At 40.3% G+C, this 52,912-nt stretch carries 44 protein-coding genes, 1 CRISPR repeat array and 1 other annotated feature; of the genes, 13 read left to right on the forward strand and 31 right to left on the reverse strand.

All coding sequences use genetic code 11. The features are described 5' to 3' along the window. Nucleotides 1–492 (forward strand): transposase (locus RHS_RS14175; RefSeq protein WP_047833557.1); only part of this gene is annotated, 492 nt, incomplete at its 5' end. Nucleotides 493–1,564: 1,072 nt separating this feature from the next. On the opposite strand, the gene RHS_RS14185 is transcribed toward RHS_RS14175, so the two are convergent. Beyond that, nucleotides 1,565–2,032 carry a GyrI-like domain-containing protein gene (locus RHS_RS14185; RefSeq protein ID WP_027293885.1) on the reverse strand — a complete coding sequence of 156 codons (468 nt, stop codon included), beginning with the start codon at nucleotides 2,030–2,032 and terminating at the stop codon, nucleotides 1,565–1,567. 108 nt (nucleotides 2,033–2,140) lie between these two features. After that, nucleotides 2,141–3,043 (reverse strand): YafY family protein, encoded by a 903-nt coding sequence (locus RHS_RS14190; protein ID WP_027293884.1) that lies wholly within the window; start codon nucleotides 3,041–3,043, stop codon nucleotides 2,141–2,143. A 245-nt stretch (nucleotides 3,044–3,288) separates the two neighbouring features. Between RHS_RS14190 and RHS_RS14195 the strand changes: the two genes are divergently transcribed. Both RHS_RS14195 and RHS_RS14200 read left to right on the forward strand, forming a co-directional pair. Next, a complete protein-coding gene (locus RHS_RS14195) occupies nucleotides 3,289–5,025 on the forward strand; it encodes an NFACT RNA binding domain-containing protein (protein WP_047833559.1) in 1,737 nt (578 codons plus the stop codon). A 22-nt stretch (nucleotides 5,026–5,047) separates the two neighbouring features. Further along, on the forward strand, nucleotides 5,048–5,392 hold the full coding sequence (locus tag RHS_RS14200; RefSeq protein WP_044296820.1) for a TIGR04076 family protein: 345 nt from the start codon (nucleotides 5,048–5,050) through the stop codon (nucleotides 5,390–5,392). A 175-nt stretch (nucleotides 5,393–5,567) separates the two neighbouring features. Here the strand turns inward: RHS_RS14200 and RHS_RS14205 are convergent, their stop codons facing one another. From RHS_RS14205 to scfA, 10 genes are all read right to left on the reverse strand, one after another. After that, nucleotides 5,568–6,311: an amino acid ABC transporter ATP-binding protein gene (locus RHS_RS14205; RefSeq protein WP_176731090.1), complete on the reverse strand. Its 744-nt coding sequence runs from the start codon at nucleotides 6,309–6,311 to the stop codon at nucleotides 5,568–5,570. Further along, nucleotides 6,301–6,981 (reverse strand): amino acid ABC transporter permease, encoded by a 681-nt coding sequence (locus RHS_RS14210; RefSeq protein ID WP_044296827.1) that lies wholly within the window; start codon nucleotides 6,979–6,981, stop codon nucleotides 6,301–6,303. The genes RHS_RS14205 and RHS_RS14210 overlap by 11 nt, the downstream gene beginning before the upstream one ends. A gap of 18 nt (nucleotides 6,982–6,999) precedes the next feature. After that, on the reverse strand, nucleotides 7,000–7,809 hold the full coding sequence (locus RHS_RS14215; RefSeq protein WP_027293879.1) for a basic amino acid ABC transporter substrate-binding protein: 810 nt from the start codon (nucleotides 7,807–7,809) through the stop codon (nucleotides 7,000–7,002). A 207-nt stretch (nucleotides 7,810–8,016) separates the two neighbouring features. Next, nucleotides 8,017–10,428 (reverse strand): leucine--tRNA ligase, encoded by a 2,412-nt coding sequence (gene leuS / locus RHS_RS14220; RefSeq protein ID WP_027293877.1) that lies wholly within the window; start codon nucleotides 10,426–10,428, stop codon nucleotides 8,017–8,019. Nucleotides 10,429–10,468: 40 nt separating this feature from the next. Next, nucleotides 10,469–10,683, reverse strand: a binding site (T-box leader). Nucleotides 10,684–10,947: 264 nt separating this feature from the next. Further along, a CRISPR array of direct repeats spans nucleotides 10,948–12,126; the repeat unit is 30 nt; unit sequence GTTTCAATATATCCCATATTACTATTAATC. Between the two features lie 776 nt (nucleotides 12,127–12,902). Then, on the reverse strand, nucleotides 12,903–14,495 hold the full coding sequence (locus RHS_RS14230; protein WP_027294812.1) for a hypothetical protein: 1,593 nt from the start codon (nucleotides 14,493–14,495) through the stop codon (nucleotides 12,903–12,905). A 78-nt stretch (nucleotides 14,496–14,573) separates the two neighbouring features. After that, nucleotides 14,574–15,410, reverse strand: coding sequence for a deoxyribonuclease IV (locus RHS_RS14235; RefSeq protein WP_027294813.1), 837 nt, complete (start codon nucleotides 15,408–15,410; stop codon nucleotides 14,574–14,576). 15 nt (nucleotides 15,411–15,425) lie between these two features. Continuing rightward, nucleotides 15,426–17,186 (reverse strand): single-stranded-DNA-specific exonuclease RecJ, encoded by a 1,761-nt coding sequence (recJ, locus tag RHS_RS14240; protein WP_047833560.1) that lies wholly within the window; start codon nucleotides 17,184–17,186, stop codon nucleotides 15,426–15,428. A gap of 79 nt (nucleotides 17,187–17,265) precedes the next feature. After that, nucleotides 17,266–19,413, reverse strand: coding sequence for a protein translocase subunit SecDF (locus RHS_RS14245; protein ID WP_047833561.1), 2,148 nt, complete (start codon nucleotides 19,411–19,413; stop codon nucleotides 17,266–17,268). A 31-nt stretch (nucleotides 19,414–19,444) separates the two neighbouring features. Continuing rightward, nucleotides 19,445–20,806, reverse strand: coding sequence for a thioether cross-link-forming SCIFF peptide maturase (scfB, locus tag RHS_RS14250; protein WP_047833562.1), 1,362 nt, complete (start codon nucleotides 20,804–20,806; stop codon nucleotides 19,445–19,447). A 122-nt stretch (nucleotides 20,807–20,928) separates the two neighbouring features. Next, nucleotides 20,929–21,072, reverse strand: a complete 144-nt coding sequence (gene scfA, locus RHS_RS14255) for a six-cysteine ranthipeptide SCIFF (RefSeq protein ID WP_044289475.1) — start codon at nucleotides 21,070–21,072, stop codon at nucleotides 20,929–20,931. A gap of 143 nt (nucleotides 21,073–21,215) precedes the next feature. On the opposite strand from scfA, the gene tig reads away from it, so the two are divergent. Next, entirely contained in the window at nucleotides 21,216–22,328 is a 1,113-nt protein-coding gene (gene tig, locus RHS_RS14260; protein ID WP_027294817.1) for a trigger factor, read from the forward strand. Nucleotides 22,329–22,485: 157 nt separating this feature from the next. Here tig and RHS_RS14265 read toward each other — a convergent pair whose 3' ends face one another. Continuing rightward, nucleotides 22,486–23,460 (reverse strand): TIM barrel protein, encoded by a 975-nt coding sequence (locus RHS_RS14265; RefSeq protein WP_070042076.1) that lies wholly within the window; start codon nucleotides 23,458–23,460, stop codon nucleotides 22,486–22,488. Between the two features lie 130 nt (nucleotides 23,461–23,590). On the opposite strand from RHS_RS14265, the gene RHS_RS14270 reads away from it, so the two are divergent. Then, nucleotides 23,591–24,307 (forward strand): TraX family protein, encoded by a 717-nt coding sequence (locus tag RHS_RS14270; RefSeq protein WP_044297898.1) that lies wholly within the window; start codon nucleotides 23,591–23,593, stop codon nucleotides 24,305–24,307. 5 nt (nucleotides 24,308–24,312) lie between these two features. Here RHS_RS14270 and RHS_RS14275 read toward each other — a convergent pair whose 3' ends face one another. From RHS_RS14275 to RHS_RS14310, 8 genes are all read right to left on the reverse strand, one after another. Continuing rightward, nucleotides 24,313–24,576, reverse strand: coding sequence for a glyoxalase (locus RHS_RS14275; protein WP_047833563.1), 264 nt, complete (start codon nucleotides 24,574–24,576; stop codon nucleotides 24,313–24,315). 40 nt (nucleotides 24,577–24,616) lie between these two features. Continuing rightward, nucleotides 24,617–25,423, reverse strand: coding sequence for an HAD family hydrolase (locus tag RHS_RS14280; protein WP_027294820.1), 807 nt, complete (start codon nucleotides 25,421–25,423; stop codon nucleotides 24,617–24,619). A gap of 72 nt (nucleotides 25,424–25,495) precedes the next feature. Beyond that, the gene (locus tag RHS_RS14285; protein WP_395022435.1) at nucleotides 25,496–26,434 is read right to left on the reverse strand and encodes an HAD family hydrolase; all 939 of its coding nucleotides are present in this window, start codon (nucleotides 26,432–26,434) and stop codon (nucleotides 25,496–25,498) included. Between the two features lie 18 nt (nucleotides 26,435–26,452). Continuing rightward, nucleotides 26,453–27,145 carry an HAD family hydrolase gene (locus RHS_RS14290; protein WP_027294821.1) on the reverse strand — a complete coding sequence of 231 codons (693 nt, stop codon included), beginning with the start codon at nucleotides 27,143–27,145 and terminating at the stop codon, nucleotides 26,453–26,455. 102 nt (nucleotides 27,146–27,247) lie between these two features. Next, nucleotides 27,248–28,717, reverse strand: coding sequence for a xylulokinase (gene xylB / locus RHS_RS14295; RefSeq protein ID WP_047833564.1), 1,470 nt, complete (start codon nucleotides 28,715–28,717; stop codon nucleotides 27,248–27,250). Nucleotides 28,718–28,903: 186 nt separating this feature from the next. After that, a complete protein-coding gene (locus RHS_RS14300) occupies nucleotides 28,904–30,388 on the reverse strand; it encodes an L-fucose/L-arabinose isomerase family protein (protein ID WP_044297901.1) in 1,485 nt (494 codons plus the stop codon). A gap of 82 nt (nucleotides 30,389–30,470) precedes the next feature. Beyond that, entirely contained in the window at nucleotides 30,471–31,097 is a 627-nt protein-coding gene (locus RHS_RS14305) for a DUF4867 family protein (protein WP_027294824.1), read from the reverse strand. 1,336 nt (nucleotides 31,098–32,433) lie between these two features. After that, nucleotides 32,434–33,033 carry a YdcF family protein gene (locus RHS_RS14310; protein WP_047833565.1) on the reverse strand — a complete coding sequence of 200 codons (600 nt, stop codon included), beginning with the start codon at nucleotides 33,031–33,033 and terminating at the stop codon, nucleotides 32,434–32,436. Nucleotides 33,034–33,485: 452 nt separating this feature from the next. On the opposite strand from RHS_RS14310, the gene RHS_RS14315 reads away from it, so the two are divergent. Together RHS_RS14315 and RHS_RS14320 are read left to right on the forward strand one after the other, a co-directional pair. Next, nucleotides 33,486–34,193 carry an AzlC family ABC transporter permease gene (locus RHS_RS14315; RefSeq protein ID WP_070042438.1) on the forward strand — a complete coding sequence of 236 codons (708 nt, stop codon included), beginning with the start codon at nucleotides 33,486–33,488 and terminating at the stop codon, nucleotides 34,191–34,193. Beyond that, on the forward strand, nucleotides 34,180–34,515 hold the full coding sequence (locus tag RHS_RS14320) for a branched-chain amino acid transporter permease (RefSeq protein ID WP_027294828.1): 336 nt from the start codon (nucleotides 34,180–34,182) through the stop codon (nucleotides 34,513–34,515). The genes RHS_RS14315 and RHS_RS14320 overlap by 14 nt, the downstream gene beginning before the upstream one ends. Before the next feature lie 64 nt (nucleotides 34,516–34,579). Here the strand turns inward: RHS_RS14320 and RHS_RS31045 are convergent, their stop codons facing one another. Continuing rightward, nucleotides 34,580–35,629, reverse strand: a complete 1,050-nt coding sequence (locus RHS_RS31045) for a LiaF domain-containing protein (protein ID WP_156042940.1) — start codon at nucleotides 35,627–35,629, stop codon at nucleotides 34,580–34,582. Nucleotides 35,630–36,660: 1,031 nt separating this feature from the next. Here RHS_RS31045 and RHS_RS14335 point away from each other — a divergent pair. The 3 genes from RHS_RS14335 (at nucleotide 36,661) to RHS_RS31050 (ending at nucleotide 40,035) form a co-directional block, all read left to right on the forward strand. Continuing rightward, the gene (locus RHS_RS14335) at nucleotides 36,661–39,042 is read left to right on the forward strand and encodes a heavy metal translocating P-type ATPase (RefSeq protein WP_047833571.1); all 2,382 of its coding nucleotides are present in this window, start codon (nucleotides 36,661–36,663) and stop codon (nucleotides 39,040–39,042) included. Between the two features lie 243 nt (nucleotides 39,043–39,285). After that, nucleotides 39,286–39,642 carry a metalloregulator ArsR/SmtB family transcription factor gene (locus RHS_RS14340; protein ID WP_027294831.1) on the forward strand — a complete coding sequence of 119 codons (357 nt, stop codon included), beginning with the start codon at nucleotides 39,286–39,288 and terminating at the stop codon, nucleotides 39,640–39,642. Nucleotides 39,643–39,729: 87 nt separating this feature from the next. Beyond that, entirely contained in the window at nucleotides 39,730–40,035 is a 306-nt protein-coding gene (locus RHS_RS31050) for a hypothetical protein (RefSeq protein WP_052377859.1), read from the forward strand. A 73-nt stretch (nucleotides 40,036–40,108) separates the two neighbouring features. Here RHS_RS31050 and RHS_RS14350 read toward each other — a convergent pair whose 3' ends face one another. Together RHS_RS14350 and RHS_RS14355 are read right to left on the reverse strand one after the other, a co-directional pair. Further along, nucleotides 40,109–41,512 (reverse strand): PLP-dependent aminotransferase family protein, encoded by a 1,404-nt coding sequence (locus RHS_RS14350; RefSeq protein ID WP_044295779.1) that lies wholly within the window; start codon nucleotides 41,510–41,512, stop codon nucleotides 40,109–40,111. A 22-nt stretch (nucleotides 41,513–41,534) separates the two neighbouring features. Then, the gene (locus RHS_RS14355) at nucleotides 41,535–43,199 is read right to left on the reverse strand and encodes a glutamine--tRNA ligase/YqeY domain fusion protein (protein WP_027294833.1); all 1,665 of its coding nucleotides are present in this window, start codon (nucleotides 43,197–43,199) and stop codon (nucleotides 41,535–41,537) included. Between the two features lie 238 nt (nucleotides 43,200–43,437). Between RHS_RS14355 and RHS_RS14360 the strand changes: the two genes are divergently transcribed. Further along, entirely contained in the window at nucleotides 43,438–44,355 is a 918-nt protein-coding gene (locus RHS_RS14360) for a diacylglycerol kinase family protein (RefSeq protein ID WP_044289476.1), read from the forward strand. 42 nt (nucleotides 44,356–44,397) lie between these two features. Here the strand turns inward: RHS_RS14360 and RHS_RS14365 are convergent, their stop codons facing one another. Genes RHS_RS14365 through RHS_RS31055 form a run of 5 tightly spaced genes read right to left on the reverse strand, consistent with a single transcriptional unit; the run spans nucleotide 44,398 to nucleotide 49,553 of the window. Further along, nucleotides 44,398–45,414 carry a glycosyltransferase family 2 protein gene (locus tag RHS_RS14365; protein WP_027294835.1) on the reverse strand — a complete coding sequence of 339 codons (1,017 nt, stop codon included), beginning with the start codon at nucleotides 45,412–45,414 and terminating at the stop codon, nucleotides 44,398–44,400. Nucleotides 45,415–45,425: 11 nt separating this feature from the next. After that, nucleotides 45,426–46,499 carry an A/G-specific adenine glycosylase gene (mutY, locus tag RHS_RS14370; protein WP_395022440.1) on the reverse strand — a complete coding sequence of 358 codons (1,074 nt, stop codon included), beginning with the start codon at nucleotides 46,497–46,499 and terminating at the stop codon, nucleotides 45,426–45,428. Nucleotides 46,500–46,517: 18 nt separating this feature from the next. Continuing rightward, nucleotides 46,518–47,198: a DNA/RNA nuclease SfsA gene (gene sfsA / locus RHS_RS14375; protein ID WP_044295782.1), complete on the reverse strand. Its 681-nt coding sequence runs from the start codon at nucleotides 47,196–47,198 to the stop codon at nucleotides 46,518–46,520. Between the two features lie 19 nt (nucleotides 47,199–47,217). Further along, nucleotides 47,218–49,374 (reverse strand): L,D-transpeptidase family protein, encoded by a 2,157-nt coding sequence (locus RHS_RS14380; RefSeq protein ID WP_395022442.1) that lies wholly within the window; start codon nucleotides 49,372–49,374, stop codon nucleotides 47,218–47,220. A gap of 2 nt (nucleotides 49,375–49,376) precedes the next feature. Beyond that, complete coding sequence (locus tag RHS_RS31055; RefSeq protein WP_334291673.1) at nucleotides 49,377–49,553, reverse strand: DUF6783 domain-containing protein; 177 nt, start codon at nucleotides 49,551–49,553, stop codon at nucleotides 49,377–49,379. Here RHS_RS31055 and RHS_RS31060 point away from each other — a divergent pair. Continuing rightward, complete coding sequence (locus RHS_RS31060) at nucleotides 49,494–49,619, forward strand: DUF6783 domain-containing protein (RefSeq protein ID WP_377147116.1); 126 nt, start codon at nucleotides 49,494–49,496, stop codon at nucleotides 49,617–49,619. The two genes, RHS_RS31055 and RHS_RS31060, sit on opposite strands and share 60 nt — an antisense overlap. A 219-nt stretch (nucleotides 49,620–49,838) precedes the next feature. Here the strand turns inward: RHS_RS31060 and RHS_RS14385 are convergent, their stop codons facing one another. Both RHS_RS14385 and RHS_RS14390 read right to left on the reverse strand, forming a co-directional pair. After that, nucleotides 49,839–51,266 (reverse strand): L,D-transpeptidase family protein, encoded by a 1,428-nt coding sequence (locus RHS_RS14385; protein WP_044289479.1) that lies wholly within the window; start codon nucleotides 51,264–51,266, stop codon nucleotides 49,839–49,841. A 260-nt stretch (nucleotides 51,267–51,526) separates the two neighbouring features. Beyond that, the gene (locus RHS_RS14390) at nucleotides 51,527–52,282 is read right to left on the reverse strand and encodes an N-acetylmuramoyl-L-alanine amidase (protein WP_047833568.1); all 756 of its coding nucleotides are present in this window, start codon (nucleotides 52,280–52,282) and stop codon (nucleotides 51,527–51,529) included. Nucleotides 52,283–52,453: 171 nt separating this feature from the next. Here RHS_RS14390 and RHS_RS31065 point away from each other — a divergent pair, with 171 nt between their 5' ends. After that, nucleotides 52,454–52,576 carry a hypothetical protein gene (locus tag RHS_RS31065; protein WP_255348072.1) on the forward strand — a complete coding sequence of 41 codons (123 nt, stop codon included), beginning with the start codon at nucleotides 52,454–52,456 and terminating at the stop codon, nucleotides 52,574–52,576. Nucleotides 52,577–52,912: the final 336 nt, after the last annotated feature.

The following is a 52,912-nucleotide window of genomic DNA, read 5'->3' on the forward strand; positions in this document are numbered from 1 at the left end:
TCAGTAGAAAAAGCAACGGTCGCATATATACTTGACGAAACAAAGATTGCTGAAGAAGAAAAATATGATGGTTATTATGCGGTCGCCACAAATCTTCTGGATCCAGCTAAAGATATATTGGCTGTATCCCACAAAAGATATCAGATTGAAGACTGTTTTCGAATCATGAAAACAAATTTTACCGGAAGACCTGTAAACCACCGTCTGCCAAATCGCATTAGAGCTCACTTCATGATCTGCTATACTGCGCTGCTTGTGTACCGTTTACTGGAAGCCAAACTTGATGACCAGCATACACATGTGACGACAGAAAACTTAATTAATACCTTGAAAAATATGAATGTGACGAATATTCACGACGTCGAATATATGGCTCTCTATAATGGTAGCAAGGCACTAGATGCCCTAACCCAACTAACATCGCTAAACTTGGACAGGCTGCATTATAAACCAAAGGAACTGAATGGAACAATTAAAAAAATTTTAAAGTAACGTTTACATACAACAATTTCATAATCAGTATAAGCCGATAACCTCAGTATTTATAAGGTGTATCGGCTTTTCGTCTTCTTGCAAGTGTCGAAAACGGGATATCAAATGTGTAGTCAACAGCAAAATCCTGTTATACTGGTTAAATTGGGGTTTTGTTGAGGAAGGGACGCTTTGTAGATGTAGATAGTGCAACGTAAAGATGGGTGTGGGAAACTGGCATGGGCTCCGTCAGCTGGCCGCAGAACTGGTATTTTCTAACCTTTCCGAAGCGCTTTTTGGCGGCACGCGGGTATTCACCGAGAAATCCTGATGCATTTCTCGGTTCAGTACCCGCTTAGTATCCGATGGGAGCCAGTCGAATACTATCCGCCAAAAAACACTTCGAAAAGGTAAGTAAATACTCAGCTCTGCTCTACGCTTCCTCCGCCCATGCCAGTTTCCCACACCCATCTTTCCGAGATCCAGGTTGCCGCCACAAAGCTGAATTTCTCAGCATGGTCGGACCCCTGGGCTGTGACAGGCTGTTCTTTATTGGATGTAGAGCGGTATATTTTGACAGTTTATGCATAATAGAAGATGAAAGTCTATTCCTTTTTCTTATTGCAGAATATAAAACAAATCCCGTTCTCAAGATCAGTTGCTTAACGCCAATATTGTTCAGCATGCCACAACCCCAGGGTCCCACCACGCTGAGAAAACCAGCTTTGTATCAACGAATGCTATCTCGGAAAGAGGAGGGGGCGAGCCAGGACATTGATTTGGAAGGCATATAGCAGAGCTGAGTATTTACTTACCTTCCCAGAGTGCTTTTTGGCGGATAGTATTCGACTGGCTCCCATCGGATACTAAGCGGGCAGTGAGCTGCGAAATGCATCAGGATTTCGGAGCGAATGCCCGCGTGCCGCCAAAAAGGGCTCTGGGAAGGTTAGAAAATGCCAGTTCTGCGGTAAGCCTTCCAAATCAATGTCCTGGCTCGCCCCCTTCTCTTTCCGTACACTACCTATCATTTACAAAGCGTCATTACTCATCTAAACCCAAATATAATAAATCTTAAATCCTGCACTTAATTACATTAATCTGCATTCTCTATTCCGATGTACATATGAATTTCTGCATTATCCATATCGCCTCCAGGCTGGTATTCTTCAAAGTCTGCCACATAGGTTCTCTTTAAATCCATACTCCAGAGTTTCATCCAGAATTCCTGTACTGCTGTTACCATATTTCCCTTTACAATGAATTTAGCATAATTTCCCTTGGGAATGACCGTAGTCGCCAGGCTTTCCGGTATTTGGGCAGCTTTATCTATCTCACAGCATACAAACATGTCATAGTCATCCTTATGGTCTCCCGCGTAGTTGGTATATAATCCAATACTTTTATCATTCACCTTTCCCGGCATTTGAAAGAAAATGCCCTCTTCAAAAAAACGCTTCCAGAGTCCGCCTATTTCTGCTCCCATATCCGGGCTGGCATTATTGGTTCTGATCTTCAATCCTGCTGCTTTTTTCTCTTCTAAATATACGATTTCATAATTCATAGTGATACCTCTCTTATTTTCTGTTTTTATTACCGCATAAATTTCGTATCGGTTAAAGAGAGTATAACAGGCATAATCTGACAACTGCATGTCATATTAAATAAATCGTCAGCAATAATATTTCAAAGTATTTTCCAATCTTTCTTTTACGAGTTTTTTCACCCGCTCAGGCGCCATCACCCGGACTAATGGTCCATAAGAAAGGATGTAACCGTAAACCCATTCATTTTCGGGACATTTTAATTTAGCCAGAAAGCTGCCATCTTCCTGAACCTGAATCTGTGCTTCCTCAAACTCATCATACACCCGGTAAGCACAGGATGCATCTATATGAAGTGTTATCTCCACCATATAACTTTGCTCACGGTAACCTTTCTTTGCTTTGGATTCCTGTACCGGCAGCATTCTGTCAAAGTTCTCCTCCAATGCCTTCACCTGCTTCATTCGGGTAATCCGAAAAAGCCGCATTTCTCCTGCTTTCCTGCAAAATCCTTTCAAATACCAGCTCTTATCCTTGAACCAAAGCTGCAATGGCTCTACCTGTCTGGTAGATTTTACGCCTTCTGAATTATAATATTCAATCTGGATCACCTTTTTTAGAATAATCCCTTCTTTGATCTTCCCAAAGACCTTCTGCCGCTGATCGGTCCAGTCCGAAAAATCAACCTGTACCCAATCCGTTTTATGTGCCCCAAAAAGAGACCGCATTCTGGACAGCACTTCATCATTATCTGCCGCTTTAACCGCATTTAGACCCTGCAATCCCCACAGAATTTCCTGACGCTCCATATCCGACAAAACGGACTTGTCCAGTATAAAGTTATCCATCAGATGAATCCCGCCGCCTCTGCCTTTATTTGTATAAATCGGGATTCCCGCCTGGCACAGCGTATCAATATCTCGGTAAACTGTCCTTACCGAAACCTCAAAATGCTCCGCAAGCTCACGCGCCGTAGTCCCCTGTTTCTCCAATAATAAATATACGATTTCAAATAATCTGTTAATCTGCATGTGTCTCCTTCATTTTATCTGTCCAATTGAAATGTTAAAATATAATATATTACTTATTGCTTTCTTATTGCTTTGAATGTTATTATAACGCTTTCATTTGTGGAATAGAAGAGTTTTTTTGATAAGAGGTTCTTTGTTGTGGAAAACTGAATTTCTCTAGATTTTCCCCCTCTTATCTGCTATACTATTAAGAATCCACTTCTTACATATGTGGATATAAGATTCACACCAGGAGGATGAAAAACATGGCTTTAGACGGAATTGTAATTGCCAATATGGTAAAGGAATTAAACGATACCATATGTGGCGGTAAAATCAACAAGATTGCTCAGCCGGAAAATGACGAGCTGATGCTTACCATAAAAAATCAAAAAACTCAGTACCGCCTGCTGATTTCTGCAGGTGCCAGTCTGCCCCTTATTTATCTGACCAAGGTAAATAAGCCAAGTCCTATGACTGCTCCTAATTTCTGTATGCTGCTTCGGAAACATATCGGCAGTGGCAAGATTCTTCGGGTCTGGCAGCCGGGACTGGAACGAATTATTAATTTTGAGATTGAACATTTAAACGAACTGGGTGATGTGTGCAGAAAAACCCTCGTTGTGGAAATCATGGGAAAACACAGCAACATTATTTTCTGCAACGAAGAAAATATGATCATTGACAGTATCAAACATGTGTCCCTGCAAATGAGTTCTGTCCGGGAAGTACTGCCGGGGCGGACATACTTTATTCCAGAGACGCAGCATAAATGGAATCCGTTAGAGGTTACCACGGAAACTTTTGCAGCAGAGATTTCTTCTAAACCAATGGCTCTTGCGAAAGCTCTCTATACGACATTCACAGGTATCAGCCCTCTGACTGCAGAAGAAATATGCCATCGTGCATCCCTGGAATCTGACCAGAGCGCCAATAGTTTCAGCGAACTGGAATTAACCCACCTTTACCGTATCTTTTCCTTTATTATGGAGGATGTAAAAAACGGTATTTTCTCTCCGAATATTATATTTCAGGGTGAAGAACCGATCGATTTTTCCAGTATTCCGCTGACTCAGTACGAAGACAAAACCACGAAAATCTATCCAGGTATCTCGGAGGTTCTGGAAAATTACTATGCCGTAAAAAATACAATAACCCGTATCCGCCAAAAATCTTCCGATCTCAGAAGAATTGTCCAGACTGCTCTGGAACGTAACCGTAAAAAATACGATCTGCAGCTGAAACAGCTTAAGGATACGGAAAAACGGGATAAACATAAGGTGTATGGAGAACTGATCAATACTTATGGATATAACCTGGAATCTGGCGCTAAAAAATTAGAGGCACTTAATTACTATACCAACGAAATGATTACGATTCCTCTGGATCCAACCTTAACTCCACAGGAAAATGCAAAAAAGAATTTTGATAAATACAATAAATTAAAGCGTACATATGAGGCACTGACTGATCTGATCGAAGAGACTCAGGATGAAATCAAACATCTGGAATCCATCAGCACTTCTCTGGACATTGCTTTGTCTGAGGAAGATCTGGTTCAGGTAAAAGAAGAGTTAATGGATTACGGTTATATTAAACGTAAATATACCGGCAAAAAAGTGAAGATTACTTCAAAGCCATTTCACTACCTGTCCAGTGACGGTTACCATATGTATGTTGGAAAAAACAATTTCCAGAATGATGAGCTTACATTTAAAATCGCTACCGGAAATGACTGGTGGTTCCATGCCAAAGGAGCGCCCGGCTCTCACGTAATTGTAAAAGCAAACAACGAAGAACTTCCCGACCGTACTTTTGAGGAGGCAGCCCGTCTGGCAGCATATTATTCAAAAAACCGTAATGCGGAAAAAGTAGAAATAGATTATGTAGAAAAGAAGCATGTAAAAAAAACCAATGGCGGAAAGCCAGGATTTGTTATTTACCATACCAACTATTCTATGATTATTGACTCTAATATTTCCGGTATCGAACAGATTTCGTAATTTCAGGAGGATATGAACCATTATGAAAAAAGTAAAAATCACTGTATTGAAAACGACTTTAGACAAAGAATTAGCAAATGAATATGGAGCAGAAGGATTGACTGCATGTCCCATGATGAAAGAAGGGCAAACCTTTTATGCTGACTATGCAAAACCAGACGGCTTTTGCGATGAGGCCTGGAAAGCAATTTATCAATATGTTTTTGCTCTGGCACACGGCACCGGAAAAGACTTATTTTACTATGGCGATTGGATCCGGAAACCAGGAGTTGCGATCTGCAGCTGCAATGACGGTCTGCGCCCGGTTATATTTAAATTGGAATCTACGGAAGAAGAATCAGAGATTGAATACACCCCGGTTCGCTAAGTTAACATATGTCTGCATTGCCGCTGAATTGGCATAATGCAGAGGTCCTGGTGAATAAATTTCGCAATAAACGTGTATTATTTGGAGTTAATTGTGTTTAATAAAAAAGTTATTGTATTACCCATTTAGGGCAACGCAATAACTTTTAATTAAACCTATTATTTATTTCAATAATCTATAATACTTTACTCAAAAAGCTCTTCAGTCTTTCACTCTTTGGATTACCAAAGAAGTCTTTGGGATTATTTTCTTCTATTATCTGCCCTTCTGCCATAAACAGAATACGGTCTGCAACTTCTTTTGCAAATCCCATCTCGTGTGTTACTACTACCATTGTCATATTTTCTCTTGCCAGATCTGCCATAACGTTCAGTACCTCTCCTACCATTTCCGGATCAAGGGCTGAAGTAGGCTCATCAAACAGCATCACATCCGGCTTCATACAAAGAGAACGCACGATAGCAATTCGCTGTTTTTGTCCTCCGGATAACTGGCTTGGATAAGCATTTGCCCTGTCAGCAAGCCCGACTTTTTCTAACAGCTGCATTGCTTCCTTTTCTGCTTCTTCCTGTGTCTTCTTCTGAAGCTTCATAGGCGCAATCGTCATATTTTTAAGTATTGTCATGTGCGGAAAAAGATTAAAGTGCTGAAACACCATTCCCATCTTCTGACGATGAAGGTTAATGTCTGTTTTTGGATCCAGTATATCTACACCTTCAAATAAAATATGTCCTGAAGTCGGCTCTTCCAATCGATTCAGGCAACGCAGAAATGTACTTTTACCAGAACCGGACGGTCCGACAATAAATACAACTTCACCGGAACGGATTTCTGTAGATACATCATTTAATGCCTTAAAATCACCAAAGGCTTTTGTAAGATTCTGAACTCGAATTAAAACTTCTCCTCTATCGCTCACTGTTACGCAGCCTCCTTTCAAGACATTTTACCAGATACGTAAATATCATAACCAGTACTAAATAGATTGCCGCTACTGCCAGAAGAGGCATAGTCGCAGAATATGTCTGGCTTCGAATAATATCGCCGCCTTTTGTCAAATCCTGCAATGCGATATAACCAGCTACTGATGTTTCCTTTAATAATACGATAAATTCATTCGCCAAAGCCGGAAGTACATTTTTAAACACCTGTGGTAAGATAATATAAATCATAGTCTGAGGATAATTAAAACCCAGGCTTCGTCCTGCTTCAAACTGTCCGTTATCAATAGAAAGAATTCCTCCACGAATAATCTCAGCTACATATGCACCCGAATTAATACCAAAAGCAAGGATTGCAACCAGCACCTTATTAATGTCAAAAGCAGCAAAAATAACAAAATACGTAATCAATAACTGTACTACTACTGGCGTTCCGCGGATTATGGTCAGGTATACATTACAGATGAAATTTAAAATCTTCAGTTTTCCTGTCTTTTCATAAGTCGAACGTATCACAGCAACCAGGAATCCCAATAAAATACCGATAAGTACTGCAAATAAAGTAATTTCAAGGGTCGTTAACAATCCGTCTGTAAGGTATTTCCAACGGTCATCTTTAATAAAATTGAGATAAAATTTTTCCGCCATAGCTTATCTTCCTTTGTTTTATTGTGCCTTAATATATTTATCCAGGATTTTCTGCAGTTCTCCTGAAGATTTCAGTTCTGCAAGTGCAGTATTTACCTTTTTCAATAACTCTTCATTATCTTTTTTGATAGCAATTGCATATTCTTCTTCTGTATAAGCTTCATCTAACATTTTGATGCCTTCATTCTGCTCAACAAACACTTTTGCCGGCTCACGGTCAATGATTACTGCATCAATTTTTCCCTGAGTCATTGCCTGTACTGCTTCGAAACCTTTGTTGTATCTTTCTACCGTAGCATCCTTGATATCTCCTGCATACTGATCTCCGGTAGTACCAAGCTGAACACCGATCTTCTTTCCTTCCAGGTCATTCGGGGAAGTGATCGGACTGTCATCTTTAACAATAACTACCTGCGTAGCTGTTGTATATGGATCTGAGAAATTAACATTCATAAGGCGATCTTCTGTTACAGTAAGTCCAGCAAGCCCTACATCTGCTTTTCCTGCATCCACTGCTACAATAATTGAGTCAAATGCCATATCCTCTACTTTTAATTCCATTCCCATGCTTTTTGCAATTGCTTCACCAATTTCCACATCAATACCAACTACATTATCTCCTTCGCGGTATTCATATGGAGGAAACTCCGCATTGGTAGCCATTACTAAAGTACCGCCTGTGGCTTCTGTACCTGCTGCCTCCGCTCCTGCTTCTTTTGTTTCGCCAGCTGCCGCTGTGGTTTTTTCCGTTTCTGCTCCTTTGCTTCCACATCCTGCAAGTGATAAAATAAGGGATGCAGCAAGTGCAGTTACAATCATCTTTTTCATTCCTAAATCCTCCTAAATAAAATGTAAAATAATTCGTAAAAAAAGAAAGACAGATTCAAAAGTTGCCTTCAACTGCTTTCCCGCTTAATCAAATTTAACACTAAATTTCTGGGTTGTCAACAGTTTCATGCATATAATTGTAAAATTAGTTATAAACATGCATACATAAAAGACAGCCATAGATTTCCTATGACTGTCACATTCTTCTTATTTCTGCACAATATTAATAATTTTCTTAGGCACATAAATTTCTTTTACAATGGTACCCGTCAGTTTATCCGCAACTGCTTCTTTACCAGCCGCAATTGCATCTTCTTTAGAAATCTCTGCCGGAACATTAATAACAGCTTTTGTTTTGCCATTAATCTGTACCGGAACTTCAATCTCATCATCCTTCATCGCATCTTCATCATGCACCGGCCACTGATTCTTAAATACAGAACCGCTGTTTCCTAACTCTTCCCAAAGTTCCTCACTCAAATGAGGTGCAAATGGAGAGAGCAGAATCACTGCTGTCTCTAAAGTTTCCTGATCAATGCCGCCTTCTTTTTTAGCAAGGTCGATCATCTTATTATTATATTCCATAAAACCGGAGATTACGGTATTTAAGTTAAAGCTTTCCAGACGCTGTGTAATATCATGAACCATTCTATGACGGATTTTGACCATCTCTTTGGATGCAGCCATGTTTTTATCCTTATTATCCATTACCAGATTCCAGAAACGGTTGATAAACCGATATACTCCATCGATTCCTCTGTCATCCCACTCTGCATCTAATTCCGGCGGTCCTACGAAAAGTTCATACATTCTAAGGGAATCACATCCATAATCATTAACTAAATCATCCGGAGAAACGACATTTCCTTTTGATTTACTCATCTTAATACCATTTTTACCGGTAATCATTCCCTGATTGAACAATTTTGTAAATGGCTCGTCAAAATCTACAACTCCAATATCGTTCAGGAACTTGGTATAAAATCTGGAATACAGCAAATGAAGAACTGCATGTTCTACACCACCGATATACATATCAACCGGCAGGAGTTTATCTGCTTTTTCTTTGGAAACCAGTTCTTCATTATTATGGCTGTCTACATAACGTAAGAAATACCAGGATGAACCAGCCCACTGAGGCATGGTATTGGTTTCTCTCTTTGCAGGCGCCCCACAAACCGGACATGTAGTATTTACCCACTCATCAATTCCAGCAAGCGGTGATTCTCCGGTACCTGTCGGCTGATAGCTCTCAACCTCAGGCAGTGTAAGCGGAAGCTGGTCTTCCGGAACCGGAACCGCACCACAGTGTTCACAGTGAACAATTGGAATCGGCTCTCCCCAGTAACGCTGTCTGGAAAATACCCAGTCACGCAGTTTATAGTTTGTGGTTACCTTGCCGATTCCTCTGTCCTCCAGACGAGACGGCAGATCACGTTTTGCATCCAGACTGCTCATTCCGTTGAATTCACCGGAATTAATCATAATGCCTGGCTCTGTATATGCTTCTGTCATATTTTCAATTTCTTTACCGTCTTTAGCAATTACCTGGACAATCGGAATACCAAACTTTGTTGCAAATTCAAAGTCACGGTCATCATGTGCCGGTACACACATAATCGCTCCTGTACCATAATCAGCAAGTACATAATCGGATAACCAAATCGGTACCTTGGCACCATTGATTGGATTTATTGCATAGCTTCCTGTAAATACACCTGTTTTTTCTTTATCCTGAAGTCTGTCAACAGAAGATTTCATGGACGCTTTGAAGATATAGTCTTCTACTTCTGCTCTTGTTTCATCCGTTGCCAATTCTTTAGCCATGGCATGCTCCGGAGCAAGTACCATGAATGTTGCACCGTAAAGAGTGTCCGGTCTCGTTGTATAAACTGTGATTGCATTATCTGTCCCGTCAACTTTAAAGTCAACTTCAGCACCATGACTCTTTCCGATCCAGTCAGACTGCATCTTTTTTACCTTTTCCGGCCAATCCAATTTATCCAGATCTGATAACAGACGGTCAGCATATGCGGTAATCTTCAGCATCCATTGTCTTAAATTTTTCTTGGTAACAGGAGTTCCACAGCGTTCACAAGCCCCATTTACAACTTCTTCATTGGCAAGTCCTGTCTTACAGGATGGGCACCAGTTAATAGGAAATTCCTTTTCATATGCTAATCCAGCCTTGAACATTTTTACAAATATCCACTGAGTCCATTTATAGAAATTCGGATCGGTTGTATTCACTTCCATATCCCAATCGTAAATTGCTGCAATTTCATTAATCTGACGTTTGATATTAGACACATTCTCTGCTGTAGATTTAGCAGGATGCACTCCCATCTTAATTGCATAGTTTTCAGCTGGTAGTCCGAACGCATCCCAGCCCATTGGATGAATCAGGTAATATCCCTGAAGCATCTTATATCTGCTCCAGACATCAGAGATTACATATCCTCTCCAGTGTCCTACATGAAGTCCATTTCCTGACGGATATGGGAACATATCCAGACAATAATATTTTGGTTTCTTACCATCATTTACATTTACCGGGTCAGCCTCCCAGTTCTTACGCCATTTTTGTTCAACCGCCTTATGATTATAAGGTACTGCCATTGTTCATTCCTCCTAAATAAAAATAGCCCTCTCGTCTTCTTATAGAGACGAAAGGGCTTTACTTTCCGTGGTACCACTCTAATTCATCCAAAAAGGATGCACTCATTAATTCTATAACGGGAATTCCCGCCTTAATCTACTAAATTCAATCAAGGAACTCCGAGGCGAGTTGGGAGTTTTATCGTTACTGCCTCGCACCATCCGGCAGCTCTCTGAAACGCAAGTACTCTTAATACTCCTCATCACAGTTTTTGTCATATCGACTAACTGTTATTCTAACCATTTCTTGGTCATTTGTCAAGGAGTAACCAAAAACAATTAGGATTAATTTTTTGATTGCTATCGTCTCTGGTTAATTATTCCTTTCTATATCTGTGTTCGAGTATATTATGCACAAATTACTGATAGAATTGTAAAATTACTGATATTTTATACTTTTAATTGGTTTTAAAAAAGTACTCACTGTCTGATTTTACTATTGAACACTGGAATAGATGCTTGATCGGAAAGGAGTGATTGGTTAGAATATATCCCATATTACTATTAATCTCGGGTGGGCGCTTCTTTTTGTAAACAGGAGGATAGTTTAAATATATCCATATTACTATTAATCTGAATTCTATCAGAGAGCGTAATCGCATTGCTCGGTTTGAATATATCCCATATTACTATTAATCCGCTTAATAGGTAAAATCGGACACGTAACACCTGCGTTTCAATATATCCCATATTACTATTAATCAAAATCGTACCTGGATAGCCGTAACGATGAAAAGTTTCAATATATCCCATATTACTATTAATCTGCGCCCTGGTCGTTTCCGTGCAGCTATATAATTGTTTCAATATATCCCATATTACTATTAATCATAAATGGATAGAAGATCCACACAAAAATTTCCAGTTTCAATATATCCCATATTACTATTAATCAAAGAGCCGAAGAAGATGACATGCGCAGAAATCAGGTTTCAATATATCCCATATTACTATTAATGTTGTATCTTTGTGGTACACGTTTCAATATATCCCATATTACTATTAATCAACGCCTCCGTTTATGAACGGTGATTAAGCATTTACGTTTCAATATATCCCATATTACTATTAATCAATCAAAAATGATTTAAAAAGTTTCAAAAATGTATGTTTCAATATATCCCATATTACTATTAATCATGCTTTCACAGTATTAATAACGGTTTTTAAAAATGAGTTTCAATATATCCCATATTACTATTAATCCAAATTTAACAACATAATCTGAAAGCCAAGTAAGGTTTCAATATATCCCATATTACTATTAATCTTCCCTCTAATAAAGGGTGCAAGAAAAGGAGTATTTAGTTTCAATATATCCCATATTACTATTAATCCAAATTTAACAACATAATCTGAAAGCCAAGTAAGGTTTCAATATATCCCATATTACTATTAATCAACACCGCATTCTTTTACAGCATACGATAATTCAGTTTCAATATATCCCATATTACTATTAATCAAGATAACTTCAAATGCTTTACTCGAATTTGATTGTTTCAATATATCCCATATTACTATTAATCAGCACAGACCTTGTATATGTAGCAATCGATTATTAGTTTCAATATATCCCATATTACTATTAATCAGGTTTCTGTTTCTGGGGAGGAATTTCTAAGTGCGTTTCAATATATCCCATATTACTATTAATCCAACGTTTTTCCACCATTCTTTCTTCCCACTATACCTCAAAACCCCCATAAAATCAAGCTTTTTTACATTATTTACCAGCCACTTTATTTTTTCCTAATTTTATCACATAATACCAATTTTCCCACGATTTTCAAGCAATCCAGCTCTTTTTCCAATTTTACGCCTGGTAAATTTACAAATGACTTTTTCTGTACCAATAATTTTATAATTAAAAGTAGACCTTTTATAAACCATTGATTAATACCTGTACCGTCAAAGAATCCTTATCTCTAATATGATTTCTTGACGAAACCTCTTTTACAACACAATATCTTTATCATTCCTTTAACTCTAAAGCCTTTTACTGTATGTTTAAGAGCATTGCATTCACTACATTTCGCAGCATAATAGCTATAAAGAATGTCTTCTTTTTGCAAATTAAGTCCATATTTTTTATTGAAACAATTTCTGCATATATCTGTATTAATCAGTTGCTTTTTTAATTTCCATGGATTGATCATCTAACCTCTTCCCCTCTGCACAATTTTCTAGTGCCATAGTCAACCAGTTGGTTAACCAATCAATTGATAGTTCTTGATTATAACATCAAAATAAAGTTTATGAAGTAAGATGTAATGAAATGCAGGTTTTTGTAATGAATTACTTTTTTATTTTAATAAAGCCCTTTCAGCTATTAGATTTATTTAACGATACAATACTCTTTTAATATTATGGAATTTCGAAAAAATAAAAATCGGTACTAGATTATCAATAAATCTAATACCGATTTTTTCTTATTATTTAATACTCAATACCGTATTCGCCTTATCTCCCGGCGTATATTCCAGTGTAATCTGATCACCCTCATTATATTTAATAATATCCAGGTAATCTACAACTGAGACATCAAAGATCTCCTTATTCCCCTCTAACATAATATAGTAATGGGAATTTCCATCCACAACGCCCTGGGCTATTTTCTGAATCTTGCCTTTGGCTTCATTTACTGATCTTGTTTCCTCCACGGCTATTCCATTCTGCTTTAGAAGGCTTCGATATGATTTTTCACACTCAGCCGCTGTATCTCCGATAGCAACATTCTGGTATTTTTGAATATTAACCATAGCGTACATTTTGACAAGTCCTGCGCTGTCCTTCAATGCCATAAAATAGGTCGGCTCTCCCGCTATATTCAAAAGGAGCGGGAAGGTTGATTTGTACCCAAGATGCTGTACCTGGCCCTCTGCAGAACCCATGGCTGAGTATTCCTCGGCTCCGTTGATCTCGTAAAATCTGGTTTCCATCGTTCGCTGGTTCATCAGCACGAATCCTACATTGGACTGATCACCACTGACAGAAGTAATACCGGTATAAACCCATACATCATCTTCTAATGCCAGATAGTTGTATCCTGTTGTGGTGCGCAGACAGCCTTTCTGTCCCAGAACGCTGTTAAAATAACCATTCTTTAAGGTTCCATAGTAATCATAGAGCTGAACCAAAAGATCAGCAGAATACACATGATCAACCCACTGCGGACAATCTTCTACTGCAAAATCCTGTGTTTCTCCTGTTATGGCATTGCAAAGTACCACTCTTCCGATAGTGACACCGCCAAATAACCCGATATTGTATTTTTTTACCGGGCATACCCAGTATGGTGTACCATTATCATCGATTTCAAAACTAAGTGTATCGAAAATATAAGTCGGATAGCGGAACCTGAGATGTCTGTCAATGTTCCGGTTTAAATGCTCTGATTGTGAATATTTGATCGGCTTATCCAGTTTTACAAGTTCTGTGTCCTGAGTTGCCATATCAATTTTGATATATGCCGGTATCCCTTCTGACTGGTTGGTAAACCACTTAATCAGATTGGCATATACAAGGGGTGTTACTCTAACCGGAGTATCCTGATAATTAATCTGTGTGTACAGATCACTGACTTCAAACTGGGAAACCATGTCTACCATACTGCCCATTTTACGATTTCCTAAAAGTGTTGCAGAATCTCTGTCTAAAAGAGGTATTTTAGAATAATCCGCCTCTTTGATATCCTCATTAAAATCTCTTGTCTGCACAGTGATCAGCTTCTGGTACTTATTTGCATTGATAATCGGGGAAGAAAGAATACTTCCTCCTATATAAACGATAACTACCAATGCCAGTATGCCGATACCAAATTTCAGACCTTTGCTGTCTTTGGCATCCTCTACCGTCCTAATTCTCGGTAAGCCGTAAATAATAACTACGATGACCACAGCTGCCATTAAAAATGTCCAGAATCCGGATGCATGAATATTAATAGCAGGCAAAGTTACGTAGTAATAGATTCCCGCGATCAAAAGAGCTGCAATGACCGCCAGGACTTTCCAACCAAACTTTTTCATAAAAATCTCCTCTCCAACTATGTGATAAATATTATCGTATAATCAACAATTATACGTTATACTGCTTTGAAATACAAATTAATTTTGTATAAACATTTCCCGGAGCATGGCAATTTCTTTCGCCCATCCTTCATCATCATTAGGAGTTTCCAGTACAAAGGGCAGACCACAGAGCGCCGGATGATTGATAATCCGGCCGAATGCCTCGATACCAATACTTCCTTCGCCTATTTTGGCATGTCTGTCTTTGTGGCTCTCAAATGGATTCTGGCTGTCATTCAAATGTATGGCACGAAGACGGTCCAGTCCGATTACGCTGTCAAAGTGTGTGATCACCCCATCCAGGTCATTTACAATATCATATCCTGCATCCCAGACATGGCAGGTATCCAGGCATACCCCCAGTTTATCCGATAATTCCACTTTATCAATAATTTCTTTTAATTCTTCAAAAGTGCGTCCAACTTCACTTCCTTTGCCAGCCATCGTCTCCAGCAAAACAATTGTATTCTGTTCCGGTTTTAAGATTTCATTTAGCATCTGTGCAATATAATCTATTCCAATCTCCACTCCCTGCTTTACATGGCTTCCCGGATGGAAATTATAGTAATTTCCGGGCGTATACTCCATACGGCGCAGATCGTCTGCCATTGTATCTTTGGCAAATTTGCGAAGTCCCTCATCTGCAGAACAGCCGTTTAAAGTATAGGGTGCATGTGCGACTATTTTTGCAAAATCCTGTTCTTGAGCAAGTTCCAGATATTTAGCAACATCTGCTTCATCTATTTCTTTCGCTTTTCCTCCTCTTGGATTACGCGTAAAAAATGCAAAGGTATTGGCTCCCAGCTTCACTGCCTGCTTCCCCATCGCATAATATCCCTTTGAAGAAGAAATATGACTTCCTATATTTAACATTTCGTATCCTCCTTTTTAATTATAATTCTGTATAACGATCTGCATATTCCTCACATTTCGAAACACATTTACCTGCGGGTAGTACGTTGCCGAAATACTGATTGTATTTTCCCGGTTCTGGTACATTTTCTCTACTTCTGCAGTACCGAATTTTTCCGTAACATAAGTATTAAATTTTTCCACATCTCCAAAATACATGGCATCCATTACCATTCCCTGGGAATTTAAAACCTGCATTTTGATTACATTTTTATTCTGCCCAAGAATTCTGGCACTTAACACATTCAGATTCTTTTCTGCAAATACAGGCTTGGGATTAGCTTTTCCAAATGGCTCCAATACCTCCAGCTCTTCTATCAGTTCTTCTGAAATATAATCGATTGGCATGGCAACGTCAATGGAAACTCTTGGAATAAAATCATCCTCAGTCAATGTTGTAAGTTCATTTAAACGAATCCTTAACTTTTCCACATCTTCTTTTTTTATAGACAATCCTGCCGCCATTGGATGTCCGCCAAATTTTGTAAATAATTCCTGGCATTTCACCATTTCTTCAAACATATTATAGGCTTCAATAGATCGCCCGGAACCTTTCACTCCATCTTCTGCATCCGTCAGTACAAAAACCGGCTTATGAAAACGTTCACGGATACGCCCCGCAATAATACCAGCCAGACTTTCATGGCAGTCTGGAAGATAGACAACCAGCACCTTATCCTCTTTTAATTCTGTAGTCTCCACCAGTTCAACTGCCTGTTCAAATCCTTTCAGCGTCATAGCCTTACGTTCATCATTCAGACTTTTCAGTTCTTCCGCCATCCTAAGCGCATCTCCCTCTGATTCAGCAAGAAGCAGCGCAAGGGCACGTTTAGCCGTATCCAGACGCCCGCTGGCGTTAATGCATGGCCCAAGGACAAAACCAATGTGATAAGCGCATATATCAGACTCTTCCAGACCATTTACTTTTATCAGGGATTTCAAACCATTATTTTGCGTATTAGTCAGGCGCCTGAGCCCCTCTTTGACGATAATACGATTTTCTCCGATCAGGTCCATAACATCACCAACGGTAGCAATTGCTGCAAATTCAATAAACGCTTCTGCTTCTTCTTTGGGTATCTTATGATCTTCGAACATGCAGGATATCAGTTTGAATGCCACTGCCGCACCACAGAGATTGGGAAAAGGATAATTACATTCCGGCTGCTTGGGATTAATAATCACATCTGCATTTGGTCGGATACATATCTTTTCTCCTTCTTCCTCTTTAAATAACAGCTCATGATGATCCGTAATAATAACTGTCATTCCCAGATTTTTCGCATATGCAATCTGGTCTATTGCGGCTATGCCATTGTCACAGGTTACAATGGTATCCACACCTTCCTCATATGCATACTGTATCAGCTGTTCATTGATTCCGTACCCATCTTTCATTCTGTCAGGGATCTCGTAATCTACATTGGCATTGCACCGCAGAAGGCCCTTATATAGGATATAGGTCGCATTGACCCCGTCAATATCATAATCTCCAATAATACGGATTTTTTTGCCTTCATTGATCTTATTGTTCAAAAGAGCGACAGCTTCCCGGGCACCACGTAAAAGTTTAGGATCATGAAGATCCGCCAATCCGCCATTCAAGTATTCCTTAATCGCTTCATCCCCTACAATATCCCGGTTGCGAATTATCCTGGCGGTCACCTGATTAATTCCAAATCTGCTGGAAATTTCCTTGAAATCTGCTCTTTTTGCCGTTACAAACCATTTTTCCAAAATCAATTCTCCTTTGTATATAACCTGAAAATGAAAGATACCCCCGGTACTCGCATACCAGAGGTACTTTCATTTATTATTATTTTTTCTTAGTCTTAATCTTTGTTTTGAATACATACCAGAGTGCACCGGTAATGCATACAGAAGAATAAGCTCCACATACAATACCAACCATCAGCGGCAATGCAAATTCACGGATCGAAGATACACCCATGACAAACAGCACTGCGATCATAATAAAAGTGGTAAGGGATGTGTAGATACTTCTTGTGAGTGTCTGCGTAATACTCACATTTACAACCTCTGCAATATTGTCCTTATTCTTCATTGCTGCCATATTTTCACGGATTCTATCGAATATAACAATAGTCGCATTAATAGAATAACCAACAATTGTCAGCATGCATGCAATAAATGTATTACCTACCGATACTCTTGCCAGTGCATAGAATGCCAGTACTACTAATACGTCATGAAGCAGTGCAACAACCGCACTCGTGGCAAATCGAAGATCTTTAAACCGGAACCAGATATAAATCAGCATACAGATTGTAGCTACCAAAACTGCAACAATAGCATCGGTTCTCATCTCTGAACTTACAGTGGAAGAAATACTTTCTGCAGTAATCAGTGTGGTGTCTACATCAAAATCTTTATTCAATGCATCACTTAATTCCTGCCTCTCATCCAGATTCAGTTCTCTTGTTTTGATTATTACCTGATTTGTTCCGCTTACTTTTTGTGTCTGAATATTTGCATCCTTCGTTACACCCTGTACCACAGGTTTAACCTTAGAATCAATATCTGATATACTCAGATCTTCATTAAACGTTACATTTGTTGAAGTACCACCCATGAATTCAAGGCTGTAATTCAATGATTTATTTCCCTGCGTACTGTTAAATATCATAGATGCCGGTCCAACTACAATCAAAACAATTGATATAATAAAGAAAATATTTTTTTTGCTCAGGAAATTGATTGTTTTCCTTGCTTTCTGTTTTCCATATAACTTTTCACCCTTTAAGCCCAGCGTAAAGAAGGCATTGATGATCAGTCTTGAAATTACAAGTGCCGTAAACATGGATAATACAATACCAAGTGCCAGTGTCTGTGCAAATCCCTGTACACTGCCGGTACCCATTAAACCAAGTACTGCTGCTGCAATCAGGGTTGTGATATTACCATCAATAATTGCTGAGAATGCTTTCTGGAAACCTGACTTAATTGCAGACTTAACGCTTTTTCCTGCTGCAACTTCTTCACGGATTCTGGCATAGATAATAACGTTGGCATCCACCGCCATACCAATGGAAAGTATAATACCTGCAATACCCGGTAAGGTTAGTGTTAAATCAAATGCATTCAGGCATAAAAGCATAAGTCCTGTGTAAATCAGCAGTGAAATACCGGCAACAATACCCGGAAGCAGATATACCACGATCATGAATATAATTACGACTGCAAGACCGATGGCTCCTGCAATTAAACTGCTTGAAATTGCTTCTTCACCAAGCTGTGCTCCTACCACGTTAGAACGAAGTTCTTCCAGTTCCAGTGAAAGGGAACCAATACGAATAGAGGACGCCAGTGTTTCTGCTTCTTCCTGATCAGCCATACCGGAGATATATGCTTTTCCGCCGGTAATTGCCTCATTTACTTTTGGTGCGCTGATTACATTGCCATCATAGACAATCTTAATCTGTTTTCCAACATTTGCTGCAGTAGCATCTGCAAATTTGGTGGTTCCTTCTTTTGTCAGAAGCAGTTCAACAACATATTCCTTATTTCCCATTTCATCGTTTTGAACTCTTGCTTCCGCACTGTCAACATCCGTACCATTTAACACAACAGAACCATCTGTTAATTCAAACTGCAGAGAACCTGGCTTGCCGAGTTCTTCCAGAATCTTGTTCGCATCTGTTACACCAGGGATTTCAATGTTGATACGGTCACTGCCTTCCTGATAAACCTGCGCTTCCGTGCTGTACTGAGATACACGCTGCTGTAATTTGTAGATGGTATCTTTCATATCTTCTTCAGACGGAGTCTCATCTCCCACTGCCTGATATGTAATACTTACACCGCCGGATAAATCCAGACCGGTCTTAATATTTCTGGCAGAACCAGTTCCTGTAGGACCAAATCCCACTGCTGTAGTAAATGCCAAAAGCCCCAATAAAATCGTCATGGCAACAACTACAATAATCGCTTTTTGCTTGTTCATGATGCTTCTCCTTCTCTCTCTTTTGTAATCTCTAATCCAAAGACGCCTGTGCCGCTTTAATCATAATTGCACATTCAACACGCTTGCGCTGCAATTCACATCCAATGTCATAGGCATCATTAATCTGCCCGTGGAATTTAAATGAATTTGCTGCACATCCACCGCTGCAGTAAAATCTGGCAAAGCATTTCCTGCACTTATCCTTTGCATAGACGTTGCAGCATTTGAACTCATCGCGCATATTCGTCTTTGTTACACCTTCATCCACATTTCCCATCAGAAATTCTTCTTCCCCTACAAACTGATGGCATGGATACAGATCCCCCCATGGAGTGACTGCCAGATATTCCGTACCGGAACCACACCCTGACAACCTTTTGTACACGCAGGGACCCCCTGTTAAATCTATCATAAAATGGAAGAAGTTAAATCCTTTACCCTCTTTTTCACGTTTTACCATTTCTGCTGCCAGCTTATCATATTCTGCACAGACAGATGCAATATCTTCTTCACGGATTGCATACTCTTCTTCCGGAAGGGATACTACCGGTTCCACCGATATCTGCTCAAAGCCAAGATCAGCCAGGTGCAGTACATCTTTGGCAAAGTCCAGGTTGTTTCTGGTAAAGGTTCCTCTCACATAATATTTTTCCTGATTTCTGCTGTCTGCAAATTTCTGAAATTTGGGGACGATTAAATCATAACTGCCTTTTCCATTACGGAAAGGTCTCATAAGATCATTGACTTCCTGTCGTCCATCAATGCTAAGTACCACATTTGCCATTTCTTTATTGGCAAATTCCATGATCTCCTCATTAAGAAGAACACCATTGGTTGTCAATGTAAACCGGAAGTTCTTGCCATGGATCTTCTCCTGCTCTCTTCCGTATTTAACCAGATCTTTTACTACCTGCCAGTTCATCAGCGGTTCTCCGCCAAAGAAATCCACTTCCAGATTTTTTCTGGAACCTGAGTTGGCAATTAGAAAATCCAAAGCTTTCTTTCCAACTTCAAAACTCATAAGAGCCCGTCTTCCGTGGTATTCCCCTTCTTCTGCAAAGCAGTATTTACAGGCAAGATTGCAGTCATGTGCGATATGCAGGCAAAGTGCTTTTACAACTGTCTGCCTTTTCTTAAAATCGATAATTGCTTCTTCATAAATATCTTCGGTAAAAAGTACACCTGCTTCTTTTAATTCCTCACACTCAGCAATCGCTTCCATAATCTCTGTACTGCCATATGTATCCTTTAACCGGTCTGCGATTTCCTCATGCTTCAGTCCTTCTTCTATAAAAGGAACCACGTCATAAACGATGTCATCCACTACATGGATGGCTCCGCTGTTCACATCCAGAATGATGTTAAAGCCATTATTTTTATATTGATGGACCACTGTATATCCCCTTTCAAATCCACTCCATGAAAAAAATACCCGGCAAATACCTGACGGGTTTAAGAGCAGTATTCATTTCGTATAATAAGCAGCGACGCATGATCGCTGCTTATATTGTTTTCTTATTTATTATTTTCGCAGCTCTGATTTCCAACCGTACAGGATGTCTTACATGCTGACTGGCAGGAAGTCTGACATTCTCCACAGCCACCTTTTTTCATCGTATTCTGAAGTACCTGTGTATTTAATGTTTTAATATGTTTCATGGTCTTAGCCTCCTTATTTCATGAACTTGTGCTATTATAACATATATTTTTTTATTTTAAAAGTGTTTTTTTATACACTTTTTTCACATTTGTGTGTTATAGTAGTCAAATAAACTACATACCAAAGAAAGGATTTATCATTTATGAAGAAGAAATTCATTGTTTTTGCACTCACTTTGTGCATGACAGCAACTTTAGCCTTAAGCGGCTGCCAAAAAAAATACGTCACCCTGGGAGATTATAAGGGTCTTAAACTTGAAAAAGTAGTACCCGAAGTCACAGACGATGAAGTACAAGGCGAGATTGACACTGCTCTGGAAGACAATGCAACTTCAACTGAGATCACCGACAGGGCTGCCAAAGAAGGGGATACGGTTACCATGGACTTTGAAGGAAAAGTTAACGGTACCGCTTTTGATGGAGGTACTGCCACAGATTATGACCTGGAACTGGGAAGCGGTGAATTTATCGAAGGTTTTGAAGAACAGTTAGTCGGGGTAAAAAAAGATGAGAAAAAGGATGTTACGGTTACCTTCCCGGAAGATTACGGCGATGATAATTTAAATGGCAAAGAAGCTGTCTTCTCTGTAACGGTAAAGGCAATTAAAGAAATCATTCCTGCAACCTATAACGATGAATTCGTAAGCAGTATTTCTGATTTTAAGACCACCGCAGATTACGAAGAGAATCTGAAAAACGAACTTCTTGCAAGTAAGGAAGAAGATTCGGAATATACCTTAAAAGATGATGCCATTAATACAGTTATAGCAAATTCAACTTTTAACGGTTATCCGGATGATTTATATGAAAAATGTAAAAAGCAGGTAGATGAAAGTAATGCCTATTACGCAGAATTATTTGGTGTTACCATAGAAGACCTGGCCGGAAGTGAAGAAGATATCAAACAGACTGTAATCAGTACCGTAAATGAACAGCTTGCTATCGAAGCAATTGCGGAAAAAGAAAAAATAAGTGTTACTGATGAAGAATACAAATCTTATGTAAATGATAATCTTGAATATTATGAAGTAACTTCTGTAGAAGAATTTGAAAAAAATAACGACAAAGACAGTGTTATGAGTGAACTGCTTAAAGATAAAGTATGCCAGTTCCTGGTTGACAATGCTCAGGTTACAGAGGTTACGGAAGACGAAAAATATAGTGAAGACGGCGAAGGCGATGAATTCGGTGATGAAACTGAACCGCCAATGGACGATACCGAGGCCCTTGAAAGCGAGACAGAGACTGCAGCTTAACTTAGGTATAGCTCCGGATGCTCCCAAATATCAAAAGTAAATCATTAAAAAAGGAGTGGACAGTTCCCGTACTTTTCGGGCCTGCCCACTCCTTTCTTTTCTTCTTACAAACTACATGAAACAAATACTCAGATTAATTTTATAAAACTACTATCGTTTATTCCCCTGACTGCTGGAAAACTGCGCTCTGGCCAGCCAGCAGCATTTCATGCTCTTCACGGCTTCTGCTGATGAACTCGTAAGTCAGAAACAGCGGGCTGATCCGTTTCACCAGCCCGGGTACCTGCGGATCTGTGAAAGGCAGATGCAGATCTATCTGAAAAATATAAGTAAAGATCTGAGACCAGCGTTCATAATAACGGTCCTTCCAGGCAATCTCTGCTTTTTGCATCTCTTTTACAACCTCACCGGTCAGCGACTGATTCAAATGAATACCTTTGATCCAGCTGCATAATTCTCCATGCTCATCCAGCTGCTTTTGAATATAAGCAACTCCTTCCCCCAGGTCTTTTATATCCGGGTTTGTATGGAGCAGGTGTCCCGTATCCAGCATAATCCCTTTTTTCCCGTAGTGGATGCCGTCCATAAGCATCTGTGTCATCCTGGGGTTCGTAAATGTAAATCCAGGCCACCACAAATTTTCCATCAAAAAATAAAACGTATAATTCTTATCATCCATAAGGGAATTCACCATTTGACATACAGCCTGGATAACTTCTTCATCTGTGTAATCAAACTGATACGTTAACGACTCCTGTATCTTAACCTCGCTGACATGAAATACAACATATTCTGCATTTACACTTTGTGCAAAATCCAGATTTTTCTGAAATTTCTGAAGCAATGCCTCCCTGGTTCTGCCACCGAATACTTCTTCTACTGTATCCATATTGTCATACTCCCGAATCAAAGCCTCTTCATTCTCCATCCATAAATCCATCCAGGCATTAAAAGAAATCAAATGGACTCCTATCACCTGTTCAGCCGGGATCTTACAGGTATCATTTAACCCAATATTCATATACTCATATCCGTCACATTCAAATTTATGGCAAAATGCCAGTAAGTCCTGATCTCCGTGAAAACGCTTTAGGTCATCCGGGCTATCTGTCAGATTTATCATCCGTTTCATTCTTTTCCACCTCTTTATTATGTTTCTTCACCTTTTGAATACCGGTGCAATGATTTTTCAGCCATGCCCTTGCAAGCCATGACAAAATAAGCTATAATTCTTAAAACAATGAATAGCAAAGGATGACATTATGAAGCTGAACAAACAATTTTCTATTACAGGATACACATTAAAAATGATCGCTATTATCACCATGCTCATAGACCACATTGGAGCATTTACTCTTGGGGAAGGATTATTATATCAGGATTATGTTCAGAACAATCCTGTCCTTTTTCAGAATCTGAAAATCCTCTATATAGTGATGCGTCAGATCGGCCGTCTGGCATTCCCAATCTTCTGTTTTCTGTTAGTAGAAGGTTTCCTTCATACCAAAAATGTACGGAAATACGCTCTTAGGCTGCTTCTTTTTGCATTCATTTCAGAAGTTCCTTTTGATCTGGCAATAGGGGGAACATTCTTTGACTTCAGTCAGCAGAATATTTTCTTTACTTTATTTATTGGCCTGCTTGTCATGATAGCCGCTTCCCGCTTTGAAGGGAAAATCTTATTTCAGCTGATCATTTTTATCATCGGAATGCTGTCCGGTTACCTGCTAAACGTAGACTATAGCTATATGGGCATTTTCCTATTGGAAGTCCTGTATTTCTTCCGCTTTAACAGAAGAAACCAGGTGTGCAGCGGAGCAATTTCCGTTTTGTGGGAACCTGCAGCCGCCTTATCCTTTATTCCCATTTGGTTTTATAACGGGGAGCGGGGACGTTCCATGAAATATTTCTTCTACTGGTTTTATCCGGTGCACATATTGATTCTTGCCGCTGTTAACATGATTTTCTTTACGAATTAGACGTTCTATCCTTCAACGATCAGATAACGTCCATCTGGAAGATGGAATACTTCAGAAGCCTCTTTTAGTTCATCCCCGGACATATCCGAAGTGTCCATTCCGGCTTCTTCAAAATAATCTCTGACATCTTCCAGTGTATCAACTACCACCGCCATTACATCATCCAGAAACTCATCTGCTTCTTCAGGCGTTTCTGCAACTTTCTCATCAAATAATTGTAACTGGTTTTCTAAAAATGCCTTCAGGCACATATCATCATATTTATACATTCATATTCCTCCTCTTAGAGTGTGTTTCGGTATGTTTACTTTAAAATGAAACATCCTTAGATTCCAACAATGTTTTCATAACTTTTAAAACACCGTCATTTACGTTTTCATCAGCAATGTGTTTTGCCGCTTCCAATACTTTTGGCTGTGCATTGGCAACAGCATAGCTCTCTTCTGCGCTGGCAATCATACCCAGATCATTATTATTGTCACCAAATACCATGGTTTCTTCTCTGGAAATACGAAGAGTCTGCTGGATAGTCTGCAGTGCTTTTCCCTTATCTGCATCAAAATCCATAAAGTCAATCCATGGTTCTCCTGCAATCGTCACATGGAACCTGTCTTTCCACTGTGCAATCACTTCCTCCGAAATATCCTGAACACCGGTACTTTTATAGATTGAAATTTTGATAATCTCAATATCTTCTTTCAGTACATCCGGGACAAGACGCATATCATTGTGGTATCCATCCGTCAGCAATTTCCAAAAATCCGCGTCATTATCTTCGATATACATTGGCCCCCTGGTAGATGCGGTCAAATAACATCCCGGCTGCCTGCGGATAAATCGGATCAGCTCTTCTGCATCCTTACGGTTTAGTACGGTAGATGACACTTCATAACCTCTGCAGACCACATTTGAGCCGTTTTCAGAAACAAATATCATCTCATTTTCGATTGGTGCAAACAATCTGCGGATACTTGCATACTGCCTTCCGCTTGCAGCCGCAAAAAGAGTGCCCCGGTCTTTTAATTTCAGGATCACATCGAAAATTTCTTCATTTATTTTATCGCTTCCTTCTACCAGCAATGTACCATCAATATCTGATGCAACTAATTTAATCATAGTTTTACCTCCTGCATATCGCAGGCCTGCCTGCGATACTGCCTTAATAAGTAGTTTGAAAACGCTATTCTTTCAAACTTTTCCTCCCGTGCTGCATTTTCTATGGCTCATATCCGTTCTATTTGCATGTAATTTATTATCATATTTTCCATCCAATACTTCTTCAAGGGTTTTTTCTACCTGATCTGTATGAAAATTGCAGATGTCCAGAATCCCCGGCTGGGCATTGTCCATAGCAAAACTATAGGAAACATTTTGAAGCATTTCCACATCATTATAATGATCCCCAAATGCCATTGTCTCCTGTGGTGTAACCTGAAGTTCACGGAACAGATCCTGCATCGCTGTTCCTTTATTGATACCTTTTGGAACGGTATCCAGCCAAAGATTGCCGGAGGTCACAACCGTAACTTCCTTTCCAAACCGTTTATTCCAATAATCCTCAGAATTATCAATCCCGTTTTTTTCATAAACTGAAATTTTCAGATAAGGTTCTTCTACTTTCAGAATGTCATCTACTACCGTTACTGTATTTTTAACCACATCACGGATGTGTATCATATATGCCTCATCCTTTGGCTGTATGTAACAGGTATTTACACCTGACAGCAGAGCTTCACATCCTTCCCGCTCCATCATCGCATTCAGAATCTCCTGACCGGTAGTTCTTGGAATGATATGCTTCGCTAATATCTTATCCTGGTATACCACAAGGGAGCCATTCTCACAAATAAAAGCAATCTCATCACTGACCGGAGCAAACAGCCTTTTCAGATTTGGATACTGTCTTCCGCTGGCCGCTACAAAAATGCGCCCCTGCTTTGTCAGTTCATGAATCAGCTGGACAGTTCCGGGATTTAACTCCTGCGCGCCATTCTGCAATAAAGTTCCGTCTAAATCGCTTGCAATTAACTTAATCATATTTATTCCCACTGCATATTGCAGGCTTGCCTGCAATACTGCCACAATCAAACAGGTTGAAAGAATCACATCGTGGCGTCCTTTCTGCATCGTAATTTTCTTTCAACCTTATCTCCTCCGTACATCGCAAGCAGACCTGAGATTTTCCTGTTCCAGAATTACTGAGATTTCCGAAGGACTGTTTACAATTCTTTTGGCGTGATTTTCTTCTAACTCTACTCTGTCACGGAATCCCCACAAAACACCCACCGTATCCATTCCTGCCGCATTTCCTGTCTGCATATCGGTATTCGTATCCCCTATATACAGGCATTCATCACACGAAACCTGAAAATATTCTGCAATCTTGATCGCTCCATCCGGGGCCGGCTTTCTTGGAATTCCTTCCTGCTGTCCCTGTATGTAATCAAAATAGCCTTTGCCAAATAGTGATTCTACTACATCTATCGCCTGTTCATGAGGCTTATTCGAAAAAACGCTGATTTTAATATTATGGCCTTTTAACCACTCCAACAATTCTACAATTCCCGGAAACGGCTTCACATGATACATACAATCCTTTGCAAAATAAGTACCGTACAAACGACTAAGCTCATCAAAACCTTCGCATTGCAAGTCACCATTTTCCCTCAGGCACCTTCGTACCAGCTCTGCTGATCCGTCTCCCGCAAAATACCGGAACCGGTCAGTCGGAAAAGCGGATAGTCCCATGGCTTCAAGCGCGCGGTTTCCGCAATAGGCCAATGATTCTACTGTATCAGCCAGTGTCCCATCTAGGTCAAAGATACATACTTTAATCATAATATCTCCTCTTTCTTTGCTCTGGTGAATATTGTTATTTCTTCAAAATACTAGAATATCACGAAAAATTCCCCAAGTCAATGACCCGGGGAACTTACTGTACTAGATGATCTCCTGAAACAAATCTTTTACTGTTGGATAAATCTTCACAAACTTTTTATACTTTTCTTCGTATTTTGCAGCAATTTCAGGTGTGGGGTCAATTGTATCCACTACACGCACAATACCGGCTGCCGCTTCTTCCACATTTTTGTATTCGCCGCAGGCAACTGCCGCCAGCATTGCTCCGCCAAGTCCCGGGCCTTCTTCACTGGCAATGACATCCACTTTAATGTTTAATACATTTGCAACAATCTTCTTCCAAAGGGGACTCTTGGCACCGCCTCCGCAGATCTTCGTTCTTTCGATATGAATCCCTAAGGATTTCGCTACTTCGAATGAATCCCGGATTGCAAATGCAACCCCTTCCAATACAGCCTGGGTCATATCTGCCCTAGTGGTATCCATGGTCATGCCGATAAAGGTTCCTCTTGCATCTGGATTGTTGTGAGGGGAACGCTCTCCCATCAGGTATGGCAGGAAAAACACATTATTCTGTCCCAATTTTGTGATTTCACTTTGCTCTTTTGCATAATCTTTGGTACCGATAATTTCATCCATCCACCATTTATTGCAGGATGCGGCACTTAACATGCATCCCATCAGGTGGTAATGTCCGTCTGCATGGGCAAAAGCATGAAGTGCATTGTGCTCATCTACGCCAAAATCTTTACTGGAAATAAAAATTGTTCCGGAGGTACCAAGAGAAATATTACACATCCCATCTCCCACGGTACCGGTTCCCACAGCTGCTGCCGCATTATCTCCTGCACCTGCAACAACCTTCACAGTTTCCGGAAGACCCAGCTCTTTTGCGACCTCCGGTTTTAAGGTACTGACTATCTCATAACTTTCATAGATCTTTGCAACCTGTTCTTCTGTAATGCCGCAGATATCCAGCATTTCTTTGGACCAGCATTTATTCTTCACATCAAAAATCAGCATACCGGAAGCATCGGATACATCGGTACAGAACGCTCCGGATAATTTATATGCCAGATAATCCTTTGGCAGCATAATCTTTTTTATTCTTGCAAAATTTTCCGGCTCATTATTTTTAACCCAGAGAATTTTTGGTGCCGTGAAACCGGCAAATGCAATATTCGCCGTATATTCGGATAATTTATCCTTTCCGATAACTTCATTTAAATAGTCGGTTTCTTTTCCGGTTCTGCCGTCATTCCAGAGAATAGCCGGGCGGATTACCTCATCCTTATCATCCAGTATCACCAATCCATGCATCTGTCCGCCAAAGCTGATTCCGGCAACCTCCGCCTTATTACAATCTGCTGTCAGTTCCTGTATTCCCGCTACTACTGCACTCCACCAATCTTCCGGTTTCTGTTCAGACCATCCGGGATTCGGAAAATAAAGCGGATACTCTTTTGAAACTACATTTTTAATGGTACCATCTGCTTCCATTAACAAAAGCTTTACTGCAGACGTACCTAAATCTACTCCTATATATAACATCTGTCCGTTTCCTCTCTTCCTTTAAAAAATATCCCTGCCCATGTAACATCACCTGTGCATTGCTGACTGCCACAATATTCAGCCAAATTACAAAGCAATGCTTTCACATCAGCCGTATCATTTTGATTTCAATAACAGAAAGCCCGCACTGCGAGCTTCCTATTTTCTTAAATTATACTGCCGTTGTTATGCAAATGGATTTTCGGTCTTATATAACATTCCTTTTGGCTGGTTAAATCCGATTTCTTCTACATCTACACCGATGAACTTGAATACTTCATAAAGTGCTTTTCCGTAATGTCCAAACGCAACTGCTCCATGATGAGGATAATTTCCTTCTACTAATACATGACGATAAAATCTTCCCATTTCCGGTATTGCGAAGATACCAATCGCACCGAAGGAACGTGTTGCTACCGGGAGAACTTCACCATGTGCAATGTATGCACGCAGTTTGGAATCAGCCGTACTCTGCAGTCTGTAGAATGTAATGTCTCCAGGAACAATATCTCCTTCCAAAGTACCCTGTGTTACTTCTTCCGGAAGCGCTCTTGCCATAATCATCTGATATTTCATAGCACAGAAGGATAATTTTTTAGAACTGGTGTTACCACAATGGAAGCCCATGAAAGTATCTTTCTGAGTATAGTCAAATTTGCCTTTGATATCATCAGCATACATATCATTTGGAACAGTATTGTTAATATCCAGTAAAGTAACAACATCTTCGCTTACGCAGGTTCCGATAAATTCACTGAGTGCTCCATAAATATCCACTTCACAGGATACCGGGATTCCCATTCCGGTGAGACGGCTGTTCACATAGCATGGAACGAATCCAAACTGTGTCTGGAAAGCAGGCCAACATTTTCCTGCAATTGCTACATATTCTCTATAGCCTTTATGCGCTTCTACCCAGTCTAAGAGTGTCAGTTCATATTGTGCAAGTTTAGCAAGAATTTCCGGTTTTTTATTACCTTCTCCAAGCTCAGATTCCATATCTTTCACTACATCTGCGATACGTGGGTCATCTGCATGCTTATTAAATGCTTCGAATAAATCCAGTTCTGAATTTTCTTCAATCTCTACCCCTAAGTTATAGAGCTGTTTAATTGGTGCATTACAAGCAAGGAAATTCAAAGGACGAGGACCAAAGCTTATGATTTTCAATTTAGAAAGTCCCACAACTGCTCTTGCAATCGGAACAAATTCTTCAATCATATCTGCGCATTCTTCTGCATTTCCAACCGGATATTCCGGAATGTATGCTTTAATATTACGAAGTTTTAAATTATAGCTGGCATTTAACATACCGCAATAAGCATCTCCGCGGCCCTGAACCAGATTGTCTCCGCTTTCTTCTGCTGCTGCAACAAACATGGATGGTCCATCAAAATGTTTTGCTAACAATGTTTCGGAAATTTCCGGTCCGAAGTTCCCCAGATATACAACCAGTGCATTACAGCCTGCTTTCTTTACGTCTTCTAATGCCTGCACCATATGAATTTCACTTTCAACGATGCAGATTGGACATTCATAAATGTTTTCTGCATTATATTTTTCTTTATACGCTTTTACCAGAGCTTCTCTTCTGGATACGGATAAAGATTCCGGGAAACAGTCCCTGCTTACAGCTACAATACCGATTTTAACTTTTGGCATGTTGTTCATTTTTTTTCCTCCTGAATAAAATACTATGATTTATGGTTATTTTAATATTTTCTTTCTTACTATGTTTTAAGACCTGGTTTTCCTATAAAGAAAGGTTTTCCCCTTTGATTCCGTTAAATGCCCCATCGATTTTTGCATCCGGATGCGCAACCAGCCATTTATTCTTAGCTGTTAAAAGTTTATCTTCCTGATCTCCTCCATGGCACTGGTCCAAAGGAAGGTTTGTATCTCTTGGGAGAATTACCACACACTGGAATCCCTCTTCCCGGGTATTACAGGGTGCATAGTGAAGAGTTGTTGCATAGACTTCTATTACGGTTCCCGCCGGAACAAAAAATGCTTCAATTTTTGACGAATCATATGTATAGTCTGCTTCGATATCCTGCTGCATTCCCAGCATAAGTACTAAATCTGTCACTGCCACATTTACTTCTGATGAACGGTGATATTCTACTGCATTTAATAAATGATTATGTCCGTTGCAGTAACCAATCTGTATTGGTAATTCGCCGTATGCTATTGTCTGCATCCTCTCATATACCGGCAGCTCTTCCAGTTCTGAAACAGATGGAACATAGATAACATCTTCCGGAAGGGGTGTCGATTTCATCTTCTCAATTAATTCACCGCAGTCAATATCTTTTACAATGCGGCCATACTTTCTGAACTTTTCATCGGTTACTTTGTAAGTTTCAAGCACAGAATTCATCCTCCTTTATGCTTTCTGAAATAATTAGTTCATTTACTAAACTTTATATCCACAGTATACTTCTTGTTTGGTAATTTTGTCAACTGTTTTTTACAAATCCCATATACTTTTTCTCCAGCCTAATAATTTCATCTTAAATTTGGGTTTTGCTGAGTAAGGGGACGCTTTGTAGATGGAGATGGTGCAACGGAAAGATGGGAGTGGGAAACTTGTATGGACTCCGTCAGCTGGCCGCAGAACTGGTATTTTCTAACCTTTCCGAAGCGCTTTTTGGCGGCACGCGGGCATTCACCGGGAAATCCTGATGCATTTCCCGGTTCAGTGCCCGCTTAGTATCCGATGGGAGCCAGTCGAATACTATCCGCCAAAAAACACTTCGAAAAGGTAAGTAAATACTCAGCTCTGCTCTACGCTTCCTCCGCCCATACAAGCTTCCCACTCCCATCTTTCCGAGATTCAGTTTACTGCCACAAAGCTGGTTTTCTCAGCAGGTTGGAACCCCTGGGCTGTTGCAGGCTGTTCTTTATTGGATGCAACAGAGTGTGTTACGTCAGTTCAGTGTGAAAGGGGGATGATAAGACGAAATTTTACCTGCTTTCCTGATCACAGACTTAACTGGATGTAGGTACTATAACCACAAATATTCTGTAGTAGAATTTAGAGACAGTTCAGAGTGATAACATCCAGCTGGTTTATTGGTTTTTAAGTGTTCTATGCCAATAGCGTACAGCATGCCACAACCCCGGGGCCCAACCCTGCTGAGAAAACCAGCTTTGTATCAATAAACTGCATCCCGGAAAGAGAAGGGGGCGGACCAGGACATTGGTTTGGAAGGCGTATAGCAGAGCTGAGCATTTACTTACCTTCCCGGAGTGTTTTTTGGTGGATAGTATTCGACTGGCTCCCATCGGATACTAAGCGGGCACTGAGCTGCGAAATGCATCAGGATTTCGGAGCGAATGCCCGCGTGCCGCCAAAAAGTGCTCCGGGAAGGTTAGAAAATGCCAGTTCTGCGGTAAGCATTTCAAACCAATGTCCTGGTCCGCCCCCTTCTCTTTCCGTACACTACCTACATCTACAAAGCGTCCTTAATCAGCGAAACCCAAATATAATAATCCTGCTGGAAGTCTCTATTCCAAGTAATGACTCATACGATTATTTGGAATTGTTAGCAATAAGCCCCTTACAAACTGTTTGCTGTAGTATTAGTACAGCATTACACAAAAAACAGGAACACCGAAACTGTTAATTCGATATTCCTGTGCTTTTATTTTATGTTAGTCTGTAAATTGCAGGTCCCCTGGTCCTTCCCTAAATTCGGAGGGATAAAATAAAATTATTTGTCAATCAAATCATGCATAATTTTATGGAACTGCCTGCCACAGCGCTCTACTTCTTCCAACACCTGATCAATCTTTTTTTCTTCCATAAACCAATTATTCCTGTTAATTCCCCGGGTTTCAGCAGGACATACATAAAATACCGTTTCCGGAAACAGAAGCTGATAATACATCAGACACCTTCTTGCATGATATGCCTGGCAGGAAATGATTGCTTTGTTTATCTGAAGCCCCAGCTTCTCTGCCAGCTTTCTACAGTAGATTGCATTCTCATAAGTAAAGGTTGCCTCTTCTTCCATATAAATTGACACTGCCGGCACACCTGCATCCTGCAAAACTTTGCTTAGAAACTGGCTTTCCGTTTGAAAATCCATTCCGCAGTAGTCTAGAGGTGAATCAACTCCTGCAAACTTTCCCTTTAAAACACTGAATTTCCCGGAAACCATAATACGGTCTGCATAACCCCCTTTATATAAATCAGCTGCATGTAACGCAATTTCTCCATAACTCCCGCCGGGAATAAAAATCATATCGGACGGAACAGGATCGTTTTCTACAAAAATGAACTCTGTAATATCATCATAAAAATGCTTCAAGCCATAATCCTCCTTATCTTTCTTATCTTAATTTTCTTTCTTTTCTTCCAATATTGTAGCACTAAGTTCTCCGGATGGGAAACATTTAAGTTTTGAGTTTAGCAGATTAAAGACGCTTTCTATATAAAGGTTGTGTACGATAAGATGTAGCGCTGCAAAAGCCATCCGTATTTCACAGCGAATGACTGCCGGACGCTAAAAAGCGCTGGAGAAGGTTAGAAAATGCCAGTTCTGCGGTAAGTCTTCCACGCTCCTGTCATTGCCCACCACCTTCTCTTTCCTTACACTATCTCAGCTGCAAAGTGTCTCCTTCTTAATAGTAAACCCTTTCTAACCTGTGCACTCTTGAATATCGATTAGTAATCTTATTTTGACAATATAAACATTATTTTGACATTCGCACATTAACGTGCTATACTATCCCAGATAAAAAGCTGGAAGGAGATATACAAATGAGACGCAAAGCGCTGAAGGCAGCCTTTCCACTAACATTGCCTATTATGGCTGGCTACCTGTTTCTAGGTCTGGGATTTGGAATCCTTTTGGAAAGCAAAGGTTTTTCCTTTATCTGGGCTTTTTTTATGAGTATCATTATCTATGCCGGTTCTATGCAATATGTTGCTATTGAATTGCTTGCTGGTGGTGTTACTTTTCTTTATACGGCATTTATGACGGTAATGATTCAGATACGCCATCTGTTTTATGGACTGTCACTGATTGATAAGTATCGTTTTGTCGGACGTAAAAAACCGTTATTGATCCATGAACTTACAGATGAAACCTATTCTCTGATCTGTTCCGCCGTTCCCCCCAAAGGAGTCAATGCAGAATGGTTTTATTTATTCATCTCTGTATTAGATCACTGCTATTGGATTATCGGCTGTACTCTGGGCGCGGTTTTGGGCTCTCTGATTGATTTTAATACAAAGGGCATAGACTTTGTCATGACTGCACTGTTTATCGTTATTTTTACGGAACAATGGCTCACAAGCAAAGATCATATTCCGGCACTGATTGGTCTGGTATGCTCTGTCATTTGCCTGATCCTGTTTGGAAGCGGTAATTTTATCATTCCATCCATGATATCCATATCTGTTCTTTTGACTGTATTTCGTAAACAATTGGAAAAGCGAGGTGACCTAAGCAATGAGAATTCCTGATTCACAGGCTTTTATAATGATTCTGATTATGGCTGGTGTTACCTTTTTCATCCGTGGGCTTCCTTTCCTTCTATTTCCCGGAAATAAGAAGACCCCTGCATATATCATGTATTTAGGTAAAGTTCTTCCTTTTGCAATTATCGGTATGCTGGTTGTATATTGTTTTAAAAATGTCTCCGTTATATCAGCTCCTTTTGGTATACCGGAATTGATTGCACTGGTTGTCATCGTCTTCTTACATGTTTGGAAAAGGAATACTCTGATCAGCATTGGAGGCGGTACGCTGCTTTATATGTTTCTTGTACAGGTACTCTTCCAGTAAACCAAATTGCTCCAGTAAATAGAAAACTGCCGGACAGTTGATCCTCAACCGCCGACAGTTATTTTTATTTTATTTCTAATCCTCCTAAAATACAAGTTGCCCTGATATAAATGGTAGGTGCTCCCGGCACTGGCATCAATCTGGCCTTGTTAGACACCCCGCCAAGAATAGGCGTATCATCAACCTTTACATTGACATACTCAGGCACCTTAATTTCAATACCCCCAAACAGAGACATTACATCAATTCTGACATCCGTTTCAAAAATGGCATATCTCAAATCCAGTTCCACGCCTCCAAAAACCGCATTCACTAAAGCGCCATCGAATATATCACCATTATAGTTTATATTTCTAGAAGAAAATAAAGCTGTGAAGCTTGGCATATTCTGAACTGCACCGCTCTTCTCTACGCTGTGTATTTCTGATGGATCCTGTCTTTGTCCCTGATATGACTGCTGTCCCTGAAATCCACCGGCATAATTCTGATTCCTCTGATGATTTGGAGCCTCTTGGTAATTCTGTTGGTTATAACTCTGATATGTCTGCTGCCCACGGTATTCCTGCTGTCCCTGATATTCATTTCTCTGGTCATTTCTTTCCCGGTATCCACTCTGTCCGCCGGGCGCCTGACGCCAGTTCTCATTTTGATTGTTCTGAGATCCTTGTCCACTGCTATTTCCAAAGCCCGAATTTCTTCCATCATTTTCAAATTTACGATAATTGCCGCTGTTATGACCGCCGTACCAGGCTGCTCCATCACAACCGCTGCCTACCCGCTTATGTTCCTGATAACCGATTCTCTGATGCTTTACCAGATATCCTGCACCGGCTACCACAAGAATCGTTGGCCAGATTAGACGCCCGGCCATGCCCCAGCTAAGCAGATTCCATGAACTTAGCAAAAAGAAGATGCCAATACACAGCCCTATCACATTTGATGACCTGGGTTTATGTTCAATCAAACTCAAAAAAGAAGGAATAATAATAAACATTGTCCACCATCCGTTAAAAAACAGAGAAAAATTCAAAATTCCCAACATATTTCCTGCAATCCCTAACCCCAGAACCAACCAGAAAATTCCCCACAATATACTCGATATACGTTTACGCATTATACATCACCTTAATTCCCCTCTGCCTTTTAATCCGGCTTATCATAAAAATGAAACATACTTCATTATACTTCATTTTACTTATATGAATACGACTACTTTATTTCTTACCTTATAGTATAAACGTTTCTCCTAAAAAACACCAGTGACTTTTGTCACATTTATTAATTTTTATGATATTAATAATTTTGTATTGACATTTTCCTAAAGATATGATTATATTAACATATGAATAGTTGTTCATGTGTTTCAAGTAAAAATCGAATCAGGAGGTACCTGTTATGAAAGATCATAGAACAGAACAAGGAAGCAATAAATCTTTAAACTCCAGTGCTGTGCAGGAACATCATCATGATGAGCATTGCGGATGCGGTCATTCCCATGCGGATCATGCGCAACAGCACGAAGATCACTCACATATTCACAAGGAATGTTCCTGTGGATGCGGTCATGAGCATGACAACCAGAACCACGAGGAACATCATCATTCTCACGAAGAATGTACCTGCGGCTGTGATCATGAGCATGACGGTCACGAGCATAATGACCAGAATCATGAGGAAAAACATCATTCTCGCGAAGAATGTGCATGCGGCTGTGATCATGAGCATGACGATCACGAGCATAATGACCAGAATCATGAGGAAAAACATCATTCTCACTCAGAATGTGCATGCGGCTGTGATCATGAGCATAACGGTCACGAGCATAATGACCAGAATCATGAGGAAAAACATCATTCTCACTCAGAATGTACCTGCGGCTGTGATCATGAGCATGACGATCACGTGCATGACAACCAGGATCATGAGGAACATCATCGTTCTCACCCAGAATGTGCCTGCGGCTGCGACCATAGTCATGAAGATGATGCAGCAAATGCAGAATCATTTTCCGGGTCCCATACGCATTTTGAATGCCTGCATATTCAGACTCCCGGTCATCCTGAAGACTGTACATGTGAGTTGTGCAATCCACATGTAGAATATTGTGATGTCTGCGGAGAAAGCCTTTCTAAATGTACTTGCAGAATGCCGGACGAAAATAATATTAAAAAGGTTTATCTGCTGGAAAATCTGGGCTGTGCAAATTGTGCCGCAAAGATGGAACGTAAAATCAAAGATCTCCCGGATGTGTCTTATGCAGCAATTGCTTTCGCAACAAAACAATTAAGGGTATCTGCACCAAACCCCGATGCTCTCCTTCCCAGGATGCAGGAAATCTGTGCTTCTATCGAACCGGACGTAAAAATCGTCCCAAGAGGCGGGAAAACTCCAGGTATCCAGGTGACAAATACTTATACCATCGAAGAATTGGACTGTGCCAACTGTGCAGCCAAAATTGAACGTATGATCAACAATCTTCCGGAGGTAACCAGCGCTACCGTTACTTATGCGACAAAGCAGCTTCGTATAACTGCAAAGGATCCGGATAAATTAATTCCGGAAATACAAAAAATAGCAAAATCCATTGAGCCAGACGTTATAATTAAGGCAAGAGATACCTCACCGAAAGGCAGAGATATTCTTTCCAAAAAAGTAACTGATCTGCCTAAAAGAACTGTTTTCTTTCATGAGCACCGCTCCATAATCGAAATTATTGTTGGCGCACTTCTCTTAATTGCTGCTAAAGTAATGGAGTCCAAAAATATTGGACCAACACCCGTTTTTATCGTCTATGCCATTTCTTATCTCGTTCTGGGCTGGAAAATTGTGTGGACTGCGATAAAAAACATTGCCAAAGGCCATGTATTTGATGAAAACTTCCTGATGAGTATTGCAACAATTGGCGCATTTGTTATCAGTGACTATGCGGAAGCGATTGGCGTTATGCTCTTCTACCGGGTAGGCGAATATTTTGAAGACCGGGCCGTAGAAAAAAGCCGCAGTCAGATCATGGATGCCGTAGATATGAGACCGGAAGTAGTAAATCTTGCTATCGGAGATGAAGTGCAGGTTATTCCTGCCGGTGATGCTCAGGTTGGCGACATTCTGGTTGTACGTCCCGGTGACCGTATTCCATTGGACGGGGTTATTATAGAAGGGGAAAGCCGTATTGATACTTCACCGGTAACCGGAGAACCGGTACCTGTAAAAGCAGGCTATGGAGATGAAGTAACATCCGGATGTATGAATACCTCAGGACTGATAAAAATCCGTGTTGAAAAAGTACTGGAGGATTCCATGGTAACCAGAATTCTGGATTCCGTAGAAAATGCCGCTGCAAGCAAGCCTAAGATCGATCGCTTTATCACGCGATTTGCCCGAATTTATACACCATTTGTTGTGGCTCTTGCTGTCTGCACTGCTATTATTCCATCCCTGATTACAGGTGACTGGAATCACTGGATCTACACAGCACTTACCTTCCTGGTAATCAGCTGCCCCTGTGCTCTTGTGCTCAGCGTACCATTGGCATTTTTCTCCGGTATTGGCGCGGGTTCCAAACGAGGTATCCTATTCAAAGGCGGCGTTTCACTGGAAGCATTAAAAGATGTTACTACCGTTATTATGGATAAAACGGGAACCATAACAGAAGGAAACTTCCAGGTACAGCATGCCGTTCCTGCCAATGGATTTACTTCACAGGAAATCCTGAAACTTGCTGCTATATGTGAACTGGATTCCACACATCCAATCGGAACAAGTATTGTAAGCGAAGCCAGAAATACAAAACTGGAACTGAACCGCCCCGCATCTGTAGAAGAGTTAGCCGGTAAAGGAATCCACGCCGTAATCAATGGCAGAGATATCCTCTGCGGCAATCAGAAATTGATGGACGCTTATAAGGTTTCCCTGAAAAATTTTCAAAAAGACAGCTTTGGTACAGAAGTACTCATTGCCGTGAACGGAACCTATGCAGGCCATATCGTAATTTCTGATACGGTAAAAGCAGATGCCGCACCTGCAATTAAGAGATTAAAATCTCTGGGTATCACAACAGCCATGTTAACAGGTGATGCTTTAGACAGCGCTAATGCTGTTGCAAAAGAAACCGGTATCGATGAAGTCCATGCAAAACTTCTTCCTCAGGAAAAACTAACAGAGCTGCAGAAAATCAGAGATGCACACGGACGTGTCATGTTTGTCGGTGATGGCATTAACGATGCACCGGTACTGGCTGGTGCTGATGTTGGAGCAGCTATGGGAAGCGGCGCTGACGCTGCTATTGAAGCAGCGGATGTTGTATTTATGAATTCCAGCGTTACTGCTATCCCGGATGCTATTGCAATTGCACGTTCCACCGGTCTGATTTCCAGACAAAACGTTATTTTTGCCCTGGTAATTAAAATACTTGTTATGATCCTTGGGCTCATGGGATTTGCTTCTATGTGGATGGCTGTATTCGCAGACAGCGGTGTAGCTATGCTGTGTGTTCTGAACTCTGTAAGAATTCTTTATAAGAAGAAATAGCATCACGGAATAATAATGCATTCACCGGCAGCATGTCTCGACAAAGAATTACATTGACAAAAAACAGGATTTTCTTTAAACTATGTATTAGAGGAAATTCTGTTTTTATATTTTCAGAATTCAGATAACGTCATGTAATCTTTAATTGCATGAAATAAAATAAGTAATACGGGCATATTAAGAAGAGAATATCTTTTCTATCTGTCTGTGTGTGCGTATCCAGACGTACGAATGGAGGAAATTATGAACAACGAGGATATGATAGAAAACTGTTGTGATGGCAACCACATCCATCATGAAATTCAAAATACGGTTATTCCGGGAGAAGAAGATCTTTACCGGCTTGCTGACCTGTTTAAAATCTTTGGGGATCCTACCAGAATCCGGATTCTCTATGCACTGTCTGCTTCTGAACTGTGCGTTTGTGACATTGCAGATCTGCTTGGAATGAGCCAGAGTGCCATCTCCCATCAATTGCGGGTTCTAAAGCAAAGCCATCTGGTAAAATTCCGCAGAGATGGAAAAACGATCTATTATTCTCTGGCAGATACCCATGTATCTACGATTCTGAATCAGGGGCTGGAACATGTGGAAGAATAAATTTGTAATTACCCCTTTCCTTTTTCAGAAAAAAGTATTACAATAAACGTAATTATGTTGTCATAAATTATGAAAGGAGTCAGGATTATGGCTAAAAAAAATAGAAAATTCTTACTTGGTGCTGCTGTAATAGGTGTTGCTATCGCAGGAGGTATCTATTACTTAAATAAATGCAAACAACAAGATGATACATGGGAGGATGATTTCGAAGACTTCGAAGACGACTTTGAGGATGATCTGGATGAAGAAGATGATGTTACTCCGGTAGCAAGAGAATACGTCACAATTCCAAAAGAATCTCATACGCCTGAAAAAACTCCGGAAGACGCTTCTGCTGATGAAACAGATGGACAGACTGATGATGAAGGCGAAGTAAGCAAAACAGCGGAATAAATAATTGTGTTAAAATAACATTCAAAAAACACCAGCGGAATTCGTTGGTGTTTTTATAATATATACAAGATTTCTATACTATCCACGCATGAATCAGACGGTGCACCGCCTCGGCGATATCTGCTTCACAAAGATTTGCATATCCCAGAATTACTGTAGGCATCGTAGTCTTCCTGGGCGCTGCCACATAGTAAGCAGACAGCCCATAGACTTTAACGCCTTTCAGGCGCGCCTTCTCTATGGCATCATCTTCCGACATTCCATTTACAAAGCTCAATAATATATGAACACCTGCATTTTCTCCCGATATGGTACAGATACTTTCCAGTCCTTTGAGCTTTTCCAGCAATACATCATGCCTGCTTTTGTAAACTGCACGCATTTTATTTAAATGTCTCTCATAGTAACCCTCATTCAGAAATCTGGAAATAATCATCTGATCTACTCTGGACACCGTAGAAGAAAATATTTTACCGATTACATCATATACCGCCAACAGCCTTTTTGGCAGAACCAGATAACTCACACGGATCGCAGGTGCAATTGACTTGGAAAACGTTCCGATATAAATCACCTTGTCATGGCTGTCATAGCCCTGTAACGCCGGTATTGGTTTCCCTTTGTACCTAAATTCACTATCATAGTCATCTTCGATAATATAGCGCTTCTCGTCTTCTGACGCCCACTTTAAAAGCTGCATTCTCCGTTTGATTGGCATAATGGTCCCCAGGGGAAATTGATGGGACGGCATAACATAGGCGATATCCGCCCTGGAATTCTCAAGCTCTGCCACATCCATTCCGTTCTTATCCATATTAATTACCAGCATCTCATTAGAAAGTACGTTCAGAATATCATAAGCCTTTTTATAAGTTGGGTTTTCCATTGCTATGATATGGCCTCTTCCAAGAAGATTACATAAAAGCATAAGCAGATAATCATTACCTGCCCCAATAATAATCTGCTCCATACTGCAGTTTACACCTCGTGCCTGGTGCAGATATGCTGCAATCGTCTCACGAAGTTCGCTCTCTCCTTTGGGTTCACCAAGCTGAAAAAAATCTTTATTATCTTCAAGCAGAATATTTTTTGAAATTTTTCTCCAGGCATTATGGGGAAAACTGTTTAAATCTACACCACTGGGTGAAAAGTCATAAGCAAAATACTCTTTTATTTCCTGTACTGCCTTTTTCGGCGCCTGAGCTGCCGTAGAAAGATGGTACAAGCCATCCAGATCACTTACAAAATAGCCTTTACAGGGAACAGCCTCTATATATCCCTCTGACAATAGCTGTTCGTAAGCCAATTCAACCGTACTTCTGCTTACCTGGAGATGTTTTGCCAGATTGCGGGTAGAGGGCAGCCTCTTTTTACAAGGCAGCCCTCCATTTTGGATATCATTTTTGATATAATCATATATTTGCTCATACAGGGGCCTGGAAGATTGAACATCCAGGCTGATTGTTAATTCGTTCATATATTCCCCCCGCTGCCATAATCTATTTTGGCAGTTTAAAAGAACTCTTCAGAGATACAATTCGGTTAAACACCAGTGCATCCGGTTTGGAATCTTTTGCATCCACACAGAAAAAGCCCTGGCGCACAAACTGGAAGCTGTCATATGCTTTCGCATCTGCAAGGTTTGGCTCCACAAAACATTCTTTTAAAATAACCAGCGAATTAGGGTTCAGGTTTAAGCTTCCGTCTTCGTTGTAGACACCTTTTTCTTCATCGATAATATTTTCATAGAGACGTACTTCTGCTTTTAACGCTGTCGGTGCCGCTACCCAGTGAATGGTACCTTTTACCTTACGTCCTGTAAAGCCCGTGCCGCACTTTGTCTCGGGATCATAGGTACAGTGAATTTCTGTTACGTTACCATCTTCATCCTTTATGAAGCTTTCACATTTCACAAAATACGCATTCATTAAACGTACTTCATTACCCGGGAACAAGCGGAAATATTTCCTTGGAGGCTCTTCCATAAAATCTTCCCTGTCAATATATAATTCCCTGCAGAATGGAACTTTACGTTTGCCAAGGCTTTCATTTTCCAGATTATTATCAACATCCAGATACTCAATCTGTCCTTCCGGATAATTGTCTATCACTAATTTAATCGGATCTAAAACGGCCATCATACGTGGTTTCTTCAGTTTTAAGTCCTCGCGGATACAGTATTCCAGCATGGCATAATCTACAGAGCTCTGGCTTTTGCTCACTCCGCAAAGATCCATAAACATTTTAATAGACTCTGGTGTAAATCCGCGGCGTTTTAAGGCAGCAATGGAAACCAGTCTCGGATCATCCCAGCCATCCACAATGCCATCTTCCACCAGCTTACGGATGTAGCGCTTTCCGGTAACCACATTGGTCAGATATAACTTTGCAAATTCAATCTGTTTTGGCGGATGGGGATATTCCAGTTCACGAACCACCCAGTCGTAAAGCGGTCTGTGATCTTCAAATTCCAAAGTACAGATGGAATGTGTAATACCTTCAATTGCATCCTCAATCGGATGGGCAAAATCATACATCGGGTAAATGCACCACTGGTCCCCGGTATTATGATGTGTCATACGTGCAACACGGTAAATAATCGGATCACGCATGTTGATATTCGGAGATGCCATATCAATTTTTGCTCTTAACACCCGTTCACCGTCTTCATATTTGCCATTTTTCATGTTTTCAAATAATTCCAGGTTTTCTTCAACGCTTCTGTCCCGGAATGGGCTGTTCTTTCCCGGCTCCTTGAGGGTTCCGCGATATTCTCTGATCTGTTCCGCATTCAAATCACAGACATAGGCTTTTCCTTTTTTTATCAGCTTCACTGCACACTCATACATCTGCTCGAAATAATTGGATGCAAAAAACAGGCGGTCTTCCCAGTCAGCACCAAGCCATTTAATGTCTTCTTTGATAGACTCAACAAATTCCACTTTCTCTTTTGTAGGATTGGTATCATCAAATCGCATATTAAACTTGCCATGATACTCCTGTGCCAATCCGTAATTCAACAAGATTGACTTTGCATGTCCTATATGAAGATAGCCGTTTGGCTCTGGCGGGAATCTGGTACATACTGTCTCGCAATGTCCTTCTGCTAAATCTTTTTCAATAATCTGCTCAATAAAATTTTTGGAAACTGTCTCTTTTTCCATGTCTTTCCTCCTAGGATATAGTCTGTTTTTCATAATACCATAATTTTCTCAAAATTACAACGCTGTAAACGTTAGAAAAGTACTAATTATGCATCTGGTATCTTCTGAACAGGGTAGACTTTGAAGTTGGAAATTATTAAATTGGGGGTTCGCTGAGTAAGGCCCTCCTGAATAAAAATATTTACTTTTCCCTTCTCTTATATTATGATGTTATCATATCAACTTTGGGGGAACTATTATGTATTATTTTATTGTAAATCCAAAATCCAGTTCCGGTAAAGGCCGAAAGATCTGGAATATGCTGGAGAAGGAATTGAGAGAGCGTAAAATTAAATACACCGTCTATTTTACCAAAAAGAAAAACCATGCCCTTCGTCTGGCTGAACTAATATCTACTACGAAAAATCCTTGTACGATTACTGCTGTGGGCGGAGACGGAACCGCAAATGAAGTAATCAACGGGCTTAAAAATCTGGACTCCATCGTGTTTGGTTATATTCCAACCGGTTCCAGTAACGACCTTGCAAGAGGCCTGCGTCTTCCTTCGAATCCCCTGGATGCCTTGAATGCAGTTCTGCATCCAACCAGAATTCAAAAGGTCAGCATTGGTGTCAATCAAAGCAAACAGGAATGCAGGAACTTTATCGTCAGTACCGGTATTGGTTTCGATGCAGCAGTCTGCCACGAAGCCCTGCACTCCACCTTAAAAAAAGCTTTGAACAAAGTTAAACTTGGTAAACTGACCTATGTTGGGATTGCATTAAAGCAGCTGTTCCTCTTAAAACCGGCTTCCATGACACTGACAATGGATGATAAAAGGAAACATTTCTATAAAAATGCATATTTTATTACAGCTATGAACACTCCGTATGAAGGGGGCGGATTTAAGTTCTGTCCAAAAGCGGATGCATCGGATGATATCCTGGATATCTGCGTTATAGAAAAAATGTCCAAGCTAAAGGTATTATTACTGCTCCCTACAGCGTTTTTGGGAAAACATACCGGAGCAAAAGGTGTACATATTTTCCACTGCCACCAGGCGCGTATACAGACGGAAGTACCTCTCGCCGTCCATGCTGACGGAGAATCTTTTGATTTCCGATCTGATCTTGAAATCTCTTTTGAATCAAAAAAGCTCTCCTTTATCCGAGGATAAGGGGGAGCTTTCTCTATTTTTGGATAAGGGAGAGCTTTCTCTTTAATTAAATCCAAAAAACTTTCTGGTTAATTTATATGCGGCTACAGATACATTCCTTCCGCTTTTGCCCGGTAGATTAACCGTACGTCCAAGCAGACCTGTACGTATCTTTATATAAAGTCCCCGGTCTACTTTCTTTAAATATGACCAAAGTTCTTTCTTCTTTTCAAAGTTTTCATCTGTTTCTGAACGTATCAGCATAATCGAAGACACTGTCATAATAATATCAAGATAATTCAGCATATATTTACGAAGCTTCTTATTTGAAACTTTAGCCGAAGCCATTGTATCAATCATAATTTTATTTACCCGGATCTGCTGGTCAATCCTGCGGATCATAACTTCTTCATTTACAGACTGATCATCTCTTCCAATAAAATAATGGTAGAAATTTACATCCAGATAATACATATTTTTTACATAAGGCAGAGGCTGAAATACAAACAGGTTGTCTACGTAAAAAGTATGCTTCGGCAATTCCAGTCCACAAGCTTTCAGAAGCTGGGTTCTGTAGATTACAGAATGCATCAGGATATAATGGCCCTTTCGGAGCTTGTGCACTTCATCCCAGGTAAAAATTTCATTTTGCGGAAATGCAGAACGATACTGCATTACTTTTTTTCTGCGTACCCCGACTTTATCGTAAATAAAGTTACTGATAAACATATCCACGGTATTGGGACCACCTATCATATCTGCTATTTTACCAAGAATGGTCAGATATGCATCGGGATCTACCCAGTCATCGCTGTCTACTACTTTAAAATAGATACCGGTGGCATTTCTAAGTCCGGCATTTACAGCTTCTCCATGACCGCCGTTTTCCTGATGGATTGCTTTCACTATGGTAGGGTATTCTCTTTCGTATTCATCTGCAATCTCTGCAGTATTATCTTTGGAACCATCATCCACTACCAGAATTTCCACATCTTCTCCACCCACCAGCAGAGATTCGATACATTTTCTCATATACTCCTGCGCATTGTAGCATGGAATTGCAATTGATAATAATTTCATGTTATTTTCCCCTATACTTCGTATTTTTCCTGTCCTAGTTTAATTTGCAGATAATCCGCATATGCGCCAAAAGCTGCCGGTATTGGATATTCTTCCTGGGTTTTCCAGGGCTCTACAAACAGCATTCCCGTATCTTTAGCATTTTCCAGTTCTTCAACCTGAATTACATATCCTGTCATTCTCCATTCCACATGACTGAATATATGCTTAGACTCTCTGAGCTGCCTGATCCGTATAGGTGCAAGCTGACGCTCTTTTATATACTCCAGCACTTCATCTGCTGTCAAATGCCCTTCCAGGTTAGGCAATTCATACAGGCCTGCCAAAAGTCCCTTTTTAGGCCTTTTTCTAATCGCCGCTTTATCCCCGTCTTTTATTACCAGCACCGTTTTTTCTTCGATACGCCTTGGCTTTTGTTTTGTTTTCTTCGGCAATTCCATGACGATATCCAATGCTTTTGCTTTGCAAATTGATGCCAGGGGGCAGATATCGCATTTTGCCATACCGTTCGGTACACAGACAGTGGCCCCAAGTTCCATTAATGCCTGGTTAAAATCACCGGGGCAGTCTTTTGGCATGATGGCTTTTATATCCTCTTCCATCTTCTTACGCACAGATTGTTTCATAATATCTTCTTCACTTGCCAACACCCGGGAGATCACCCGCAATACATTCCCGTCTACTGCCGGAACCGGAACATTATAAGCAATGGACGCAACTGCACCAGCTGTATAGTTTCCAATTCCTTTTAAGGACAGTAATGCTTCATAATCCGCCGGAAGCTGTCCGTCAAACTCTTCTACTATGGTTTTTGCAGCAATCTGCATATTCCTTACCCGGTTATAATACCCCAGGCCTTCCCATAATTTTAGCAGTTTATCTTCCTCACAAACCGCTAATGCATGTACATCCGGCAATGCCTTTGTAAATCGTTCAAAAAACGGCTTCACTGCCTCAACTCTGGTTTGCTGCAGCATAATCTCTGAAACCCAGATCCGATATGCTGCCTTATCTTCCCGCCAGGGAAGTACCCTGGCATTTGCCCGGAACCACATAAGCAGCGGCTCCACGATTTCATTTAACATATATTCTCCTAATATTTATTATAAAATAACGGTAATCTCTTTATCAATTTTTATGCTGTCCTCTGTTACAATACTGTCGTATGCCAGTATATGTACACCTGCTTTTTTCGCCAGCCGAAGTGCATCACCAAATTCCGGGTGAGTAAGATCGTTAGGCCGGAATTCATTTATCTGTTTCATCTGAATAACAAAAAAGATATATGCCTCATAACCTTCTTCTAAACAGCCTATCAGCTCCATGATGTGCTTCACTCCACGCTGAGTAGGTGCATCCGGAAATCTCGCTGTGCCATTTTCTTCTAACGTGACACCTTTTACTTCCATATAAATCTTCTTTCCATCTGCCTCCACATAAAAGTCAAATCTAGATTTACCATATTTCATTTCCGGTTTGATATAAGTAACATTCTTGAAATAATTACTTTCCTGTATCCATTCCTGAACTACTTTATTCGGCGCCTGAGAATCCATATTGATCATTATATCGCCTTTTATTACTCCAATCAAATCATATTTCGTTTTTCGGTTCGGATTATTGCTTTTTTGAACGTACACACTGGCATGGGGCGTTAAAAGCTCCCTGCACCGACCTGTGTTCTTCACATGGCAGACTTCTTTAACGCCCCTGATTTCTACATTCGCAATAAAACGGTTCGGTCTGTCTAAAAAGATTCCCTTTTCCATATTTTCATATTGCATATTCTTTACATCCTATTCTTTATCGATAGTAACAGATAATTGGAAAACCCTTATAAATCTGTTCATAAATCTGTCTTGCAGCATCGGTTGGCAGATTAATACAGCCGTGGGATCCATTGTATTGATAGATATTTCCCCCGAAGCTTCCACGCCAGTTGGCATCATGAAGCCCGATACCGCCGTTAAATGGCATCCAATAAGTCACCGGTGTAGCATAGCTGTCTCCGGGTTTATCGCTTCTTAATACATCCGGGGATTTCTTATAATACAGCGTATAGGTACCGCCAGGCGTGGCACATCCTGCCTTTACCATGCTTCCTGATACAAAGTCACTGGAAACTGCCACCTGACCACCAATATACATCCACAGATGCTGCCTTGTCAAATCAATTTCCACATAGTCCTGCCCCAGATCACTGTTATCAAAACTGACCGCTGTCCGTGCAAAAGCAGGTGTTCTTTCCTGAACGGCTCCAAGCTGGATTAACTTGGTTAAGTCTACGATCTCCTGCTCCTGATCAATCATCCACCCATAGCTTCCGCCTTTAACCGTAACCATTGAGCCGTCATTGGTTTTAAATTCCCTTGGTCTGTCATAGGTGTCGTATTTATCAGCCAGCATAGCAACATAATTACGTACCTGTTCTTCATCAAAGGTGACCGTACCCGCCTCATCATGTGATACCCAGTCTTTGATGGTTTTGCCATCCAGAACTTCTCTCTTCTCACCAAATGCAAACGTAATGCTTGTTCTGCAGTATTGATTAAGATTATTCATCAGCATATTCAAATGCTCATTATCAGATCGGACTGCCGGCTGCACATAACAGTCATTCTTTTCCAGTGACGCCTTCTTTTCTCCATGCTCAATCAAATTTTTCACCAGTGAAACCATTTTATCGTAATCAACCTTGTTGCCTTCTACTTCCGGTTCAATTTCATAAGTGGTTTCGCCAAATTTCATAAATGCATCTTTAGGTGCCACTATATTTTTTTCATTCATACATTCCAGTGATTTCAGAGTTTTTGCAAGTTTTTTTTCATCATAAGTGGTACTGGAATCGAATTTATAGCGGTAATTCTCCCATAACGCTCTTGGCCAGGTATACGGGTTTTGCTGGTCTTTAAAACCTTGTACTTCTCCTTTAGACACATAGTGATATCCTATCTGATCTGCAGTTATCTTCTCTTTTACCTTCCCTCTTTCGGAAAGTGTAATGGTATATTTATGGATTTTATTTGCAATAGAATTATCAACCATTTCAACAGTCTGTTTAGATACATCAATACCATTTACTTTGGTATTGAAAAAGAATTTATCCTGGAAGTAAACAGCACCGCCGATATATACACCTAAGACACACAATAGCAGAAAACATCCGAAACCAATCAGCAATTTTTTCCATAGCCGGCCTTTTTTTCCCTGTCGGGATGCATCTTCACTTTCTTCTATTGGATCATGTTCATTACTTTCAATGGTACTATGTGCTTCGGCATTTCCTGTCTCTTCATTTCGCTCTGGATCTTGTGTCTCTTTAAGTTTTTCTAAAGATTCTCCATTTGGCTGATCCTTCTGCTCTTCTTTTAGTTCTCCATTTAACTGATCCTTCTGCTCTTGTTTTACTTCTTGATTTACTTCATCTTTTGCCTCATCTTTTGCTTCATCTTTTACATCATCTTTTGCCTTATCTTTTGCTTTATCTTTTACATCATCTTTTTCATCATCTTTTACATCATCTTTTACATCATCTTTTTCATCATCTTTTACTTCATCTTTTACATCATCTTTTACATCATCTTTTACATCATCTTTTACTTCATCTTTTGCTTCATCTTTTGCTTCATCTTTTGCTTCATCTTTTGCTTTATTTTCTGTATCTCCTTTTTCTTCATGTTCAACTTCATATTTAACTTCTTGTACTACCTCTTCATTTTGCTTTATTTCTTGCTTTTCTTCAACATTTATATCCTGCTTTTCTTTAACCTGCCCATTAACATTTTCTTCCTGCTTTTCTTCTGCATTCTCTTCTTGCTTTTCTTTGTCACTTATGTCAGCACTATTCTCCTGAACATCCGGGGTTTTATCCTGGGACTCTTTATTTATATGGTTTTCAGCATCTTTCCCAACCCCAGTGACTTTCTCATTTTCAAGCTCTTCCCTTTTTTCTTCTTTCATTTTCATCCCTCATTAATCACTCTAGAGCGTGTCTGAAAATTGCTTTCTGACAGCTGCGCGTCACAGTTTGTTGGAGATTTGTCCCGAATGAAAGGCGCGTAGCGGGCTACGTAACCTGAATTCGGGGCAAATATGCCGCAAAGCGGGGCGTGCAGATGGCTGGAATGAATTTCATACACGCTCTAGTAGTATGCTTTCTACTATCATATCATTTTATGCATATTAGAGAAAGTACTTTTCGATAATTTTAAGAAATATAAGAATTTTAGGTATATTTTGAATTATTGCAAAAACGATTCCCATGCATAATATTAAGAAACAATTTTAAATTTTATCGCTTCCTATAGGTTTCTCAATCTGGATTGAAATATACGATATTCATATTACTATTCTTTGTTTCCAGGTTGACTGATACTACAGCATAGTCTCCAATTGTGCCCTATGAAATATGATACCCAATTTCCTTAATCATACACAACTACCGGTGTTCCCCGCTCTACATTATTAAATATAACAGCCGCCGCTTTATCCGGTGTATTTATACAACCGTGAGATCCGTTCCATAAATAGATATCATACCCAAACGCCGAACGAAAAGAACCTGCATCATGAATCCCTACATTTCCATTAAAAGGCATCCAGTATGTCACAGGTTGGGCATAGTCTTCGCCTCTTAATATCTGTCCGTGAATGACTCCGTCAATTGCCCATACATGATTCGAAGGGGTTGCATTTCCTTTATTCGGGTTACCGGTGACAACCGGCGTATCGACCAATTCTTTTCCGTCCTTATAAAACCACATTCTTTGCTGAGAAATACAGATTTCAACATAGGTATTCCCGATATCATTTTTGGATCTGTCTTTTGCGGTATACAAATAGGCAGGTTCCATATTTCCCGAAATACCATTTTTAACTGCCTCATATAATTTTTTGGTTGTTGCGGGCCGGTCAATACACCAGCCATAATCCCCTCCTCTGGGAAGTGTTATAGTTTTTCCATCGTGTTTTTTAAACTGACGGGAAAGCCCGAAGGTATCCGTTTCATATGCTAACTGGCAAACCCATTCCCCCACCTTATTTTCATCTAGAAAATAGTTGCCATCCGTATCTTTAGTAAGCATTTCACGGATAACACTGCGGTTCACCTCTTTTTTCTGGTCAGTAAAATCAAAGGTTATATCCGCAGTGGTCAGTTCATTCAACTGTGCTACTTCTGACTGAAGACTCCTGTCTGTGTGAAGTACGGAAGGTGATTCGTATATCCCGGATTTATCCAGATCAATGGATGATTTTCCGGTAGCTATTGCATTTTCAACCGCTTTTCTAAAACGTTCCCGGTTTAAAGTAGTTCCAAGGATTTCCTGCTGTATCTCAAATCCGTAATCTTTTTCAACAATGACTGCATCCCGGGGCTCTATGATTTTGCCCGGTGCGAAACAATCCAGTCCATCTATAAGGTCATTTAACACACCTTCTTCATATTCAACCGGAAGAACAACGCTGTAATTTTTATTTTTCCCCAGAGATATTCCCCAGGAAAATGCATTTTGATTTTCTAAAATCTGTCCAACCTGCCCCGACTGAATATATGTAAGCCCAAGCTGTCTTCCTGTAATCACCTCAATAACCCCACCCCGCTCAATCAACTCCAGCCGATAATCCAGCAGATTTTCTGCCATTTCATTTTCTGCTTCTTCAACCGTCATTTTACCGCATTCAATTCCATTAATCGATGAACAGAAAATAAAGTGAGAAGAAAAGTAAGCACCAATCCCCAGATAAATACCAGTTACAATACAGACGCTGGCAGACAGAATACCGGCTGCCATTACTTTGTTTTTCGACTTTTCAACTATAAATTGGTATAATGCATCCCGTGAAAAATACATGCATACACCCCTTCTTATATTTCTAAGTTCTGCAGCCGTCAACAACCATCAGACATACATTTTTGCAGAATTCGAAACTTATATTGTTAATACATATGATTCCTAATGAAAATCATGTACTATAAATGATCTTTTTTTACAGAAAAAATCTCCGCCATGGTTCCGTAAATACCATAGCGGAGAAAATACCCCTCAACATAATTATTCTAATTTGTATGATTTTATGCCTCTCATCAGTCCCGGCTGCCATTCATATTTCCTTACGTGGTTAAAAAAGTCGGATAACCATACCTGCGAAGTGTAGCCTCCATGCGAATTGCATTATCCAGTAACTCAAATGCACCAACCTGAACTTTATAATAACCGTCTTCATTAATAATAAATGCTGGGAAGCCCTGGCTTTGCAACTGTTCCAACAGTCTTTCCGCATTATCTTTTCTTCTAAAAGTTCCGGTCTGCACACGATAATAAGTAGGCTGCGACGAAGCTTCGTCCAGAGACTCCATAATTCCATTTACGATCGCCTGAGCGATATCATCAAACCGGCTGTCAAATATCAGATTGTCCTCGTCACTATTCATAAAACCTACTTCTACCCAGACAGCAGGCATCTTTGTCCTTTTTAACACAACCAGCCCCGGACGGACTTTTACTCCCTGATTTTTGAATCCGACCTCTTCCAGTTCTCCATTGATATCATCTGCCATATCCGCTTTTGTGCCGGAATCATCATAAATTAAGGATTCCACACCAGAGTACTGATTTTCCACCGGACTGGAGTTTCGGTGCAGGGAAATATAGTAATCCGCCTGTTCATCGTTTGCAATAGATGCCCTTTCTATCGGTGTTCTGTATACATCTTCAGAACGAGTATATACCACCTCTATTCCCTTTTCTTCCAATAGTACTCCCACTGCATTTGCAAGCTTTAATGCATCGTCTTTTTCCTGACGGCCATTGTAAATCACACCGGTGTCCGTACCACCATGTCCGGCATCTAAAATAATTTTAGCCATAAAAATCTCCTCTGACATACCTTTATAATTAAGATATGTCGTAGGCGTCGGTTTGCTACTTTATATAATTCATTACTAATACATCATTCTTTCTTTTGCCCGATTCCAGAGCGTACAATTTCAGCTTAAATTTGGGTTTAGCTGAGGAAGGACGCTTTGTAGATGTAGGTAGTGTACGGAAAGATGGGTGTGGGAAACTGGCATGGGCTCCGTCAGCTGGCCGCAGAACTGGTATTTTCTAACCTTTCCGAAGCGCTTTTTGGCGGCACGCGGGCATTCACCGAGAAATCCTGATGCATTTCTCGGTTCAGTACCCGCTTAGTATCCGATGGGAGCCAGTCGAATACTATCCGCCAAAAAACGATTCGGAAAGGTAAGTAAAATACTCAGCTCTGCTCTACGCTTCCTACGTCCATACCAGTTTCCCACACCCATCTTTCCGAGATAGCATTTGTTGATACAAAGCTGGTTTTCTCAGCCTGGTGGAGACCCTTGGGTTGTGACGGTCTGTTCGTTTTTGGATGCAGCAGAGTGTGTTACGGCAGTTCAGTGTGATAACATCCAGCTGGTTTAATKGKTTTTAAGTGTTCTATGCCAATAGCGTACAGCATGCCACAACCCCGGGGCCCC

Source organism: Robinsoniella sp. RHS (genome assembly GCF_001029355.1).
In the GTDB taxonomy this organism is placed as follows: domain Bacteria; phylum Bacillota; class Clostridia; order Lachnospirales; family Lachnospiraceae; genus Robinsoniella; species Robinsoniella peoriensis.

Excerpts from the sequence above, each read along its gene's own strand:
- RHS_RS31050 (WP_052377859.1), top strand. The coding sequence starts at position 39,730 with ATGGCTAAAAAAAATAGAAAATTCTTACTTGGTGCTGCTGTAATAGGT.
- RHS_RS14185 (WP_027293885.1), bottom strand. The coding sequence starts at position 2,032 with ATGAATTATGAAATCGTATATTTAGAAGAGAAAAAAGCAGCAGGATTG.
- RHS_RS14355 (WP_027294833.1), bottom strand. The coding sequence starts at position 43,199 with ATGGAAAAAGAGACAGTTTCCAAAAATTTTATTGAGCAGATTATTGAA.
- RHS_RS31045 (WP_156042940.1), bottom strand. The coding sequence starts at position 35,629 with ATGCGTAAACGTATATCGAGTATATTGTGGGGAATTTTCTGGTTGGTT.
- RHS_RS14390 (WP_047833568.1), bottom strand. The coding sequence starts at position 52,282 with ATGGCTAAAATTATTTTAGATGCCGGACATGGTGGTACGGACACCGGT.
- RHS_RS14285 (WP_395022435.1), bottom strand. The coding sequence starts at position 26,434 with ATGCAGAAAGGACGCCACGATGTGATTCTTTCAACCTGTTTGATTGTG.
- RHS_RS14340 (WP_027294831.1), top strand. The coding sequence starts at position 39,286 with ATGAACAACGAGGATATGATAGAAAACTGTTGTGATGGCAACCACATC.
- RHS_RS14315 (WP_070042438.1), top strand. The coding sequence starts at position 33,486 with ATGAGACGCAAAGCGCTGAAGGCAGCCTTTCCACTAACATTGCCTATT.
- RHS_RS14360 (WP_044289476.1), top strand. The coding sequence starts at position 43,438 with ATGTATTATTTTATTGTAAATCCAAAATCCAGTTCCGGTAAAGGCCGA.
- RHS_RS14275 (WP_047833563.1), bottom strand. The coding sequence starts at position 24,576 with ATGTATAAATATGATGATATGTGCCTGAAGGCATTTTTAGAAAACCAG.
- RHS_RS14365 (WP_027294835.1), bottom strand. The coding sequence starts at position 45,414 with ATGAAATTATTATCAATTGCAATTCCATGCTACAATGCGCAGGAGTAT.
- RHS_RS14215 (WP_027293879.1), bottom strand. The coding sequence starts at position 7,809 with ATGAAAAAGATGATTGTAACTGCACTTGCTGCATCCCTTATTTTATCA.
- RHS_RS14380 (WP_395022442.1), bottom strand. The coding sequence starts at position 49,374 with ATGAAAGAAGAAAAAAGGGAAGAGCTTGAAAATGAGAAAGTCACTGGG.
- sfsA (WP_044295782.1), bottom strand. The coding sequence starts at position 47,198 with ATGCAATATGAAAATATGGAAAAGGGAATCTTTTTAGACAGACCGAAC.
- RHS_RS14385 (WP_044289479.1), bottom strand. The coding sequence starts at position 51,266 with ATGTATTTTTCACGGGATGCATTATACCAATTTATAGTTGAAAAGTCG.
- RHS_RS14265 (WP_070042076.1), bottom strand. The coding sequence starts at position 23,460 with ATGAAACGGATGATAAATCTGACAGATAGCCCGGATGACCTAAAGCGT.
- xylB (WP_047833564.1), bottom strand. The coding sequence starts at position 28,717 with ATGTTATATATAGGAGTAGATTTAGGTACGTCTGCAGTAAAGCTTTTG.
- RHS_RS14200 (WP_044296820.1), top strand. The coding sequence starts at position 5,048 with ATGAAAAAAGTAAAAATCACTGTATTGAAAACGACTTTAGACAAAGAA.
- RHS_RS14230 (WP_027294812.1), bottom strand. The coding sequence starts at position 14,495 with ATGAAAAAGTTTGGTTGGAAAGTCCTGGCGGTCATTGCAGCTCTTTTG.
- mutY (WP_395022440.1), bottom strand. The coding sequence starts at position 46,499 with ATGTTAAATGAAATCGTGGAGCCGCTGCTTATGTGGTTCCGGGCAAAT.
- RHS_RS14190 (WP_027293884.1), bottom strand. The coding sequence starts at position 3,043 with ATGCAGATTAACAGATTATTTGAAATCGTATATTTATTATTGGAGAAA.
- RHS_RS14335 (WP_047833571.1), top strand. The coding sequence starts at position 36,661 with ATGCCGGACGAAAATAATATTAAAAAGGTTTATCTGCTGGAAAATCTG.
- RHS_RS14280 (WP_027294820.1), bottom strand. The coding sequence starts at position 25,423 with ATGATTAAATTAGTTGCATCAGATATTGATGGTACATTGCTGGTAGAA.
- leuS (WP_027293877.1), bottom strand. The coding sequence starts at position 10,428 with ATGGCAGTACCTTATAATCATAAGGCGGTTGAACAAAAATGGCGTAAG.
- RHS_RS14235 (WP_027294813.1), bottom strand. The coding sequence starts at position 15,410 with ATGTTAAATATAGGAAGTCATATTTCTTCTTCAAAGGGATATTATGCG.
- RHS_RS14270 (WP_044297898.1), top strand. The coding sequence starts at position 23,591 with ATGAAGCTGAACAAACAATTTTCTATTACAGGATACACATTAAAAATG.
- RHS_RS14210 (WP_044296827.1), bottom strand. The coding sequence starts at position 6,981 with ATGGCGGAAAAATTTTATCTCAATTTTATTAAAGATGACCGTTGGAAA.
- scfA (WP_044289475.1), bottom strand. The coding sequence starts at position 21,072 with ATGAAACATATTAAAACATTAAATACACAGGTACTTCAGAATACGATG.
- RHS_RS14320 (WP_027294828.1), top strand. The coding sequence starts at position 34,180 with ATGAGAATTCCTGATTCACAGGCTTTTATAATGATTCTGATTATGGCT.
- RHS_RS14305 (WP_027294824.1), bottom strand. The coding sequence starts at position 31,097 with ATGAATTCTGTGCTTGAAACTTACAAAGTAACCGATGAAAAGTTCAGA.
- RHS_RS14290 (WP_027294821.1), bottom strand. The coding sequence starts at position 27,145 with ATGATTAAAGTATGTATCTTTGACCTAGATGGGACACTGGCTGATACA.
- RHS_RS14300 (WP_044297901.1), bottom strand. The coding sequence starts at position 30,388 with ATGAACAACATGCCAAAAGTTAAAATCGGTATTGTAGCTGTAAGCAGG.
- tig (WP_027294817.1), top strand. The coding sequence starts at position 21,216 with ATGAAGAAGAAATTCATTGTTTTTGCACTCACTTTGTGCATGACAGCA.
- RHS_RS14245 (WP_047833561.1), bottom strand. The coding sequence starts at position 19,413 with ATGAACAAGCAAAAAGCGATTATTGTAGTTGTTGCCATGACGATTTTA.
- RHS_RS14350 (WP_044295779.1), bottom strand. The coding sequence starts at position 41,512 with ATGAACGAATTAACAATCAGCCTGGATGTTCAATCTTCCAGGCCCCTG.
- RHS_RS14195 (WP_047833559.1), top strand. The coding sequence starts at position 3,289 with ATGGCTTTAGACGGAATTGTAATTGCCAATATGGTAAAGGAATTAAAC.